Below are 57,671 nucleotides of genomic sequence, written 5' to 3'. Positions count from 1 at the left end.
GTTTGCTACAGGGTCGAATAATCATAGCTCTACCCCGGACATTTATTCATCCAGGGCGTTCCTTTGCTCTCTGTCCGTCTGAAAACTCAACCAATGTGTTACCTAATGAACAATACTACAAATCAAATTTCTTGACGGTTACACAGAAAGCTATTACTCAAATAAGTTCTGAAACAGTCTGCATTCAATCTTGGGGTAAGTGTGAACTGTGCCAAATCTTAAATAACTCAGAATCGTTAAAAGCTTTGTCACAATTAAATATTTGGACAACAAAAGGATTACAAGAGATTCTGCTGCAAAGGAAGCATATCTTTCTTGCTTATTTGCGTGTCTATTTATTGTCTCAGCCAATTGAAATACCTGTGAATTCACAAAGCCAGTTTATAAGTTTACCTGATCCGTTAAAGGTATCTATTGATTTACCAGTATTAAACGATCGCACCTTCGCCCAACGCAAACACCAATTAGAAAAGCTAGAACCCCCGCTACACCTGGAATTGGAAGAATTGCAGAGTGCGATCGCATCCCTAACCGTTAGCCAACCAGCAGCGAAACAATTAGACGACGATATCAAAGTATTTTTGGGTTGGAGTAGTGACAAACTAACCAATTCATTAGATTTAGACTTACCTTGGATTCATAAAATTGCTGAAGTTGGGAACTCTAGCGACGGACATACATTTGAAAAATTAGTACGTAGAGGGTTACTAAAATTAGGCTTTACAGGTTCAGGTTTGAATCCAGATGCAACTGGTGGCGCAGGAGGTATGGATTTTTACACTGAACAACCTTATCCAATAGTAGGAGAGTGCAAAGCAACTAAAACTGAGAAAGTTACTGATGGTACGCCTGCACAGTTACTAAAAATAGGTATGAACCATCTTGGTAAATTTCAATATGACAATTCTATTAAATTAATTGTAGCCGCCGGAGAACTAAATTTTTACGCCTTAAGAACAGCTACCGAAAATCAAATGAATGTTATTAGCCCTGAAACACTGCAAAAACTCGTTGAACTGCAAGCACACTACAAAAATTCTATCAACTTATTAGAACTAAAAGAATATTTGCAACAAGCTCCTTTTGGTTTAGCTGAAGATAAAATTAATACTTATATAGATAAAGTTGAACAATCAATAAGGTTGCGATCGCACATTATCCAGCTTGTCAAAAATCATCTAGAAAAAACAGGTGATGTAAATGTTGGAGTGGATGCCCTTCATATAGCATACATTTATGGCAGTCCACCTGAGTCTTTGAAAAATAAAGAAATTTACGAAATTTTGATTGAACTTTCTTCACCATTAACAGGCTATTTAGGACGAATAAAAGGTAGTGATTGGAATAGCGATCGCTTTTACTTTCTCCGTGATTTACCTACTAATTAAAGATAGTAAAATATATCTCTTTTCTTCCCTCTGCGCCCTCTGCGCCTCTACGGTTTGTTTAAAAATAACTGAAGCGCGTAGATTCTTTAGCTTTACGCAGTTTATCTCGCAATTGTTCAACTACAACTTCTCCATCAATACCTTCCCCTCTATCCAGTTGCTCAATAGCAACTTCAACTTTTTCGCGTGTTTCTTCTACCCACTGCTGATAACCTTTTTCCCACTCTGATAGCAACTTCAATGCTTTACTAATCACTTCTTCAGGATTCGCATATCTACCTGTAGCAATTTGCGCTTGGATAATTTGCTCTAGTTCAGGTTTAATTTGGATATTCATGATTTATATTCTAGTTTATTGACAGGTTTAAGCTTATTTTAACAATATTTAAAGTTAGATTGATTTAATAGCGTAGGCGTAGCCAGCCGTAGGCATCGCTTTTAATTTATCCGCAATCTACTTGTTAACTAAAGATAGTGAAATAAATTTATTTTTTTACCTATGCTTTATCTGTGTATCTGCTGTCCATTTAAAAATAACTGCGATCGCAGTTATCCCAAAGTTAATATACCAGCCTGATAATTCACCACCAACGGCAGAATTTTTAGCCATTCTGAACCTAACAAAAATTCTGTAATTTCATCCCCTGCATAAACAGGGATTTCAAACTCTTGTTCGTTTAATATCAACTTGCCTAAATATATTTTAAACAAGGTTTCACCCTGTGCAGTTCGCAAAGTTTCCTTACCAATATAAAACCAGTCTAGACTATCTAAATCTTGTTTGTTAATAGCCAAAAAACCTGTGAAACCAGTATCTAACATGGCATCTACAGGCAAATTTAATCCATCATCAGTTATTAAATCAATTTCAAAAAATAGTTGACCCTTTTCCCCAAATTTACCCTGAATCATATTGTGCCAGTGGTTCCTGTTTCATTAAAACAAAAAACACAGTGGTCAGTATTTGGGTATTTTTCAAGCGCTTTTTTATGAGCTTGCATTCTATCTGTATCAATCAAGTAATCACCACTATTTGGCTCTACAGCAATATACCAACCGTAGTGTTCTTTAATCAAATCTGGACGTACACGCTCAAAAATTTGCCGACAACGGCGATAAAATACCTCATCTTCAGCTTTGCGTCTAGCAAGTTCTTCTGGTGGCAAAGTACGTTCTGGAAAGATTCTGCCTCGACGTGCAGGTTGTTTTGCAGTTGATTCAGCCATAGTAATTAGCCCTATTTGTTAATGCTGTCTTAACTTTATTTTACAGAAAGATAAAGGCGATCGCTTTTACTTTCTTGGCGATTTACCTATCAGCTAAAAATAATACAATATATCTCTTTTCTTACCTAAGCAATTAGTTCCTCTGTCCTGTCAATTACGAATTACGAATTACGAATTACGAATTATAAAGTGAAGCATCCTAGACTGAAGATATATCTTCTATCTAGGATGCTTCACAATAAAAAATTGTTGCTGATACAACAATTAATGAACAAAATGTGATGTTTAGACTAGAGCTATCAGCTAGCAGAAACGGTTAAACTGCCGGGTTTCTGAAGATCACCTTGCAAAACCACACCTCGCTGATTGGCATGGATATGACGCAAAATCTTGTAAATTGCCTCAACTTGCTCTGATGCGCCTGCTTTCTCTGCAAGTTTCTCAAGAGAAATAGGAGCTTTTTCTTTTTGCAGCACTCCTATCACTCGTGTTTGCAAATCGAGAATAGAGGCGGCTGCTTTTTTGCCAGCTTCTACCCCTGGTTGATGGTAGGCGTTGACGTTGACTAAGCTAGCGTATAAACCAACAGCACGCTCATACAAAGCAATTAATGCCCCTACAGTTCGGGGGTTAACTTGGGGAATCGTGACTGTAATCGAATCGCGGTGATTTTCATAAAGCGCTTGTCGGGTTCCTTGAAGAAAACCAGAAAGATAATCGCCTGATGTAACTCCTGGATCTATTTCAGTGGATGGGCCGTGACGATCTTCCAACACTTCGATAAAGGTAGCAAAGAAATTCGCTACACCCTCACGCAACTGCTGGACGTAAGCGTGTTGATCTGTTGAGCCTTTGTTGCCATAAACGGCAATTCCTTGATGGACAACATTACCATCTAAGTCTTTTTCCTTGCCCAAGGATTCCATCACTAGCTGTTGCAAATAACGACTGAATAAAAATAAGCTGTCCTTGTAAGGTAAGACAACCATATCTTTTTCGCCCTTTCCGTTACCTGCAAAGTACCAAGACAAAGCAAGCAAGGCTGCTGGGTTATTTTTCACATCACAGACGCGGGTAGCGTCATCCATTTCTTTTGCGCCATCTAGCATGGCACGAACATCAATGCCCTGCAATGCGGCTGGTACTAGCCCCACAGCAGACATTTCTGAGGTGCGTCCTCCTACCCAGTCATACATGGGAAATCTAGCCAGCCAACCTTCGTCTTTGGCTAGTTTATCGAGGTTGCTGTCAACGCTGGTAATTGCTACCGCATATTGAGCAAATTCCAAATTGTGTCCGGCGTAGGCTTTTTTAACTTCAATCATGCCGTTGCGAGGTTCCGGCGTTCCCCCAGATTTGGAGATCACCAAAACCAAAGTGCTGGCGAGGCTATTTCGTAGATGATTGATGACGCGATCGATACCCGCCGGATCGTTATTATCGATAAAGTGAATTTTCAGGGGCGGGAAATCAGGAGCGAGAGCTTCCGCGACGAATTGGGGCCCGAGGGCGGAACCACCAATGCCAATGGAGATAATATCCGTGAAGCGGCTTGCTCTGGGAGGATGAATAGCACCTGTTTGGACTTTTTCCGCAAAGGCTTCGATTTGCTCTAGGGTTTGGACAATTTCTTGTGTAAGTTCTGGAGTTGGCGCTAAATCAGGATTTCGCAGCCAGTAGTGTCCAACCATGCGATTCTCGTCAGGATTTGCGATCGCACCCTTCTCCAATTGAGCCATATCCGCAAACGCCTTGTCAAACTTCGGCTGCAACGAATCCACAAAGGCATCATCGAACCGCATTCGACTTATGTCTAAGTACAGTCCCAATCCCTCGTGGAAATATAACCAGTTTTGGTATCGTTGCCAAAGTGCCCTAGCATCCATAGGGAAATCTCAAATAAAGTGTTTTTCAAAACCAGTTTAATGTAAGGTTATAGCGATCCCTGCCTAGCCTTATACAGTTTACAGTTTTAAGTGTTCTCTTGAATCTTCGCTTTAAACATCTGGCATAGGGATGACACGCAGAAATTTCACAATTTCACCCCTGATTTCTATGCCAATAAGATAATTATCGAGGGTAAAGCGGTGAAAAATGCCTTCACTATCAAGCTGTCGCAGTTCTTTTAAATCACTCAACTGCCACTTTTGGGATAACTCAATAAACACAAAATCATGCACCCGCTCGTAGGCGGCAGGTTCTAAATTCTTCAGGTCTAGCAAAAAAGACCTTGCATAGCGCATTTCCAGAGTCACTAGGCGTTACCTTAACCAAAACTTGAGGGGGGCCACCAAAAGAGTGCTGAGTTGAAAGCGCTGCTGAATCAGAAAAACATCAACAGTCTTACCGCTTCTTCATGGGTTAAGATATCCCACGGTTGCTGCGAGCGCTTGACTTGTTGTATCGCGTTAAGCATATAAGAGTCACAATGTAAAGCTTCGAGAACATCCCAAATGTTTTGCAAATCCTCATCGGCTAATTGCTCGATTAAGTGATGCATTCTCAGTCGCAGCAAATTCATACGTCAACTATTCCCTACCAGCAAACACCAACAATAAATAGTATTCCCATAAAATTAGCTACGCTCAAGCTACGCTAAAATTTATTCGCTTAGTGAGTGGGAGTGGGGAGTAGGGAGTAGGGAGTAGGGGCACAAGCGAAAATAACGATTCCCCATTCCTCCTTCCCCACTCCCCATTCCCCACTCCCCACTCCCCATTCCAAAACATGGTTGACTATCTCATTTTCTTAGCAATTTCTACAGCACTTTTTGCTCTATTCGCATTAGGACTCAATTTACAGTGGGGCTTTACGGGGTTAATTAACTTTGGTCATATTGCTTTCATGACCCTTGGAGCATATACAACCGTACTGTTAAGCTTAAAGGGCGTACCCCTACCAATCTCGGCACTAGCTGGGGCAATTGTCGCCGCTTTATTGGGTTTGATAATTGGTTTTGTAACTCTACGCTTACGGGAAGATTATCTAGGAATTGTCACTATTGGTACGGGTGAATTAATTCGTTTGGTGGTAAATAACCAGGAATTACCTGTGGGTGACACCTGGACTTCTGGGGCGTTTGGTGTGCAAAGTTATCCTATACCCCTATCCACAGAACCGAATTTGTTTGTCAGATTACTCATGATTGGGCTTTTGACACTGTTGGCTGCTGTAACTTTTTTTACATTGTGGCGATGGATTCGCACCACCCAAATATCTCGGACTACTGATTTAGGCAAAAGGGCAACTAGCAAACAAGAATTTGTATCACGTTTAGGTGTGGCAATTGTTTTAGCGGTTTTGGCAGCAGCAATTTATATTTCTGGGGTAATAGGATTGTATAATTACAACCCAAAAGCAGGTTTAATGCTGGTGTTGCTGTTAGTTTTAGCATTTGTATACTGGCGCTTAGAAATTTTGGTGCGATCGCCTTGGGGTAGAATTCTCAAAGCCATCAGAGAAGATGAAGAAATTCCCAAGGCACTGGGAAAAAATGTTTTTTGGTATAAATTACAATCTCTCATGTTAGGGGGTGCGATCGCAGGTATCGCTGGTGCTTTCTTTGCTTGGCAACTTAGCGCCATTTACCCTGATAATTTCCAACCACAGATCACCTTTGACACTTGGATTATGGTGATTATAGGTGGTTCTGGAAATAATATTGGCACAATCTTAGGTGCGGTAATTTTCTTTGGTTACGATGCGCTGACACGGGAAGTCTTACCCAAAATCGTCCCTCTTGATGAAGCCCGTTTGGGTGCATTTCGGATCATGGTAATCGGACTAATTTTGATGGTACTGATGATTTGGCGACCTCAAGGTATTCTAGGGAAAAAGGAGGAACTTACTCTTGGTAAATAACCAGTCATCGCCACTTCCCCTTCTGGTAGCTACTGGACTTTCTAAAAGCTTTGGTGGTATCAAAGCAGTTAATGAGGCGAAAATCGAAGTTGCTAAAGGCAGCATTACGGGTTTGATTGGCCCTAATGGTGCTGGTAAAACTACTTTATTTAACTTACTCTCAAACTTCATCCGTCCAGATAAGGGACGAGTGATTTTTGACGGTGAACCGATTCATAATTTGCAACCATATCAAATTGCCCAGCAGGGAGTAATCCGCACTTTTCAAGTTGCGCGGACTCTCTCGCGGTTGTCGGTGCTAGAAAATATGCTGCTGGCGGCGCAAAAACAAACGGGTGAGAACTTTTGGCAAGTGCAGTTGCAACCGCACATCGTAGCTAAAGAAGAAAAGCAACTGCAAGAGCGGGCAATGTTCCTATTAGAATCCGTAGGCTTGGCAAAAAAAGCACACGATTACGCTGGTTGCTTGTCTGGTGGACAACGCAAGCTGCTGGAAATGGGACGGGCGTTAATGACTAATCCCAAGTTAATTTTGTTAGATGAGCCAGCTGCTGGGGTGAATCCAAAATTGATTGATGATATTTGCGATCGCATTATCAATTGGAACCGTCAAGATGGGATGACTTTTTTGATTATTGAACACAATATGGATGTGATTATGTCCTTATGCGATCGTGTTTGGGTACTTGCTGAAGGACAAAATTTGGCTGACGGTACACCCGCAGAAATTCAAACTAATCCCAAAGTTCTAGAAGCTTATTTGGGAAAATAGAGTGCGATTGGCTTTATGCTCCAAAGCTCTCCCACACAGGGAGAGAGGCTTTTATTCTTGCTCTGATTTGCTGCTAGGGAACGCTTTGAGGCTTAGGTTTGAGAGAAATTCGCACACCGTGCCAAATCTTCAAAAATTTGGCTCTTGTTAAAATCGAGTTGCAAATCCTAGTGGAAAAAACTTTTTATGTCAATGATGACAGTCAGAGATTTAGAGCAAGTTCAAACCGCTTTTACCGAAGCAGGTTTAGATTACCAGCTGGAACTCGAAAATGGGAAAATTTCAATAATGGGCCCGTCAGATATTGTATCCAGCGAAATTAGTAGTCGTCTCATCGCCTTTCTCTTTGCTTGGATAAATCCTCGTCGCTGGGGAAGAGTATTTGATTCTGCTGGCGGTTTCATCATGCCAGATACAAACCTCAAAGCACCCGATGTTTCCTTTGTCCGCGCTTCCCGACTTCTCCAAAGTCCTCGTTACTTTGGAGAACTTGTCCCTGACTTGGTGGTAGAAATTAAATCTCAGAGCGATAAAATTAAACTTATAGCAGCCAAAATTCTGAAATTTATAGAACTAGGAGCGATCGTCGGCATTTTGATTGATCCTGATGAAGAGACAGTTACAATTTATCGCTCTACAGGCGAACCTACAGTTTTACAAAATGGCGAGATTTTAACTATACCAGAACTTTTTCCCGGTTGGGAATTGCCCATTACTGAATTGTGGCCTCCTATCTTTACCGAGGAAGAAACACAAATTTAGTGAAGAACTTTGGTAGCTAATCGTTAAATAATTCCAAGTTAATTTTATTGTATGAGCCAGCATCTGGGGTGAATGGGAGGTTTTTTTCTTAATCATCATTATTTTCTGCAAAATTGACTTGCTCATAAAGGTCGCGCAATTCAATTTGAAAATCAACTGTTTGCAATGATAAAATTGCAGATTCATGTTCAAGTTCAGTAAATAACCATTGACTTTCCGCAGTTTTTACATACTGCATTATATGATATTGATATTGATCAATTAAAATATATTCCTTGAATTCTGAAATAGAGCGATAATAAAGAAACTTATCGCCTTGGTCATAATTTTTAGTCGATTTAGATAAAACTTCAGCAATTAACATTGGGTTCATAACCGTTGTTGTGCTGGTTCCCGTATAAATAGGCTGTCCCTCAATCACCATCACATCAGGATACGTATGCTGCCGATAACGGGGTATCCACAAACGCACATCACCAATATAAACATCATAAGTTTTGCGCCTTAAAGCAATTTTTAAGGATGCAGCTAAATTCAAAGCAATTTTATTATGATTTGTAGTGCCACCCGTCATCGGTACAATTTCTCCATTACGGTATTCGCTTTTATATTCTGCTTTTTCTTCAATTTCTAAATACTCTTCAGGTGTGTAATAGAATTTTTGTGTTTCTAACTGCATAAAAAGACAACCTATAATTGTGCGGTTATTGTGCTGCTAAAGCAGTAAGGATTAATTGTACTTCTGCTAAAACTGCTCTTCGAAAGATCAAGTTGCGACCTCGTGACGAATATACGGCACTTGTTGAACGTCGTCACAACAACAAACTCCATTTGAGCAAAACTTCGCAGGTCGAGCCAATGTTGAGGGAAGCCCCTAAATTTATAGGGTTTCCCCCCTGCTCCGTGCCCCTTTTCGTCTTCTTTGACTCGCTATCGCTCGCTTTTCACGTCATGTAGAAATTCTGGCGATCGCTAACGCCGAAAGATTTCCCCAATCATTTATTGTGTTTGCTAAACTTTAATATTGCATTTTTAGAGTTTTTATAGTAAAAAATCAACCAGAGCTTAGACTATATTTTGCCAGAACTAGCGAAATTCAATGATGGTAGCAACCAAGAGCGATGTCTACGATGGTCACTGAGCTTGTCGTACCACTTTGTGGAAGCAAGCTACGCGCAGCGTCTGTCTGCGACACGCTGCGCGAACGTAGAGAAGTGCGGGCTACGCCTACCCCAATTGTTGAATAAGTGTAAATCCTTGATGAAAATACAGCCGAGCTAATATCTTCTCCAGCAAATTACTGTAAGTATAAACATAGATAACTTCAAATCATCTATGCAGCTACTTGCCATCTAGATCGGAACAATTTCTGAACTTAGACAATCTTAGAAATGGTCATCGTCAGTAAATGCACTCAGGTAAATATCACTATCTTGGCTGAAGCAAAGGTTTATAGCGCTTAAACGCTACTTAAAACGTAGGATAACTTGCTACTTAAATAATGTTTAATTTTCCCGAACTGCTTTTGATCCCCATTTCGATAGAATGACTAGGCAGAACCCTAAAACTAAAAACCGCTTTTGACTGCGACGCCCATGAATCAACTGAACAATGGTTTTACTATATTTCTAAGTCTGCTAGTCGAGGCGATGCCTTTTTTGCTTCTTGGGGTTTTATTCTCCAGTTTGCTGCTGTTTTTTGTTGATGAGCGCAAATTAGTAGAAAAAATGCCCAAAAATCCGTTGCTGGGTGCTTTAGTTGGCAGCATGATCGGCTTTTTATTTCCGGTGTGTGAGTGCGGGAATGTACCGGTAGCCCGGCGGTTCCTAATTCAGGGAGTACCCACACCAGTCGCAATTGGTTTTTTGCTAGCAGCACCAACAATTAACCCAGTTGTAATTTGGTCAACTTGGACAGCATTTCGAGATCAGCCAGAAATAGTAGTATTACGAGTCGTATTTTCTCTTGCAATTGCCACAATTATCGGGTTTGTTTTCAGTTTTCAAAAGGACTTAAATCCTATAATCCAACCTGCGATCGCTCGGTATATGAAGTTTAATCCGCCCGCGCAGCCTGAAACTAAACGCCGTAGTAAACGTTACCAAGTAGAACAGGAAGCAACAGTTCCGAATCTGTTACAATCCGGGACTTATATTTTAGGAGGAAAAGCAAGTATACCTATGCGGATAGATGCGAATTTGGTACCGCCTACTTTAATCTCTACCTCCGATAAACCGCTTGCAGCTAAACTGCGCCTAGTTGTGGATAATAGCATCCAAGAATTGCGAGAATTAGGCGGAGTGATGATTTTAGGAAGTGCGATCGCTGCTGCTATTCAAGTGCTAGCTCCCCGTGAATTAATTCTCAGTTTGGGTGCTGGGCCCATTACTTCAATTGTGGTCATGCTGATATTAGCAGTAGTGGTGTCAATTTGTTCTACAGTCGATTCTTTCTTTGCACTATCTTTTGCCTCAACCTTTAGCAGTGGTTCGTTGTTGGCATTTCTGGTGTTTGGTCCAATGATTGACATCAAAAGTGTTGGTTTGATGTTATCTATTTTTAAGCCCAAAACGATTTTTTACTTATTTACTTTAGCAGCACAATTGACATTTATATTCACCCTGTTTCTGAATTTGCACGTCTTTTAAAAAAAATATTAGTGATTTGTCATTTGTCCTTTGTTAATGACTAATGATCAATGACTAACGACCAACGACTAATAATTAATGGCTAACAGAAATTCCAAATCTAAAATTCCTAATCTGTTATTCCCTTGGCTGGATGCTGTAGCAATTACAGCTTGGGGAATTTTGATGTTGAGATATTGGCTAACCAACAAGCTGAACTTGTTAATTCACCCAAATTACATTTGGTTGGTGGTCGTGACTGGTATCAGCTTCATCATTATGGGTTTATTTAAAATGCAGGAACTTTGGCAAAGGCGTCGCCGTGATGTTACGTCAAATAACCAGCATATTAGTTTATTTCCCCCTGGTTGGGGCAGTACTTTGTTATTAACTACAGCAATTCTAGGTTTTATCATTACACCGCAAGTTTTTGCTAGTGACAAAGCACTCCAAAGGGGTGTGACGGCTGATTTATTGGGAACCACACGCATCAAACCCCAAGCCTTTCGAGCTACTGTTCTTCCAGAGGAGCGATCGCTTGTAGACTGGGTACGCACTGTCAATGTCTATCCAGAACCAGATACATATACAGGGCAAAAAGTCAAGGTGGAGGGATTTGTTATCCACCCGCCAGATATCGGAAAAGAATATTTGTTCTTAGCGCGATTTGTCTTAACTTGCTGTGCAGCAGATGCTTACCCTGTAGGATTACCCGTCAAACTCCCAAACAATCAAGAAACTTATTCCCCTGATACCTGGTTGGAAGTAGAAGGACAAATGGTAACAGAAAATTTGGCAGGTAAACGCCAACTTACCATTGCCGCTACCTCTCTCAAAAAGATTCCTCAACCCCAAAATCCTTATAGTTATTAGTCATTTGTTGATGACCAATGACTAATGACCAATGACAAATGACAAATGACAAAATCTAAAGCATTTATTCAACCACTAGATCGGATAGCGATCGCACTAATGCTACTGCTAAGTGCGCTGATTGGGTTAATTATATTGCAAGGTGATGTGGTGACTGCTCGTGTCCGGGACTTTACCTGGCAAAATCAGCAAATTGGGGCAGAAGATAATTCTTTCACCCTCACCTTCAGCCGCCCAATGGAAGTAAAAAGCGTAGAGGATAACTTGAAAATCGAGCCACCCCTAGCAGGTAAGTTCAGTTGGGCTGGGCGGCGGATGGTTTATACACTGGTAACACCAGCACCTTATGGCACAAATTATAAAGTGCAGTTACAGGGAGCCAAAGATAAATTTGCCCAGCAGGAAGGCAAAAATCGGGTGATACAGCCCTTTGTTGGTAGCTTTCGTACACGCGATCGCGTCATCCTTTATATAGGAACCGATAAAGAAGAACAGGGACGATTAGTTCTTTACAACTTAACCCAAGAGCAAAAAAGGCTACTTACCCCTCAAGACCTGATAGTAATGGACTTTGAGTCCTTTCCTGATGGGGGAAAAATTTTATTTTCGGCTCGTGCGGCTAAGAACCAAGACTTACTTTCAGCTCAACTGTACACAGTGACAACAGGTGTTCCTGGTAAATCTGGACAAGAAGTAGAACCAGCAGGCAAAGTTGACTTAGTTTTAGATAGTAAAGATTATCAAAACCTGAAATTTGACTTATCACCTGATGGGCAAACTATTGTGATTCAACGCGGCAATAAAACTAATCCCGGTGACTTTGGGCTATGGTTTATGCCTGCAACCAGTAACGGTTCAGCAGAAAAGCCCATCGTTAAACGTCTGGAAAGCCAACCTGGGGGAGACTTTATGATCACACCAGATAGTCAAGCCGTAGCAGTTGCCCAAGGACAGGGAGCAGCTATCCTACCACTGCAAGGTGATGCCAGGAAACCCCTAGATTTTCTGCCGCAGTTTGGTTTGGTACAGGCTTTCTCTAAAGATGGCTCTCAAGCAGTAATGGTAAAGTTTAATACAGATTACACACGAGATTTGTTTTTAGTGACAAACCAAGGTGTGCAGAAACAACTATTAAAAACAACAGGCTCAATTGTCAGCTGCCAATTTGATATTGCCTCACCCACCCTCTACTGCTTGCTGACACAGCTAGTATCCAAAGAACAATACATCGAACAGCCTTATGTGGTGGCAATTGATCTGAAAACCGGGCAACAGAAACCACTGCTAGTACTGCCTCCCGATCAACGGAATGTGCAAATGAGTTTATCTGCTGACGGTTTGGGCTTGTTATTTGATCAAGTAGTACCACAGACAAACCCCCCAGCATCATTACCTACAAACACTTTGAAAACTGACGATGGAGATGTTATTGCTACTAGTAGTCTGTGGTTAATGCCTTTGTTGCCCATCGCTGATGCTGCGACTGTTGAAATTAGACCAGAACAACTCCCCTTAACCGGATTTCGACCCCGGTGGCTACCTTGAGAGAAGAATTTGTAAGTCGATTTCGGAAGTTCAGTTAAGGTGTCGCCACCAAAAGTCGAGTTGAACCTAATGAAGTTCAGTTCCATCCTTACGGAGCAGATAGCGATCGCTAATCAACTTCAAGACTACTCTACCTATTTCTGGATGCGTTTTCTCAATAGTCGGTTGCACAACAACGCCTTCCATGATGCAATTGGGACTGACTACACTATTTGCATTATTGAACTGAGATACTGCTTCCCAAGTGTAAGCACCGATATAAAGCACAGGCACTCTCGGCAAAGCAAATTCCTCGCAAAAAGCCACAAAATCGCTGTGATTAAGAAAATAACTGCCGCGACGCACAGCAAATATAGCAATTCCAATATTGCCATTATTCAAGCCATATTTGATATCTTGTACGCCGTAGATTTCCCCAAAAATCTGAGTTCTTGGCGGAAGTTTCTGCAAAGCTTCATTTTCGTTGTAAGCACGAATATAAACTAATTTTTTGTTGACTTCGCTGTTTTTCCAGAAGTAATTATGGCTGCCAATTTTAGTCTTGCCGTCAGCATCAATTAAGACAGTGAAGTTAGTTCCATGCAACTTCTCTGTTACAACAACTTCTTCACCTCCAATTAGTATATTTTTGTAACGTTTCAGGTTTTCTGGGCTGGGGAATTTGTAATGTCCAACAAAACTTTCTACTTCCCCACTCATCCCTTGAGGAATTGGATATTCGTACTTTGTTACGCCAAAATACTCCGTATAGTCGTCTCCGACATTTCCCATAAAATTATTACCAACAGGAATAAGCAAACCCTCAGAGAAAATTCCGCGAAGTTTGGCAGCATACAGTTTTTTCGAGTAGTAGTTACGAATACCAAACTCATCCAAAAACTTTTCTGGAATAACACTATCAATAGGAAAATAAAAAGCCAAATCTCCAGCGTGAAGCTTACCTTTGGCTATAATTACTTGATATCCCATATTTTCGATAGAGACAATATCTAATCTATCAGCATTGGGATGAGGATTAATGCTGTTGATTTTGACAACTTCAACTTTAAAAATACTCATAGTTCACCTCTTTTAAAAATCTAGACTTTAGCTCTCTTGTAGTGGCGTGGCAAGGATAAAATGGTGTAATAGCTATGCAACTATGAGCCTTTAGCTATTACACCATAAATCTAATCTACAAATTTAGTCTTGCTACGGTACTAGGGTGCGTTAGCCTTTGGGGGGGTCGGCTTCTCTGGGTTTAATAAGTAATCAAGCAGACATGAAATTACGAATTAGTAATTATTTGTTGATAATTTATTCCGGCTTCCCAAAAAATATAAATTGATAGTAATCCTAAACTCACAGTATAATCTGATAATTTTGGCAATGTGCGAGTACTCATCGATCTGCCTTAGCTTAGTGCCATGAGGATTTCGCAACTCTGGAAATAGCATCAACCGCAAAATCGATATCAGCCCGCGTAACATCTAAATGAGTAACTGCCCGAATAGAATGACCAACGGCTCCCATTTTCACACCACCCTGCTGTAACAGAGTGAGAAACATGGCTTTGTCGAGTCCTAATCTTGAAACATCAAAGAAAACAATGTTTGTCTCAGGTTTTGGATCTTGAACTGTAATTCCCTCGATTTCACTCAGTCTTTGAGCGAGATAAGTTGCGTTGTCGTGGTCTTCTTGTAGACGTTCAACATGATGGTCAAGTGCATAGAGACAACCTGCTGCGACAATGCCAGCTTGACGCATTGCGCCACCAAAAATGTGTTTATATCGACGTGCTTCAGCAATAAATTCCCGTGTACCTGCAAGAACAGCACCGATTGGTGCGCCTAGTCCTTTAGTAAAGTCAATCCAGACAGAATCAACACAGGCAGCAAAATCCTTTGCTGGAGTTTGAGATGCAACAACTGCATTTAAAAGTCGTGCCCCGTCCATGTGGGTAGCTAAACCTTTTTGACGGGAGAACTCGCAAACCTCACGTAGTTCATTGAGCCGCCAAACCGAACCCCCTCCAAAATTGTGGGTTTGCTCTACACACAACAAGCGGGGAATTGCAGAGTAAAGGTAAGGAGCAGTTGCGACTCTTTCAAGTGATTGAGCCAGAGCATTGACTGTAAAAATTCCCCGTTCGCTTGCAATCGGTTCCATCAGTACACCAGAAGTCATCGCTGCACCCCCCGATTCAGCTCGAATAATGTGTGCCATCTGTTCTACTAGCACTACATCAGCAGGGCGGGTATGGGTCTTGATTGCCACAAAGTTGCAAATGGTTCCACAGGCAAAGAAAAGAGCGGCTTCTTTGCCTAGTAAATCTGCAACCCGTTCTATTAGTTGGTTAACGGTCGGATCTTCTCCTTTTTGCTCATCTCCAACTTCAGCAGTGGCGATCGCCTGTCGCATCGCCTGTGTCGGCTTTGTTTCAGTATCGCTTGTTAGCAAAATCATCAGCACTCCTAGAACAGGTATATAGTGGTTTATAGTTGCATAAATCAGGGATGCTCATTTAATAAAAGTTGTGTTCCACTGATGTGAAAACTGCTATCAATAATACAAAATTGCCTTTACAATACTCAAATGAAAAGGCAAGCCTGATAAGCGTGGTTATTTTGTTCTAATCGCATCCAGAACTTTAGCTGACTTTTCTCCAACAAAAGTATTATTCAGCATCGTATGAGAATCATCAGTTGGGCCTACATCAGAATCTGGATGATAGATAATGATTCTTAAGGAATCATCAATCGCACTGAAGCTATGTAACTTGTTTTCTGGAAGACAGAAGACCGTTCCCGGCTCCATTTTGAATGTTCCTTCATCCACCTGACAAGTTCCACTACCCGCAGCGACAAGCCCAATCCGCAATGACGGATGGGTATGGGGAGTTTGTGATACACCTGGAGGAACGTGGAGGAAATTCAAGCAGGGTTCTCCACGTCTTAAAGGATTAATCAGAACCGTTGAAGAGCAGCCATCAATGTAATTCAATCGCCCTAATGGTTCAATAGGCCCCCCAATTGTGAAAAGTCCAGTGTAGTTGAGTCGCGTTGCAACTAACACTTGGGCTGTACCATCTAAAGAAAAGTTTCCCGGAACTGCGGCAAAGCAGTTTTTTCGCAATAAAAACTCTCCGTTAGTGCTGTTGAGGGTGACTTCGCCCTCTGAAACAAATAGAAAGTGCGTGTCTTTTTCACTCTCATTAACTTTGATAGAATTGATAACCCAAAAAGCACTCGATGGATGACCCGCCATTGTGTAGTCAAGTTTTGTCGCCTTTAGGAATCGCTGACAGTAAAACTTTTGGTAGTCCCCCATAGGAATGCTAAATAGTTCGGACTCAAGAGAAATATTTTGGGCTTGTTTTTGTAATAATGGCGTTTCGTTTACGTGCTGCATAATTTATATGTGTTATTTATGTTGTTTTATCTAGTGGAAAACTCGGTTATCCCAATTATTATTTAATAGATGAATTAAAAACTGTATCCGCAAAATTGCTTAATTATTTTACTTTTTTTGGTTATTTAATATACTATGTGCTTTATGTCTATAAGTAGTCAAGTATACTTTAAACAATTTTCTTGTAGTTATTAAATAAACTTGACACATTGAAAGCAAGTTGTTAGAGAAAGCTCTCGCTAACTAAGCTTGAAATTGCTTACTAGGACTATATTTACTCAGAAAAAACCCCGGATCAAGTTAAGGTTGTTCTTTAAAAAAGTTTTATTAATTTACTTAAAATAATTGTTACCTCTTTATCAAAGATTTATAAATATTTATCCGTAATTATCATGGTTGCCTAATATTTCAGGTCTAGCAGAAGCTCTTGGTTCTTTGCTGACATGAAATAGCGATCGCCCAAAATAACACAATAGTACTTAAGTACCTTACATCTTGACCATCATGTGAATGGTAAGCTTGCTCAACTAAAAGTCTTACTCTACCTAGTTCCCAGGCTCTGCCTACCGTAAAACCAGGAGGCTCTAATTTCTACAAAAGCATTACAAGGCTCTGTCTTGTAACTAGAGCTAACTCGCAGTTAGTTGCCTCTGTCAATGCGTAAGTCCTATAGAATGATTAGTTAACGGTAGATACTTGTACTGACATCTATCCTAAGTAATAAAAAACTCAGCATAAAAATGTATTATTCAATACATTTTGATTTTATATATTAAGGTGGATGCGATTATAGACAATAATTTATGTTGTGAGGCAGTTTTTTTATCTCGAAAAACTTCATCAGCCAATACAGTTTAGTTTTTAAGCATCAGGTTTCTCTTTTCTGCGCCCATCCCCGAAGGCAGCCCAAATTCCCCTACCGTCTCTTCTTGACGGCCAAGAGCATCATAGTGTTATAACGGCATCAGTCTAGATACAAAATAGGGAACACCAATTGATGATTAATTGCTGGCGCTTAGAGAGAGTTAAACTTAGCTTCTAGAGCAAACCCTGATTAGACACAGTTAATAAGCAATGCTAATGCCAGCACTGCTGAATATTTTTAAGCAGGTGAGTCAAGAGTGATGAATGAAGCTAACACCTCAAACAAGGGGGTTGTGATGGAATCCCTAAATTCTGCTAATTCGCCACAATCGGAGCAGGCGAGTTGTCCGTTTTACTCAGTTGTGCCTAATGACAATATGACAGTCAGCAAACTGCCACTCCTCATGCCAGCTGAAGATACACAATTTTCAAAAGATACCACCCAGGCAGACTGGGTTGCAGAGCCTGAAAGCGGCAAACAAGCACTTATTGACTCAGAATTTCAGAACCTGCTGGCATTGAACGAAGAATTGCGTGCAGCTAACAATAACTTGTATGAACAAGTGGAGCAGCTAAAAGATAACCTAGCTGAGTCAGAAAAGGTTTTGCAGTGGCAGAAAACACGTTCTAGCGTTAGTGAGTCGATGCTCAACCAACACGCTCAAGAACTGGCTGCGGCTCAAGAGCAAATAAAATCCCTATTTCAAAAATTAGAAACTGCTGTACAAACTGTTCAACGCCAGGAAATTCTCGCCGAAAGTTATAAAGCACAGCTACAAATTAGCCAACAACGCCTTGCCCAGCTAGAGCGAGAATGTACGTTGCTACACACCAACAGTAGCGAACAGTCTCAGCAGTTATTGCAATCAGAAACTGTTTGTCGGGAGTTACGTACTAGGCTGATGCGACAACAACGCCAAACGCTGCAATTTAAAGCAGCTTTGGAAAAATGTTTAGATACATCGGTTCCTAACTATGACTCGCTAGAAGATACTGCAAAACATCCCAAAGACATAACTAGTGGGCAAGGAAGATTTTCTAGAAAAGCTCGATCTTTGTTTCCTAACGTCCAGCCAATTCAACCTTGGTCAGCAGAACCAGAATCCCTGACTGATGATCTAGATAATTCTTGGGGCGAACCGTCAGCACCAATTCCATTCCAAAGAAATGAACCGACTCCGACGCCATCATCTTCTTGGAACTGGTCAGTTAAGCAAAATCCCTCAACACCAGCAGAATCAGGCCCTTCTCCAAAAATTGATGATCCCCCAGAGACACCGGAAGCTGTTTCAACTTCAGGGTCATCAAATTTAGATCAGCAATTAGATAGTCTCATTCAAATGTTTTTCACCTCCCAGCCTGCATCTGGATCACCACCACCTGCGGCGAAAACGAATGTGGATAGTAATGATGCACCTATCTGGGAGACTTTAACAACAATCTTAGAAGACGATGAGGAATTAGAAAATCCACAGGAGGAGCAGTTGGCAGCAGAAATTAATCCTCCTACAACTACCTCCACTTCTTGGACAATAGATTCTGTAGTCTCACCAGCCAATGAGTTACCAGTTTCTTCTACTTCACCTCATACTGAGACGCCGCCTGAAGGAACTGAAGATTACTGGTCAGAATCACAATTGACACATTTGGAATTGTCGGCAACTGATTTGTCTCCAGAGTCATTAGGTGATGACACCAATGATACAAGTTCACCTTCACCAGTAGTTTATCCTCAGCGTCCACCCAAGGGGCGTAAATCATTGGCATCTGTGGAATTACCAAATTTTCGCCCCAAGAGTCAATAGTTAGTTGTCATTAGTCATTTGTCCTTAGTCCTTTGTCTAATACTAATGACCAATGACTAATGACTAATTCTTACTTCTGACTTCGGAATTATGGCTTCTGGGTTGGCTTTTTCTACTTGAGAGCGCGATCGCGGTTTGCCTGTGGCGATCGCATAATTAATCGCCAATAACCACAGCCACAATCCCGGATTCCGGGGTTCTAGCCAAAAACCTACCCGGTTCAAGAAATCCCCGAACCACGGACTCAGCAAAGAGCTAATTAGGGCATGACGACCGAAGTTGAAATAACTACCAAGCCATCGCCCTAAATCTCTGGGGCCAGCAAGTTGCCAAATCCATAAAAGTAAAGCAGGATTTTTTCTAGCTGCTTTGAGTGCAAGGCGGTTAAAGGTTAACCAATCACACCTATCTTTGATGAAGTTATCTGCTACTTCCTGGGGTTCGTCTGCTAACAGTCCAAAGAAGGTGTTGAGCATGGAGTTAATCCGTTGGGGCGGTAAAAATTTCCCTGTGGGTACCATCATGCCTTTGGAAAATAGCCAAGTGACCGAAACGTTGCTTTGGTAAGCACGAATTTGGTTCAAGTGGCGGAAACTCAACAAGTCATGTTTGAGAGCAGTATCCAACAGAGTTGTTAAACGCTCTAAGTTGCGAACTAGCGAACCAAAACCGGTGAAGACGAGGGGAGACTGGAGTGATGCAGCATCACCGATCGCAATCAATCGATCAAAGGCAACTGTGCGATCGCTACTTCCCACACTAAAATGCCCCGGTATATATCCAAATGTCGGCTTCTTCCACACCAATTTGTCCATATCGCACCTGCGATACTCTGGCAAAATCGTGAAAAAGTCTTCGTACATCTCTAGCAAGGAACCGGGATTTTCAGTATTGACCTCATGGTAATGAAATAAATAAATCGTTAGTTCATCATCTGCCCCAGGAAACAGTTCCCAAATCAACTGTCTTCCCCGCGAGATATCCCCATGACTGTAAAGAACGTCTCCATATTGGGAATCCCATACTTCCGGCTCAAATCCGCTCTCAATTGCCGCTCCCACCGTTGGACATACACTATCAAAAGCACGACCACCATTTAATTGCCAAGCTATGGGCGATGCAGTTCCCATTGCATCTATTAACAGTCGTCCACTTACTTGCTTCTCAACCTGACTGGGTAAGTGCTTGACTTTCAAAAGTACTTGTGATATATCAATATCTGCACGGATAAACTCTGTTTCATCCCAGATTTCACCGCCTGCCGCTTGCAGTTTTTGCCCACACATTTGGAGCCATTTTTCGGAATCTAAGCCTAAATTTAGGACTGTGGGTGTGTGGAGGACGGGCGATCGCAGTTTGGCTGGATTATTAGCATCAAAAAACTTATTGAATCCGTCTTTGTATTCTCTGGCAATGATGGTCTCTAACTCAGCGGGGGTGACTAAACCCAGGTTAACTAAGCTTTGAATCTCATCGCGGGAAATATTCCATTCTCGGTTCATCCGCCCAAAGGGCATTCGTTCCACCAGCAGGACTTTATATCCGAGTTTTGCCATCAGTGCTGCATGAATCGCGCCTAGTGCGCCGCCGATGTAGATGATGTCGTAGTGGGGATTAGGTATTAGGGATTGGGTATTGGGATTACCTTTTCCCCAGTCCCCTCGACTAGAAAACACCACCTGACGAGGCTGCTGCGGATTCCGTACCCCTTCGCGCCATCGTTGTTCCCACCAGTAGGCACGCGTTAGATCATATTCACCGTTGGGCATTTTCTGAAAATACTTGACGGTGAGGGGGTAAGCAGAGCCTAGTGCTGCAAATATTGATTGCTTAGATAAATCAATTGCTGGCGGTTCTGGGTAATGATGCGGAAAACGGCTTCTGATTTCTTTGGTTAGGTGTTGCAAAATCTGCCCCTCTTTGGGAAAGGGTTGTTCTGCCCAACGAAACACTTTCAGATAAGTAGTTCGTTGCACCGACCAGACAAATATCGAAAGTTCCGCAGGCAAGTGTTCGGAAATAGTCCCGGTAGCAGTTGTAGTTGCAGTGGGGATTTTGAGGCGAAAGCCTTCCGAGGTAAGTACTTTTTCTCCATTTCCGGGTTCAAAATCTGTTTGTAGCCAGCTACGTACAGTTGCTATATCCGAAGTTGGAACTTCTAAATAAAGAATTTCTCTCATCGTTTCCTGACATCTCCGATCAATCTACTCACTAAGACAGATTTTATGAAGGCACAAAGAGAGGTATGCTCCGCCCTACTACTTTCATAAAGATTCAATGAAGAAATTTTAAGAATTTGTCAAATTTATTGTACATTTTGTATTTCTGTAAACCCACGCCATGAATTATCCCATTCCAGACAGTCCCCAAGAAATTGTTGCCCTACGACAACAGCCGATTGATGAAGAACTAGTTGCCAGTGCGATCGCTGGAGTAATTAAAATTGTCCGCGCTCAGGGTCAATCTTTAGAAGAATTAACCGCTCAGTTGCTAGCAGATGATCCATTGCTGGATCAGCAACAACGTCGCTGGTTGAGCCAATTAGTTGCCCAATGTTGGGAAAATTTCTCCTAAAACCTTGCATAATAATGAAGTTTTTGTCGCAGCATTAGATTTCTAGGTCTGCACCTAAATGTTCGCGATGCCTGCGGCGGGCTGCGCCTACGCATTTTAGGTATAGGAGTAACATGTCTGGAATTGGCAATTGGGTTGCTATTTTTGCATTCATGGCACAAAAGCCACTAATTAACCATATCAGCGTTTTACGTTGCTAATGAATTTTACAACGTTGTTAAATGCAAAGACCTCTGGTGCAAACCAGGGGTCTTCTTTGTGGATCAATCTTCATGCTCCTTTGATCAGCGCTTCGACACCTTAGCGGAATAACTTACGGTTTGAGCGTTCCTATAAATCCATTGCTACATCTTGCAGCAGATGTTCAGGGTGTCCACCCCGCCTCTAAACCAAACTTTTACCCGCTTGTAAGATTAGCCAGCGTTTGTCTCTACTTTAACCATCGCGCCGCATCTTTGGCGTGGTAGGTCAAAATCAAATCTGCCCCAGCCCGTTTAAACCCAGTTAAAGTTTCCATAACCACGCGCTCCTCATCAATCCAACCATTGAGAGCCGCAGCTTTTACCATCGCATACTCACCAGAAACATTGTAAGCCGCAACTGGTAAGTTACTCGCTTCTTTCACCCGCCAGATAATGTCCATGTATGCCAAAGCTGGCTTAACCATGAGCATATCCGCACCTTCAGCGATATCCAATTCAATTTCTTTAATCGCTTCGCGGGCGTTACCTGGGTCCATTTGGTAAGTTCTTCTGTCCCCAAATTGCGGTGTCGAGTCTGCTGCATCCCGAAATGGGCCATAATAACCCGAAGCATACTTAGCGGCATAAGACAAAATCGGCGTATCTTGAAATCCGGCTTCATCCAAACCCTGACGAATTGCCTGGACAAAGCCATCCATCATTCCAGAAGGCGCAATGATATCAGCACCGGCTTTCGCTTGCGAAACTGCTGTTTTTTTCAACAATTCCAGAGTTGGATCATTTAAAACTCGTCCTGTCAAATCACCAGTTTGTAAATAACCACAATGACCGTGACTGGTGTACTCACATAAACAAGTATCAGCAATTACAATCAAATCTGGCACTGCTGCTTTTACCGCAGTCGCAGCTTTTTGGACGATACCGCAATCATGCCAAGCGCCAGTGGCATCCACATCTTTATCAGCTGGAATCCCAAATAAAATAATCGAAGGAATTCCTAAGTCGTAAACTTCTTTTGCCTCTTCGACAATTTTATCTACCGAAAGTTGGTAGACTCCGGGCATCGATTTTACTTCGTTAGCGATTCCCTCACCCGGTACAGCAAATAGTGGGTAAATTAAATCGCTTGTTGTCAAAACAGTTTCACGAACCATCCGGCGCAGTTGAGGATGAGTACGCAGACGACGGGGGCGATGTGTAGGAAACATAAAATTTTATAAAGAAAAACAACGCAAATGGACACAAAACAAAGCGTCACAAAAGCAGGCTAAAATTTTCCTGCCGTCAGACAGACTACAAACAGTGCTTAACTGTCCTTTGCCCTACTCTTAATCAAGTTGTGGGGCAATTTTGTATTCTACAGCTTGGTTGCATCTATCCGACGGGCTGGAAAAAAAACAACATAGTAAGCAATTCAAAATTCAAAATGATAAAACTGTCTGTTGGCAAAATCTTGGCAAATTGAGGGTGGAAATTTAAACACAAAGTGGCGCAGAGGTAAACGCAGAGGCACGCAGAGAATTCGCTACGAATTCATGAGATGTTGTACTTACTTGGTAGCAAATAACTGACAATTAGCAATGCCTCATGCCTCATGCCCTAATTCTCATTAAAAAACTCGGAAAATATAAGGATAACGGAAGGGTATATCAGGATTGCCGAAAACTTTGATGAGCGCCCAAATTGTTAATCCCCAGTGCAATAGATATCCCAGACCGGCTAATGGCCCGAGCAATAATAGAGGTAACACTAACCAACCGAATAGAAAAAACAGCGCTCCCAGAATTCCTCCATAAAGCCAGACATTAAAGTGGAAATTAATGGATTCTTTGGCGTTTTCTTTAACAATAGGATCATCAGATACGAACAGTATGGCAATAGGTATACCTACAGATACCAATGTCGTGCTGAGAAAAATGGCTCCATGCGATAAGCCAGATAGAAGCTTTCGCTTGTCTGTGTCGTACATTGCTTTCTCCTATTTAGTCAGATTGTTGGTCATATTACGACCCTATCACGAACATCGTTGTCTTAAGATTAAAAGACTTACCATCAAAAAAAATTAAGTTAACCAACAAACAAATACACTTATGTCTACTGAACTTGAGTCTGAACTTATTCAAGCAGTTGAACTTCGCCGCAACTTTGCGATTATTTCTCACCCTGATGCAGGTAAAACTACACTAACAGAAAAACTCCTCCTGTACGGAGGTGCAATTCACGAAGCTGGGGCGGTTAAGGCGCGACGGGCACAGCGCAAAGCGACCTCTGACTGGATGGCGATGGAGCAACAACGGGGTATTTCTATTACTTCCACCGTGTTGCAATTTGAATACCGGGACTGTCAGATAAATTTATTAGACACACCAGGACACCAAGACTTCAGTGAAGATACTTATCGCACCCTTGCCGCCGCCGATAATGCAGTGATGTTGATTGATGCGGCAAAAGGTTTGGAACCCCAAACCCGCAAATTGTTTGAGGTGTGTAAGTTGCGGGGTATCCCGATTTTTACGTTTATCAACAAGCTCGATCGCCCAGGAAGAGAACCTCTGGAACTTTTGGATGAAATTGAGCAAGAATTGGGATTGCAAACCTATGCGGTAAACTGGCCGATTGGTATGGGCGATCGCTTTAAAGGTGTTTTTGATCGACATAAGCAACAGATTCACCTCTTTGAACGCAGCGCCCACGGCAGCCGAGAAGCCCGTGATACGATAGTCGAATTAACTGATCCGAGAATAGAAAATCAGTTAGAACAAAGCTTATACTACCAACTAAAAAATGATTTAGAACTGTTAGATGGAGTTGGGCCAGAGTTAGATTTGCAGCTGATACATGAAGGCAAAATGACGCCTGTGTTCTTTGGTAGCGCCATGACCAACTTTGGGGTAGAGTTATTCCTCAAGTATTTCCTCGACTATGCCCTTAAACCTGGTTCTCACTACAGCAGTGTTGGCGAAGTTGCTCCTACATACCCGGAATTCTCAGGGTTTGTCTTCAAACTGCAAGCGAACATGGACCCGAAACACCGCGATCGCGTCGCATTTATCCGGGTCTGCACTGGTAAGTTTGAAAAAGATATGATGGTGAATCACGCCCGCATTGGTAAACCCATTCGTCTTTCTCGCCCGCAAAAACTCTTTGCTCAAGAGCGAGAATCGATTGATGTGGCTTATCCTGGCGATGTGATCGGTTTGAACAATCCCGGTGTTTTTGCGATCGGGGATACAATTTACACGGGACAAAAGCTCGAATATGAGGGGATTCCGTATTTCTCGCCGGAACTGTTCGCATCTCTGAGGAATCCCAACCCCTCGAAGTCTAAACAATTCCAAAAAGGCGTTGCGGAATTGCGAGAAGAAGGTGCTGTACAAATTATGTATTCAACTGATGAAGCCAAGCGCGATCCAATTTTGGCGGCGGTGGGTCAGTTGCAATTCGAGGTGGTACAGTTTCGCTTACAAAACGAGTATGGTGTAGAAACCATACTAGATTCATTGCCCTACAGTGTCGCCCGTTGGGTTGAGGGTGGTTGGGAAGCATTAGAAAAAGTGGGACGAATATTCAATACCACTACAGTTAAAGACAGTATGGGACGGCCAGTGTTGCTATTCCGCAATGAATGGAATTGTCAACAATTACTGGGCGACCATCCAGAGTTAAAATTAAGCGCGATCGCTCCAGTTTTTTCTAGTCAACAACCAGTGGAAGAATGAAGAAGAATACAGAATCCAGAATTCAGAATTAGTCCTACAAAATAGCTAACTGAATTCTGACTCCTGACTCCTGGATTCAATCTTTATCATTCACTTGACAAGCAAAACTTGGGCGCGGTTGATTTCCACGGTATCCGAGGTTCGCGCTTTTGCACAAACGTGGATCACTTAGAAGAGATTGGAGTGCCAGAATTTGTATGCCTTCACATGCCAAACCGTCTTTGGAGGCTGGTTTAGTTGCCCTCAAGCAGGGAAATTACCAAACCGCGATCGCTCAACTAGAACCTATTGCTAGCAGCCATAATGGTACTGCTAGCTTACAAGCCCAGGTTGGTTTAGTGATGGCTTATGCACGAATTGGAGAAGCCTCCAAAGCGATCACTATTTCTCAGAATCTCATTGAGAGTAACAATCCGCAAGTTCAAGAGTGGGCAACACGCGCTCTCGAACACCTAACAAAACGCCAAAAACGCGATCAAGAATCAAAAAATGTCGAAACTGGATTTGTTGCTTTTAATAATTCAACGCCAGATTCAACGCCAGATTCAACCCCAGTTACTCCCCGGGAAACTCCTACATTAGAGGAACCAAAACATCAAGTAATAGAAACTAAGAGCAACAACACCCCGTCGATGGTGCCACTAGCTAAACTCAAAGCTACAGTAGCGACACCACCGCCACCGCCACCGCCAGCAGCAGGCTCTGTACCCTTAAGCGGCTTCATGGGTTCTGTTACCCGCACCCAAGCTAAATTATTCGGCGTTATTTATTGGCGACAAGCACAACGCGCCAGAGCATGGCAACCCCTACGCAAACCGAAATTAATTCCTTTGCGGCTGCTGACAGCAGGAACATTCATCGCTCTGTTTTGGGTGATCCGAGAAATGCTCAAGTTCGCAATGGGATTCATCAACCAGAGTTTAGTCAAACTACCTTATCTGGAGCCATTGCAGCTTTTATACAGCAACCCTACTAAATTGTTGCTAATAGTATTGGTGATTTTGATCGGAGTATCACCTTGGTTGTTGGATTTGCTACTGGCGAACTTGTATGGCCAACGAGAATTTCCTAAAGATGTATTGAATGCCCATAGCCGCGAAGCTGTTCGGGTGCTACAACGTTGTTGCCAACAGAGGCACTGGCCGTTACCCAAACTGCGGATTTTACCAATGGCTGCACCAATTATCCTGACTTACGGTAGTTTACCACGTAATGCCAGGATTGTTGTAAGTCAGGGGCTATTAGAGCAACTAGCTGATGATGAAATCGCCATTATCTACGCCACGCAGCTAGGGCATATTGCTCACTGGGATTTTGCTGTGATGTCTTTGTTGCTGCTGGTCACACTACCAATTCATCAGCTATATCAGCAAGTGTCGAACTGGGGAGATAAAATATCAGGGATTTGGCGCTATCCGGTGACAATTCTGGCTAGTATCGTTTATGGAGTTTGGTGTTTGCTGACTGGGACTGCATTGTGGTTGTCACGGTTGCGGCTTTATTATAGCGATCGCATTGCCTCTGAAATTACTGGTAATCCCAATGCCCTGATTCGCGCTTTACTCAAAATCGCCATTGGCATTGCAGCTGATATCCAAAAAGAGGAAAAAACTAGTTGGCAACTAGAAAGCTTAAATCTCCTGACACCAGTCAGCCACCAACAGAGCCTTTCTTTGGGAACTATTGCCAGCAATCTATCTTTTGAAGCCTTTTTGAAGTGGGATACTGCCAATCCCTATCGCCGATGGTTTACAATTAATAACAGTCATCCCTTGATGGGCGATCGCATCGAACGCCTCTGCCAAATAGCCCGTCACTGGCATCTAGACACCGAACTACATTTTGCAAGCGAACCATTAAAAGTTAAGCGTCAGTCTTTCTTATTACAAATCGCTCCTTGGTTAGGAATTCCTCTAGGGATTCTGTTTGCAGCTTTCGTCTGGCTAACGTGGCAACTAGCATTCGCACTCAAGTTTTTAAATCTAAAGTGGATATATGAAGATTGGTCTTTCATTACAGGCTGCCTTCTAATTGGCTTTAGCATCGGTACAGTGATGCGGATTAATTCTTTCTTCCCCGATATTAAACCTGCCACTGTGCAAACTGACGATTACCTACCCAATCTATTAGCTGATCCTTCTGCCTTACCAATTGATAGCATCAGCGTGCGTCTTGTGGGTAAATTATTAGGTCGTCAAGGCACTAGTAACTCCCTAGCGCAAGATTTAATCCTTCAATCCAGCGCAGGTTTAGTGAAATTACACCACATTTCCTGGCTAGGACAAGTCAATCACCAGGATCTAATTGGTAGGCAAATTATCGTCACAGGTTGGTTTCGGCGAGGAGCAACACCTTGGATCGATATCCAAACCCTGGAAACTCAAAGTGGTAAAACCCTTCATAGCCCTCATCCCATTTGGTCTACTTTTTTAGCAGTTGCAGCACAGGCTTGGGGCGCATACATTTTTCTCACTAGTTAGTTATTGGGCATTTGTCATTAGTCATTAGCAAAGGACAAAGGACAAATCGGAATGTAAACAAAAGTTGCAGGTTTTCTTTAAAAATGTTACATTTATTTACACAAACAATAGTAAGCGACATAACTCAGCACTACAGCTTAGTTGTGAACTCGGATGCTTTTCCCCCCGCTCTATACCTTTTTCCTCCCAACACAGCAGGAAATTAACCAGCCAGTGGCTGGTTTTTGTTTCAAAATATGCTCCCTTGAAACAAAAAATGTGTTTTATGTTACGATGAAGTAATACTAACGTCGGAAATGTATGCGCTAAACTAGCTACGTAGAAAATACCGTGGTAATGTAAGGAATGGTATTTGATTCTGCGAAAAAAGGCATGGAAAAAAGCGTGTACTTTAGCAGGCAATAGGCTATTAAATTTACAATTCTTAGAATTAAGGTGTTATTAGCTCACCATAGTGTGGGCCTTTAGATTAAACAAGCTTGATCCCGACGAAAAACTGTATTGTTGTATAGGTTGACAGTCTCAAGCAAAAAAATTGGTTGATGTAGTCTTGGTCAATAGCATCTATTTAATTAAAAGCCAAAGCCAAGTGATTGTTTTCTTGCCTTGCCATGTTCATTTAACTCTGGAGGTATAGTTCATGTCCATTCGCCTATATATAGGTAATTTGCCTAAAGAAGAAATAGATCGTCAGGATCTGCAAGCAGTTTTTGCAGCAGAAGGTGATGCTGTAACTACTAAATTAATTAAAGACCGTAAAACTGGCAAATGCCGTGGTTTCGGTTTTCTTACAGTTAACAACGACGAGCAAGCTGACGAAATTATTGAAAAATATAATGGTCAGATGTTTAAAGATACTCCCATTAAGCTAGAGAAGGCATTACCTCGGACAAAAGGTGATGAGGGCGAGGAGCAAGCTCCCAAACCAGTTACTGCTGCTAGTAGTACCCCTACTCCTATGCCTACTAGAGAAGGTAGCCGCCGCGAGAAAAGCTCTAAGAAGCCTCGTCGTGGCTCAGGTGGCGGCGGCGGTTCTCGTGAAAACAACAACACCACAACCACCGATTCAGACGCTATTCGTCCAGATCCTCGTTGGGCTTCGGAATTAGAAAAGCTGAAGCAGATGCTAGCTGCACAAACTACGAATTAATCCTTATAGGGAGAGAAATTAAAAATTAAAAGTCAGAATTTTTTTGATTTTTAATTTTTAATTGTTGATTATCACCTGGCTGCTTAGTTAAAAGCTACTTGCAGCTATTTTTGTAAGTGCATATCGATACAACATAACTTGTATAGAGTTGCTGTTAAAACCTGCTTATAAAAAAATTAAGTTTTTGCGATTAGACGCATTAAAAAGGTAACTGAAGATAAGTGCGATACCTACGGCGGGCTGCGCCTACACAGGAATTGTCTGGATTTGACAAGTTATTATAGTCAATAATGGCTAGCTTCATACTGCCAAGAGAACCAGAGGCGCTATCGCTCTTCAGATAATTTACACTCAAGGTAAGACCGATCATTTGCAGCTTCTGTTATGTCCTCAACTCTAGATTCTTTGCCACCTGCGCTTGCTAAAATTGTCCAGCGCTTTCAACGATCAACCGACCAAAGAAGACGTACTGAACAGCTAATTGGCTACGGTAAGAAGCTGAAGGATTTTCCAGAAGCTGATAAAGTACCGGAAAATAAAGTTCCTGGTTGCGTTTCTCAAGTTTACATCACTGCTTCACTCAATGATGATAAGGTCGTATTCTGTGCTGACTCAGATGCTCTCATAAGCAAAGGGATGGTTGGTCTTTTAATTGAAGGATTAAATGGCCTAACTCCAACAGAAATATTACAAGTGACTCCAGATTTTATTCAAGAAACAGGCTTAAACGTTAGTCTGACAGCTTCCCGCGCTAATGGATTTTATAACATTTTTAGAACCATGCAAAAAAAAGCGTTGGAATGTAAGTTAGATTTGCCTAGCTAAACTTGGTTATTGGTCATTAGTCATTTAGTCATTGGTCATTAGTCATTTGCAAAGGACAAATGACAACTGACAAAGGACAAATAAGGTACAACTACCAAAATTTAGTCTCATGTCAACAAATTTATTATCTACCCCTGCTGCTACCGGCTTTGGTGGAGTAGTTCAAGAATATCTCTGGAACTGGGAAAATCAGCAATTGCGCGTTGTTTATGAAACCCTCGGTAAAGGTTCACCGCTATTGCTGCTACCATCTTTCAGCAGTGTTTCAACGCGTTTGGAAATGGGCGAACTTGCTAGGCTACTAGCTCCCCATTTTCAAGTTGTAGCAATAGACTGGCCTGGATTTGGTGAATCATCTCGCCCTAGTTTGAATTACCGTCCAGAAATATATCAGCAATTTCTGGAAGATTTTATCAAAGCTGTTTTTAATACTCCCATTACTGTGGTGGCGGCTGGTCATGCTGCTAGCTACGTTTTACAATTAGCTGTCAAACAAGCTGCTGCTTTCTCACGAATTTTGTTGTTAGCTCCTACTTGGCGTGGGCCTTTACCGACAATGGGAGCAAGTCAGCAAATAGCTGGCATTGTGAGAGAATTGGTGCGATCGCCTATACTTGGTCAAGCTCTCTACAAACTCAACACTACCCCATCCTTCTTAAGTTTGATGTATCGCCGTCATGTATTTACTGATGCGGCTAAAATTACACCCAGTTTCATCGAGAAAAAATGGCAAACAACTCAACAACCAGGAGCGCGATTTGCATCTGCTGCCTTTGTAACTGGTAATCTCGATGCTGTACACGAACAATCTGATTTTCTGAAACTTGTGCAGTCTCTAACTGTACCGCTCATGGTCGTAATTGGAGAATCTAGCCCCCCCAAATCACGAGAAGAGATGAACGCTTTAGTAACCTTACCAGGAGTGAGAAGCGTTGTTATCCCTGGTTCTCTGGGACTACATGAAGAATACCCAGCAGTTGTTTTAGAAGCAGTTCAAGATTTTTTGTTCTCCTCAGAAAATTAAATCGTCGCACCAAGACGCAAAGAATCATTTTGCACCTTGGTGCGAGATTAAGATTAGTTCAACCTACTGCGAGTAAGTTTTTGCAAGCGAGATAGAGAAAGCGCTAGTAAACCGACTATACCAAGACCAAGAACAGTTGAGGACTCAGGCACTGCCTTGACTTCAAAATCAAAATTGAAAGTGCCGGACTCTTTAAAGGGAATACGGTGATTATCAGTGCCTAAATCTACTAACTTAAATGATGCAGAATAAGTTCCTAGTGGTGCAGCAGCTTCAGTCCAAAAAGTAGGGGTGAACGAAAAATTATCACCACTGCCGATTGTGTAGATATCGCCTACTGACTTGACAATATCAACGCCTGCTGAATCACCAATATTCAATCCACTGCTAATTGAGGCTAATTGTAAACCAATATTTGCACCCTCAAGAGACGACTGCCAACGACCATTAGAGCTATTTAACAAATACTGGTTGTCTAATTCTTTTGAAGTTTTGAGAGACGCTATAGGTTCTATTGTGAGATTGCTATATTCATTGTCTGTTGGAGTACTAATCAAGCGACCAGTATAGAACCCTGTGCCAGGTAATAATGTTAACGGTGGTTGTTCTGAGTAAGACTCAGGAATTCGGTTATTTGTATTGGTTGGGTTAATAGTTGGGTTATCTAAAGAACCTGAGTAGCTATAAGTACCAATACCGTGGAAATGGCTAGATTCCGGCGTGTCTTCATCCCTGTGTGCAAAGAGAAGGGTCAAACGATTATAGTTAGGGTTCTCCAAACCTGCGTATGTCCCTGTAGAGAGAACCTCCAAACCATCTAACCCAATGTAAAAACCTGTTTCATCCGAATGATTATGAGTATCATCAGCTTGTGCCGGGGCTATTGCGGTAGATAAAACCAACGGTGCAAAGATAAAAAAGCTGACTGCAATAGACGCAGATGCTTGTCCTGCTTGAGTTAATTGCTTTCTCAAGTCGGTAGTATTTTTTGAAACCACCATCCTACTCCATCAAAGTATAATTTTTTTCTTTAAGATAATGATTATCATTATACTAGTAGAATTGTCAAGGTACTAACCTGCGACTTACCGCAGGTTGTTGGCTTGTATGCAATATTGCCAGCCAACTTTTGAATATCTATTACTTATTACAGATGCATAAAAATAAAATGTTTGGTTATTAAATTATGTAATTATTTTGCTGAAACCCAAAATAATAGTAAGTTCGCACAAAAATATAAAAAGATTTATGATATGTGATAATGATTATCCATAAGGTGAGACAAGAGGAATTTAGAGTATGGTGGCTGACGTAATCAACAATTCAGTTCCCGTTACTGTTCTTACAGGCTATTTGGGAGCAGGTAAAACGACTCTACTCAATCACATCCTCACCTACGAACACGGCAAGAAAGTTGCTGTGATTGTCAATGAATTTGGGGAAGTGGGTATTGATAATCAATTGATTATCGATGCAGATGAAGAAATTTTTGAAATGAATAATGGCTGTATCTGTTGTACAGTGCGCGGCGATTTAATTCGCATCATTGGTAATTTGATGAAGCGACGCGATAAATTTGACCATTTAGTAATTGAAACAACTGGATTAGCCGATCCTGCACCAGTGATTCAGACATTTTTTGTTGATGAAGATTTACAAAGCCAACTGTCTTTAGATGCAGTGGTGACAGTCGTAGATGCCAAGCACATCTCGCAGCACTGGGATGCAGACGAAGCACAAGAACAGATTGCCTTTGCCGATGTAATTTTACTTAATAAAACAGATTTGGTAGCACCAGAAGAGTTGGATGAATTAGAAAAACGGATTCGGGCGATGAATGCGATCGCAAAAATCTACCGTACCCAAAATTCTGAACTCGGAATGGATGCTTTATTAGGTGTAAAAGCCTTTGATTTAGATCGTGCATTAGAAATTGACCCAGATTTCTTAGGCGAAGATGCTCACGTACACGATGAAAGCGTCTTTTCTGTAGCTTTAGTAGAAGCAGGTGCAGTCGATGGAGAAAAATTAAATACTTGGCTTTCGGAGTTACTGCGTACCCAAGGGACAGATATCTTTCGGATGAAAGGCATTTTAAATATTGCTGGAGAAGATAATCGATTTGTCTTTCAAGGAGTACACATGATATTTGATGGCAAACCCGATCGCCCCTGGAAAGCAAGCGAAACCCCCAAAAACGAACTAGTATTCATCGGCCGCAACCTTGATGCAGCCCAACTCAAGCAAGATTTTCTCGCTTGTTTAGCATAAATAGGGGATTGGGGACTGGGGATTGGAAAAAATTCACTCCCTAGTTTCGAGTCTTTAGTTTCCAGCCCCTAGTCCCCAGTACCCAGTACCCAATAACTATGAACACCACAACCAGCAAATCTAAGGAATTTGAACAACACTATTCGGGGACACTTTCAGATTATGTAACTGCGATCGCTTGGTCGCCACAAGGTCAAACTTTAGCAGCAACTTCCGCCGCCGGTGAAGTAGTTTTGTGGAATGATGGCGAACTTACAAGTTTACAAACTGGTAACGGTAAATCTGTAGACTGTCTAGCTTTTTCACCAGATGGAAAATTTTTAGCCGTTGGTGGACAAGATGGACAGGTGAAAATTTGGCGCGATACTGAATTAATCGCCACCTTGGAAAATGCCCCCGCATGGGTTGACAAGCTAGCTTGGAATTACACTAGTAACCAACTGGCTTTTAGTTTGGGGCGTTACGTCCAAGTTTGGGATGCAGATACTCGTGAAATTGTCGTAACGCTGAATTTCGACAACTCTTCAGTACTGGGTATAGATTGGCGTATTGACGGACAATACTTAGCTATTAGTGGTTATAAGGGAGTCAAAATTTGGCATAGTCAAAACTGGGATGAAGAACCATACAACCTAGATATGACTACTGTCAGTGTAGCGATGGCTTGGTCGCCCGATGGCAAATTCCTCGCTTCTGGTAACATGGATCGTAGCGTCACCGTTTTAGAATGGAACAACCCCGATCCTTGGGTAATGCGTGGCTTCCCTGGTAAAATTCGTCAATTGGCATGGTCAGAAGCTACCACGAAACTAGGTGCGCCAATACTAGCATCTTCTAGCGTTGAAGGTATTGTGGTGTGGGAAAAACTAGAGGATGATTCTTTAGGTTGGGAAGCACGAGTATTAACAAATCATGTGGGCGTGATTAATGCGATCGCCTTTGCACCTAAAAGCTTCCTTCTCGCTTCTGCTGCTGCTGATGGCTGGCTGTGTTTGTGGAACAAAGCCAAGGAAGTATCCCAAATTATCACAGGTGTCTCAGCAGGATTTTCCACCCTAGCTTGGCATCCCCAAGGGAAGTTACTGGCCGCAGGCGGTGAACAGGGCGAATTAGTTATATGGTCAAAAGTTTTGCGGGGTCAAGGATTCGGGCGTAGTTAAAATAATTCGTAATTCGTAATTCGTAATTCGTAATTAAAGACTATTACATCAAAGTATTTATACGCAGACCGAAAAAAAGCGTCATTTATAGACGTTGGCGTTGACCTCTCCCCTTTGGGAGAAAGGTAATTAAACCCAACAATTACGAACTACGAATTACGAATTACGAATTATTAAAGTTGAAGATGGTCAAGTTATTAGCTATGCTGTATCAGCAAAGGTATCTTTGTGTAAATTATGAACATTGTCAAACTGATTTTACTTGCCTGTCCCGCATTTTTGGTATCCATGCTGTTGGTAGTCAATCCAGCACACGCATCCAGCCTGAAATCTGCTTATGCTACCCAAATTATGACGGTAGTATCTACACAACAAATTCCTGATCTGGCAACACCACATTTGATTCAAACATCTAATCCGATTATTGATCAACTTGGTTGCAATTGTGCCAACTGTGTACAGTCTAAATTTCAGTCGCTACAAGGCAAGCTGCCATCAGTAGGTTTTTAATAAACTTACGAGTTATGAATATTGTAGGGGCACAGCAATGCTGTGTCCTTATTAATTTTATGAGCTTTTTGTCCGTGGCGATCGCCCTGGTTACGGCATAATTATTTATGATCTTCGCAAAAGGTCACGCCTGAAAAACGAGGTAGGAAAGCTGTTAGGTGAATTCCTAGATACTGAGAAAGCTGCTGGGAAGGCAGTCAAGTTGGTGCAATCGTCATCTGCACCCAAGCTGTTAAGCTCTTGTTAAAAGAGCTAGTCTGGGGGTTAGAAAACTTGCTAGAGTGAACAGAGTTAGCCTTAATGTCTAATCCCCAAAACCTATACATCTCATGGATTTTGCTAATATTGCATCCCAGCTAAACGCTGGAACGATTTTGCCAGAGGGGATTGTTATTCTCACCCTCTTGGGGGTTTTGATTGTTGATTTGATTTTGGGGCGTACATCCGCACGCTGGATTGGATATCTAGCGATCGCAGGTTTATTTGCTTCGATTATCGCCCTATATTTTCAATGGGACTCTCCCAATCCCATCGGTTTTACCGGTAGCTTTAACGGTGATGACCTGAGTATTGTCTTTCGCGGTATTATCGCCTTATCTGCGATCGCGACTATACTGATGTCAATTCGCTACGTTGAACAGAGCGGCACTCCTTTAGCAGAATTCATCGCTATTTTGCTGAGTGCTACTTTGGGAGGAATGTTTTTATCCGGGGCTAGTGAGTTGGTGATGATTTTCATCTCCCTAGAAACCCTGAGTATCTCTTCTTATCTGTTGACAGGTTATACCAAGCGTGACCCCCGCTCCAATGAAGCGGCGCTGAAATACTTGTTAATTGGAGCTTCCAGCACGGCAGTATTTTTGTACGGTGTATCACTGCTGTATGGACTATCTGGAGGACAAACTGAACTAAGTGCGATCGCTAATGGCATTGCTACAGCTAAAGTCGGTCAATCTTTAGGTTTAGTGATTGCGTTGGTTTTTGCGATCGCAGGTATTGGCTTCAAAATCTCCGCAGCACCCTTCCACCAGTGGACACCAGATGTTTACGAAGGCGCTCCCACCCCAGTCATCGCCTTTTTATCAGTCGGTTCCAAAGCAGCTGGGTTTGCCCTAGCCATCCGCTTGCTGACAACAGCCTTCCCCTTAGTTGCTGAAGAGTGGAGATTTGTCTTCACTGCTCTGGCCGTTCTGAGTATGATCTTGGGTAACGTAGTCGCCCTAGCCCAAACCACCATGAAACGGATGCTAGCTTATTCATCTATCGCCCAAGCTGGGTTTGTGATGATTGGCTTGATTGCTGGTACACAAGCGGGCTATGCCAGTATGATATTCTACCTACTGGTTTACCTGTTCATGAACCTGTGCGGCTTTACCTGCATCATCCTGTTCTCACTGCGAACGGGAACTGACCAGATTGCTGAGTACTCTGGTTTATATCAAAAAGACCCACTCTTAACACTGGGCTTGAGTATCTCCCTGCTTTCCTTGGGTGGTATTCCACCATTGGCTGGGTTTTTCGGCAAGATTTACTTATTCTGGGCTGGTTGGCAAGCAGGTCTTTATTGGTTAGTCTTGCTGGGCTTAGTTACCACCGTCGTCTCCATCTACTACTACATTCGTGTAGTCAAGATGATGGTAGTCAAAGAACCCCATGAAATGTCCGACTCGGTAAAGAATTATCCACAAGTGCGTTGGGATTTGCCTGGACTAAGACCTTTGCAGGTCGGGTTGGTGGTAACATTAATTGCCACTTCCATAGCAGGGATTTTGTCAAATCCACTGTTTACATTGGCGAACAATTCCATCTCCAATACCCCAATTTTGCAAGCAACAATCAACACTAATGTAAAGGCAGAAAATCCACTGTTACCAAAGTTAGATTCGGTTAGTCAGTCTCAACCCTCAGTTGATTCTACCGCTAAGATTTAACCGAGTCTCAACCAAACTTTTTACTTAAAGAAACGCCTATTTGGTAATAAGCAAATAGGCGTTTCTGTTTAATAACACAAAATAAAATTTCTAAGTTGCAGCAGAATTAAGAAGCAAAACAGGCTTAATATGTAAATAATATTACTAATAAATCATGTAAATTTATCTATATGGAGAATGATTTTTGCTATGATTTTCAAATAGGAAGCTTAATGATGAACTCTGAACCTTGTCCTGGTGCTGAATTTACTTCCAGAGTTCCTCCATGTTTCTCGACAACAATTTGACGAGCAATTGATAATCCTAATCCTGTGCCTTGACCCACAGGTTTAGTGGTGAATAAATGATCAAAGATTTTTTGCTGGACATCAGGTGACATTCCCACGCCATTATCTTTAATCCGAATCAAAATATGTTTTTTGTTTACAGTGAGGCTAGTCTGAATCAATACTTGATTGGGATTTGCTTCAATCTCAATATAGGTGCGCCCTACATTAGACTCCTCTAAAGCATCAATAGCATTAGCTAATAAGTTCATAAATACCTGATTTAGTTGTCCGATAAAGCATTCTATTTCTGGCAAATTATCGTAATCTCTAATTACTTGAATATCGGGATGATCCTCAGATGCTTTTAAGCGATGTTTGAGAATCATGATTGTGCTGTCAATGCCATCATGAATGTTGCAAGAAACTTTGCGATCGCTATCTGCTCGAGAAAAGTTTCTCAGACTGATACTAATGTCGCGAATGCGCTGAACACCCTCTTTCATTGAGGATATTAAATTAGGTAGATCGGCAAGCATATACTTCAAATCTATTGCTGCAATTTCCTCTTTAATTTCTGGAACCGGATTAGGATAATGCTGCTGATAGAGGTTAATGATATTAATCATGTCTTGAAAATATGCTGAAGCATGTTGGAGATTGCCATGAATAAAACCAACAGGATTATTAATTTCATGAGCAACTCCTGCTACTAATTCACCAAGGGCAGACATTTTTTCTGTCTGTACAAGCTGAAGTTGAGACTCTTGTAAGTCTTTTAATGCCCTAGACAACGCTGCTGTCCTTTCTGTAACTCGTTTTTCTAAATTTTTTGTGAGATTTCGTAATTGAAGATGGGTTTTAATTCTAGCTAATAATTCTTCTTCATGAAAAGGCTTGGTAATGTAATCAACTGCGCCTATATTTAGACCTTTTACTTTACTGTCAGTATCAGAATCCGCCGTCATAAAAATTACCGGAATATCACAAGTAGCTGAGTTTTGTTTCAGTCTTTTGCAGGTTTCAAACCCATCTATACCCGGCATCACTACATCTAATAAAATTAAATCAGGGGGGTTATATTCAACTTGCTTGATTGCATTTTCTCCATTATTTTCTGTAGTAACGTTAAAACCTACATTAGTTAATATGTTAAAGACAATTTCTAAGTTTGTAGTAGTATCATCTACCACTAAAATTAAACTATCTTCTGATAAATCAAGGGTTTTTATATCTGTCTTGTAATTCATGTATTTAACTGAATTTAACTCCTTGTTATTTATTCACTATTGGCTCTGCGATCGCAGCTAAGTCACCTTTGTTTTATTGGCGGACTGACTGACAAATTTTTAGCCTAATAATCCTATAGTTCCCAAAAAATCTGACAACAGCAACATTCTCACATTAAATTGTTCTATACGACTGCGGGGGCGATCGCTACAGTATGAATATGAAGCGCCAATCTTCATTTTGACTACAGATGAACATCCTGTTTAATGAAGGCGAGTGGCTTTAAATTAGTTATTATTACTCTTGTCTTTTGAAAAAAGTAGTGTCAACTCAAAACAATTTTGCTATTGAACAATATTTTTAATGAAGGCGATTGTTATCAAGTGAGTTATTAATACTCTTGTTGTTTCATACAAGTAGTATGTTTTTTATAAAAATAATCAGCTACACACCCTACATACAGCATGGTTTATTTACGTAGTTTACCGCCGTAGGCATCGCAGGATAATTTAGAAAAGCCTGAAACAACCTCAAAATCGTTAATTCACATCACGATGCATTTTTACAGGGTGTAAGTCTTACAAATAAAAAAAAGCCTGCCGTTCTCCTTAGATTAAGAGCAAACTACGGCAGGTTTTGTGGGTATTGGGCTGCTTTTCTAGACTGTCAACCTCTTCTTTTGCGAAGACGCTGTTCGCGTTCGGGGAATTCAAAATTCAAAATTTATAGAAGTGCAGATAATTGCTAGTTATGTTTTCCTGCTTTTGAATTTTGTTTTCAAAGATGATTTCGCAACATAAGTATTTTTGAACTAACTATTTTTACCCGCTTTTAATGGGACACCCGTTATCATAAACGGGGTATTTTTAGCTGCGATAATAATAATGAGTACAAATGCTACTTAATTTTTTGTTTAATAAAGGTCACAACCTGAGTAAGCTGTTTCTTCAAGCCATCGATTTCAGCTTGCATTTTGACAATTTTCTCATTCAATGCACTAATTTCTGCGTTGGAGGCTCCTCCGGCAGTAGGGGTTGCGTTGCTTGCCGCCGTAGGCATCGCAGTATTTACAGCACTAGGAGCTGCTACTGTAGCAGTAGTTACAGCACTAGGGGCTGCTACTGTAGCAGTAGTTACACCAGAAGTTGCGACTGTACCTTTTTTGACAGTAACTGCTCCTACTGGCACTAGTTCTGGGCGTGGCTGTTTCGCCTTGGTCATAGCTAACTTAATTGCGTTAATTAGTTGCTTCTGATCAAAAGGCTTACCCAGAAATTCAAAGTATTCAAAGGGTTCTGTAATTTTTTCAGTCACCTCTTCCTTGCGACCAGACATGATTACCAAAGGAATTTTCCTTAATTCAGGATCGGCTTGAACTTTCTGGAAAACCTCCCAGCCACTCATTTTAGGCAACAGGAAATCCAGCATAATCAGGCTGAGTTTTTCCTGAAGAATGAAATTTAGTCCTTCCAAACCATCTTTTGCTTCCAGTACCTCAAAATTGCCCGGAGGCAACATTTCTCGTACCTTTACCCTGACAACTGTAGTGTCATCGATAACTAAAATCTTGTTGCTTGCCACGGCTGTTTGCTCTAACAGAAACTTTAAGTGTAAATAGCGGCTTTGCCGATTGTCATTGAGAATTCCCCCACTATATACAAAATTTTTAGCAATTGGGGGATAGTATATTTCGGTATAAATGACATTGCTACAGGTGTTTTGCAAAACTTTTGCTTATGCTATTTTCAATTTGTGTCATGGTGATATTTAAGGCTCTAGCTCTGTTCTAGGGCATAAAAGACATGCTGGTACTGAGACATGGGGACTTCATTAAGAGCATCCCCACGTCTATTCTTATCTATTGTTAATTAACAGACCGTTACTTTATATCCGTATCTTGCTTAGATGTCTATGATTTCGTCACAACGAGCCGAACTAAAGTCTGAAATTACGGCAATGCCTAGCTGGTTACGTCGTCCTATTGGCAAAGCCAGTGAAATCTCTACCGTACAACGCATTATTAAGCAGCGCCAAATTCACACGATTTGCGAAGAAGGGCGCTGTCCCAACCGGGGGGAGTGTTATGCCCAAAAAACTGCAACTTTCTTACTAATGGGGCCTACTTGCACACGCTCTTGTGCTTTCTGTCAAGTAGATAAAGGTCATGCACCCATGCCTCTTGATTTAGAGGAACCCCAAAAGGTAGCACAGGCGGTGCAGCTTTTGGGATTGCGTTATGTGGTGCTGACTTCTGTAGCCCGTGATGACTTGCCCGATCAAGGTGCAGGGCACTTTGTAGAAACGATCGCGACTATCCGCCAATTGAACCCAGAGACTCAAATCGAAGTGCTGACCCCTGATTTTTGGGGTGGTGCTAGTGTTGGGGAATCAGGTCAACGCCAGCGAATAGCCATGATTGTAAAGGCCAAACCAGCTTGTTTCAATCACAATATCGAGACAGTAAAACGGTTAACTGGGCCAGTGCGCCGGGGAGCCAAATATGATCGCTCCCTTTCGGTACTAGCTATGGTCAAAGAAATCGATCCGACAATTCCCACCAAATCAGGTTTGATGCTGGGACACGGAGAAACACTTGATGAAGTCGTTGAAACAATGGCTGATCTAAGGGCTGTGGGGTGCGATCGCTTGACTATCGGGCAGTATATGCGTCCAACTCTTGAACATCTGCCAGTCCAAAAATATTGGACTCCAGAGGAATTTGATCAACTAGGCAGATTAGCATGGGAAATGGGATTCAATCATGTTCGTTCTGGGCCTCTGGTTCGCAGTTCCTATCATGCTGGAGAGGAGGGAGTGGGGAGTGGGGAGTCGGGAGTCGGGGGATGAGGGAGCAGGGGAGACAGGGGGAGCAGGGGAAGAAATAACCAATTGCCCAATACCCAGTTCCCATTCCCCATTCCCTATTCTCCACTCCCCAATTTCCAACTTCACACAAATATTCTTAAAGAATTTGAATATTTGGTACACCAGTTTGGTATTTCTTAAAAAGTCATGACATTAGGAGAATCGCATTATGACTGCAAAAACGACGAAGAATTTACCAGTTGCCGACAGTGGAGCTAAACCTCCCTACGCCTTTCGCACAGGCTGGGCACTGTTCTTGTTAGCTATTAATTTTGTGGTAGCAGCCTTCTATTTCCACATTATTGAGTAGTTAGAAGTGGAGTGGTGCTGCTCAAATCGTTCCTTTGAATAAACCTTTGGGACGAATGAGCAGCACCAAAATCATGATTAACAGCGCTACACCTTGTTTGTACTGTGAACCCAGCCAAGGAGTGCTGATTTCTTGGACGATGCCAATGATAAAAGCTGCTGCGATCGCACCGTAAGGGTTGCCAATCCCACCAAGAATTACTGAAGCAAATAATGGTAAAATTAAAAACCATCCCATATTGGGGCGCACGGCTGTAATCAGCCCATACATACTGCCGCCCAAGGATGTAAGACTACCAGCAATTACCCAAGTCCATAAAATTACTCGGTCAACATTGATACCTGAAACTCTGGCTAAGTCCAGATCGTCGGCAACTGCTCGCATCGCTTTACCAATTTTGGTATTTTGCAGCAGATAATGCAGTGCCAAAATTGCTAACACCGCCAAACCCAATACCAATAATTGATTTTGCGGCACCTTTAAACCCGCGATGTCTAAAGCTGGCGTAACAGGTAAATTATAATTTTGGTTCTTGCCACCCCAGATAAAAATAATACCGTTGCGAAGAAATAAGGCAAGTCCGATAGAAATAATAATCAGCGTAGTAGAAGTAGCACGGATAGAGCGCATCTTTGACCACAGTAACTTTTCTGATAACAGCATTGCTGCTACTGTTCCCACCGCCGCCAGGATCATCGACAGCCAAATATTGACTCCAATAGTGTTTATCAGCCAAGTCAGATAGGCTCCAAGAGTGAGAAAATCACCATGAGCAAAGTTAGATAGCCGTAAAATTCCGTAGGTAAGAGTGAGTCCGACTGCTGCTAGAGCAATAATGCTCCCCACCGCAATTCCATTAACGATTAATTGGGCGAATTGTGTATCCATAAGCCTTACGTTGCTTTAAAAAAATTTACGTCAGTGGTTCGTATAATAATTTTTTTAGAAGAGATGCTAAATTTAACATCATAAGTTATGGTTTATAACAACATATAGTTATGGTTTATAAATAAAAAAGAATTGTCAGTTAATATACATAGAATCCTCTTCGGATTCTTATGCGAAGCTAAACTATTTCAACGGTCTAGTTGACCATGCAGCAGTACTCAAGCTTACCAGACCATAACTCACAGATAGATGTAAGGCCAAAACCTTTGACAACAATTCAGCAACTTCGCGCCAGGTTGTGGCTGGAGAGCAGCTTGAACCAGTTGCAAAGTCGCCTTGATGATTGCCTGCTTTCTGCTTGTAACACTGTCCCACAGGCAGGAGCCGCAGAAACAAAAATTCTTCAAACTGTTGTCAACGAGATTAACAGTGCTGTGAACAACAGCAATTTGGCGGTTACAGATTGTGCCGTAGGCATAGCTTTGTTTGAACCACAAGCAACTGTTGCCAGAGTTTGCTATGTTTCATCTTCTCTATCCCCGAACTCACAACCTTTATTTCTAGAATTGCTGACAGCAGAAAAAAAGCTGCTGTTAAGATTGCAAGAGGTTATAGAACTCGAAGATTTGCAGCAGCTTGAAAATCAACAACCACCGAGCGCTTGGCGGTTAGCTGATGATTCTGGCAACGTCATGGGTTGGCTAATTCTCGCCACCGCACCCCTAAACTCTGCTCGTGATTCGCTTATAAAATCACTTGCTCAACTCATATCTCAATTGATGGCAAGGTCTGCCAAGCATTGTACAACAGCCTTGGTACAACTTAGACACATTCTATCTTGGCAGCAACGGCATCAAGAGTTAAATAACTCTAATCAAGAATTGGAGCGCACCAATCAACTCAAAAATCAGTTTTTGGCAAACACTAGCCACGAAATTCGCACACCCCTTAGTTCTATTATTGGGTTCACCGACTTCCTTTTAACCCCAGGATTTGAACCAACTCAAGAACGCCAGCAAGAGTATTTAAATATCATTCGGTCTAGCGGTAAGCACTTGCTAGCTTTGATTAATGATATTTTGGATCTCTCTAAAATTGAAGCAAATCAGATGGAGGTGCAGTGGGAAACAATTGATGTGCCAATGCTATGTAACAATGTTTTCGCACTGGTGAAAGAGAAAGCCGCTAGTAAGGGTTTGCAACTCCGTTTAAGAGTTGACCCCGATATCACAACCCTAGTAGCTGACTCCTTGCGACTCAAGCAAATGCTGTTGAATTTACTCTTCAATGCCCTAAAATTCACCAGCCAAGGAAGTGTTGGCTTAGAGGTTGTTCCCAAAGGTCTATTTGTGTATTTTACAGTTTGGGATACTGGCACTGGCATTTCCCAAGAAGACCAAGCTCAACTGTTTGAACCCTATTTCCAAATTGCCAAGGCTGTCGCTGGTGGTGAAGGTACTGGTTTGGGTTTAGCAGTGACTCAAAAACTCGCCCAAATTCACGGTGGTTCTGTGAAAGTGGAATCTGAAGTAAATTGCGGTTCCCGTTTTACCCTTGTACTTCCCTTTAGGCAAGAGCCGGGAGTGGGGGGAGATGAGGGAGATGAGGGAGATGAGGGTGCAGGGGGAGCAGGGGGAGCAGAGGGAGCAGGGGAAGAAAAATCCTCTTTACCTCATTTGGCTTTCACCCCTAGTTCTTCTGTAGATATCTTGCTGGTAGAAAATGACTTACCCAACGCTCATTTGATACAAATTTATCTATGTAAATTGGGATATCAGGTGACTTGGGTTAAGAATGCTGCCGAGATGTGGGAAATTTTACCACAGTTAGACCCAGTGTTAATTTTGATGGATGTTCATCTGGCAGATGGAAATGGTCTAAAGTTGGTACAGCAGCTGCGAGAAAATCGGCAATATCAGACGATTCCGGTAATTGTTCAAACAGCAATGGCAATGAAAGGCGATCGCGAAACTTGTCTAGCAGCTGGAGTAAATGACTATATTTCTAAACCAATTGATTTACCACTTTTAGCCAGTCTGATAGCTAAATACAGCAAACCGCCAACAACAGGGGAATTAGGGGAGTAGGGGAACAGAGGGAAATGACTACAATAGAAGCTGTTGGGTGCTATAGGGTTTGGGCAGGATTGGTAAATGATGCTGACAGAAAAATTTGAGCAATTAAAAGCCTTATTTCAAGAAATGGAGCAGGCGTTGATTGCCTACTCTGGGGGCGTTGATAGTACTTTGGTTGCCAAAATTGCTTATGATGCATTGGGCGATCGCGCTTTGGCTGTAACAGCTGTTTCTCCTTCGCTGTTACCAGAAGAGTTGGAAGATGCCAAAATTCAAGCCGCAACTATTGGGATTGGGCATAAAATCGTCCAGACTCACGAGATGGAAAATCCCAATTACACCTCTAACCCGGTTAACCGTTGTTATTTTTGCAAAAGTGAATTACACGACACTCTTAAACCTTTAGCTTTAGAGTTAGGTTATCCCTACGTAGTAGATGGGGTAAATTCCGATGATTTGCATGATTATCGCCCAGGAATTCAGGCGGCGAAAGAAAGAGGTGCGCGATCGCCTTTAGCAGAAGTTGGTGTCACCAAGGTTGAAGTTAGACAACTTTCGCAACAACTTGGTTTACCTTGGTGGGATAAACCCGCTCAACCTTGCCTCAGTTCACGGTTTCCTTATGGTGAAGAGATTACTGTAGCTAAGTTACAACGAGTTGGTAGAGGAGAAATTTTCTTAAGAAAGCTAGGTTGGCAGAATTTGCGCGTGCGATCGGAAGGAGATACAGCCCGCATTGAATTACCACCAGAACAAATTAAAGAGTTTGTGTTAACTACGGATTTACAGAAAATAGTTTCTGCATTTCAAGATTTCGGATTTCTTTACGTAACCCTGGATTTAGAAGGTTATCGTAGCGGTAAGTTAAATCAGGTTTTGAATCGGGAAGCCTTGAGCGTTAAATTATAATATTTTGGTTGTATGAAGATATAATTTATACTTCTTTACTTTTTACGGAAACTAAAAAGCAACCGTTAATCCTCCAGGTATTATCTGGCTGTTTTTCCATAAAATATAAAGCCCTCAAGGGAACTCCATCAGGAGCTAGTATTAGCACTGGCTGAGTTATGTTTCCCTGGATAGTTGTTATCTTCTCAAAAAAGACAGAACGAGGACGGTATACTGCTGGGTAGCTTATTTTTACCATCTGGATAAAATATTCTGGGGTTCTAAATTGCTTTTGAATTGCCGGACTAGCTCCGTCAAAAGCGCCTTGGGCATCATCCTTTTGAAAGGCTGCCAATTGGTGTTCAATTAGAGAACGTATGGTGATGGCATCGTTATCAGTAACTTCCATAAATCTAAAAATTACGTAGGCGCAGCCCATCGTAGACATCGCTTTAAGTTTTCGCCAGGCGATCGCTTATTTCTCACGCTGAGTTAGCTTGTATTCTATCTGCTGTAGTGCCAATCGCCACACATCATAACCCTCTTGAGACAGGTGCAACCCATCTGTGGTCAACTCTGGGCGCAAATTGCCTTCCATATCCGTAAACCAGCTATAAATATTTAGATAATTAGCGCCTTCTTGTTTGACAATCTGAGTTAGTTGTGTATTGATGTGACGAATGCGGCTATTAGAAAGTTTTGCTAGGCGAGTAGGCAAAATTGATTGGACAATGATTTGAGCTTTTGGGTGAGTCTGCCGTAAGCGACGGATTATTCGGCGATAATTACGCAAAATTATGCCATCACTAGAACCTTTTCGTAAGTCGTTAATCCCAGCCATGACGTAAATCACATCGGGTCGCGTTGCCGAAAATGCCCCCAATCTTTTTAAAACACCACTAGAAGTATCTCCAGATATGCCTTGATTCAGCCATAATTTTCCAGCAGGCAGTTTTTCTCTCGGAAACCACATGCTCAAAGAATCACCAACTAAAATACTTAGATGATTTGCACCTTGACCTAGAGCGATCGCTCTAGCTTCTGAAGCTAATAAACTTTTCCAGTCATCATAAGTTAATTGACGTTTCTTGATCGACTCCCACAATGATTGCAAATTATCACTTTCTACGCGCGTATAAATTTGACCTGTTTTCAGAGCCGCCAATCTTTGGTAGTAAAGTTGATTCCCAGATGTCAATGAGAGACCAGTTGCTTGGGGACTGGGGTTGAGTGATGACTCTGTTGGAGCTGGTAATTCCTGACTACTGACTTCTGGTAAGCTCTTAATGTTTTTCTCACCTGCTGTTGGCTGCAAACTTTTTAAGGGTTGGAACGCTTGGCCGCTGAGTTCTGGTAAAGAGATATCAACGCTATTGATAATTTTTGTACTGACTATTGCTTGCGAACTCTGTTTTAAATCCCACAGGGATCTAGAATTTTCTGGCAAGATAATCGACAAATGTGGAAGAGCCAATGCTGGTATTGCTAATACTGTTAACAAGCCTGCTGCCAACAGATAAGGTTCCCTCATCGCTTTGTCTCTCCTCTACTCACTGCTTTTCCATCTCACAGCATTAGTTGCCTGTATTCAGGAAAATTTTACTTCGGTTAAGTTATTATTCTTATTTAAACTGTATAGTTCTGTAAAGCCTGTTAACGAGATTATATTTGAGAATTCATGATCTCTTTAAATTACGGTTTTCCCGGTGGTATACAAATTTTATTTGTAAGGATAGTTGTACTGAAAACCCTATTTTCACAAACCGACTATTTTTTATAACTCAGTTGCCACAAATATTGCAAGTGTGTACAAACTCAGCAATTAGCAGGTTATTTTTGAGTATCTCAGGACAGAGGTTTTGGCTTTTGCCGTTGCTAACATAATAAATAACCATTTGATTTCAGGTTTAAAATGTCAGTCAATTATGGCGATCGCATTAGACTTTACTAGAACTAGGGGGATAGCTTTTTAATTTCTCAAATAAAATTGAGCGTTGCAAATGCGTCAGTTCTCAAATATGGAATTAGTTAGATTAAAGATTCGTAACTAGGATCAGACAAGGAACGACACTTAAAGAAGTTTCTGACCATTTTAGGTAATTTACAGCACAGTTAGAAGTTATGCCCGTACACCCTCAATCAAAAAGCTTTGGAACAACTCTAGAGCTATTTATAGCACTGTTAGACACTATACCCGTTATTCTGAGATAATAAAAGTTAAGTTTATTTTCATGCAAAAGTAGCCTCTTACCTTTGGTGCGATAATTGGGGTTTTGATATAAATTGTCCAGTTCTAGGATAGTGCCCTGCACTTAGAAGGTTATTCTGTATATACCTAATTTAAAATTAATGTTTACTTATTGAAGTATGAGTTGAAACACATTTAAATTAAGTTTTAACTAGACAAAATAACTTCATGGGAGGTGCTAAGATTTAGGCTTAATCATTAGTGTTTTCCTTTTATTCCGTGGCTAGAGCTAGTACAGCGATTGGTGTGAGTCCCATTATTAAAGAGATTGTGCAAAAACAAGCACATTCGACACGTTTGACCCTGAAAGAAGTTATCCTCATGGGGATGTTAGCAATTGACAAACTAGATGATCAAGGTCGTCAAGAGTTAGCAGATCAAGTTCATCAAATGCAAGTGAATGGAGAAATTTAAGTAGTTATGAGTTATAGATTTTAACTGCTTAGTCCTGAATATTTACTTAATATCTTTATTGAGTAAAACGATAACGGCTTCCCATTACATAATCCTCGTTAATTTCAAAAGATATCCATCGGCGTTGCAGAGTTTCAGCGACAAACCCGCTTGTGTTAGAACCTGCAAATGGATCTAAAACCATATCACCTTCATCAGTTAAGAATTTGATGAAGAACTCGGCGAACCCTTGAGGAAAACGTGCTGGATGGGGTCTAATTTCTGCTGATTTACAGCGTCGTAAATAAGCACTATTCGATTCAGTATTAGCAATTTCTAGTAGATTTGGTGGAATTGCACCTTGGTTATCTTTTTGGAATTTATTTGAAATATCATGTCCACTAGGACGTATTTTAGCCTTATAGCCATTTTTAAGTAATTGTTTCATACTTTGGCTATAGGGCTTTAAAACTTTTCTGTTATCTGCTTTAGGATTCGGTGTCTTAGACAACCACCAAACTGTATTTACAGAATCTTTCACACGAATCCGCTTGATTGTTACCCACTCAGCAGGGGTTGGCAGTCGAGCCGGATTATAGTGGTAAAATTCTTGAGCAAGAAAGAAACCTGCTTCTTTGCATAATCTGACTAAAAGTTCATATTGGTAGATACTCCGCACGGGATTACCAGGTAGGTAAGCACCACCTAAATCTAGTACGAATGAGCCATTATCTGCCAGTACTCTTTTAAATTCATAGGCAAAAGGTAGAAACCACTCAATATATTTTTCCGCAGTTTCGTTACCGTATTCTTTTTTTCGTGTCAGAGCAAATGGAGGTGAGGTGAGGATGAGATTAATACTGTTGTTTTCAATAGACTTAATTAGTTCTAGGCTATCACCTAGATATATTGCGCCGTGATTTTGGGTGTAATATGATTTTAAATTTATTTGTTGTAAGTTCAAGAGTTATAAAATTATTCCGGCTTTGGGGACTTCCAAATCACAAATAGTATCCAATAATCTCTTGTGGGGTGGGCGTCTCGCCCGCCCTTGGTTATGGGCGTGCAGGATGCCCACCCCACAAAAGCATCAAGATTATCCGGCATGTAATGTCAAGTCAGGGGTAGCCAGTATTTATATCAGCATAATATCAAAAATTTGGTACATCACATTAGTATAATACCGACAATGCTACAAAAAATTTTTACCCTCAGAAAAAATTCTATTCAATCAAGAAATCGGTGTGATTTATATGACAAGCAACTTAGATAATCACAAGTCTAAATATTCTTTAGCTTAACAAGACTATAATAAAGCGATTCAGTTAAACGCAAAAAAAGCTAGTACCTACAATAATCGAGCTTGGGTTCGCTATGACTTAGGAGATAATCAAGGTGCAATTAAAGATTGGCAGCAAGCTGCTAACCTTTATTTACAAGAAGGCGATACAAAAAAATATTTAGAGGCAATAGAGAAAATTAAATTGATTCAATAGTCAATTATAGACTGGTATTTAAGGCTACAAAAGGGGCGGGCAAGATGCCCACTCCACAAGAGAAGAGAAAATGTGATGAGTGAGATTATTCAGGGAGTTGCCAAAAGAAGGGGTAATTTTCTGGACTTGATGATAGTCCTGCTTTCACAGGATTTTGTCTGATATATTCCCAATATTGTTGAAACTCTTGGTCATTCCTAACAATCCGATCATATCTTTCATCTTGCCAAACTGTTACTATATGTTGCATAACTTTTGGAATTTGTTTAGCACTATAACCTTTAATACTTTTCATAATGCTACTCAATGACCAAAACTCATTTCCCGATTTGAGTAAAGGCTGAATGAGCAGATGCACATGATTTGTCATAACTACAAAAACAAATATTTGATATCTGTTTTTATCAAAAAACAAGCAGGAATTAAAAACTATTTCTCTAGCTTCTAGAGTAAGTTCTAACTTTTGCCAAGTATTAAAGGTAATAAAATAAACCGCCCCATCTAACTCCCAATGAGGTAATTTTCTCCAAAAAATTTTCAACTTTGGCTCTTGCATTCAGGATACTATTTGTAATTTTTCTATAACTTTTCTTGTGGGGTGGGCATCTTGCCTGCCCCTTCTTTATTTTTCCCATCCTCCCCACCTAAAACCCAAAAAAAATCCCCCACCTTGCGGCAGGGGATTTTTATTACTTATCTACAAAACTAGCAGCCTAATTAACCGAACTTACCAGCAGTAGAAGCAATCAAGAATGCAGCGTAAGTCAAGACATAGCCAACAGTGAAGTGAGCTAGACCAACTACACGACCTTGAACAATTGACAGAGCCACGGGCTTATCTTTCCAGCGAACTAGGTTAGCTAGAGGAGTGCGTTCGTGTGCCCAAACAAGGGTTTCAATCAACTCTTGCCAGTAACCTCTCCAGGAGATTAAGAACATGAAGCCAGTAGCCCAAACTAGGTGTCCAAACAAGAACATCCAAGCCCAGACAGACAAGTTATTCACGCCGTAGGGGTTGTAACCGTTAATCAACTGAGCAGAGTTAGCCCAGAGGTAATCGCGGAACCAGCCCATGAGATATGTAGAGTTCTCATTGAACTGAGCTACGTTGCCTTGCCAAATACCTAGATGTTTCCAATGCCAGTAGAAGGTAACCCAACCAAGGGTATTGAGCATCCAGAATGTAGCGAGGTAGAAGGAATCCCAAGCTGAGATGTCGCAAGTACCGCCACGACCGGGGCCGTCGCAAGGGAAGGCATAGCCGAAGTCCTTTTTATCGGGCATCAGCTTAGAACCACGGGCATCCAAAGCACCTTTGACCAAAATCAAGGTGGTGGTGTGCAGACCTAAAGCGATCGCATGGTGTACCAAGAAGTCGCCAGGGCCAATTGTCAAGAACAGGGAGTTAGTACCAGCATTGATGGCATCTAACCAGCCTGGTAACCAGACGTTAGCGTAGTTGGGCCATGCTGTATGGGCAATGCTATCTGGGTTAGACAGCAAGGTGTCTAAGCCGTACAGTACTTTACCATGAGCAGCTTGGACGAACTGGGCAAACACTGGCTCAATCAGGATTTGCTTTTCAGGAGTACCGAAAGCAACCACTACATCGTTGTGGACGTACAAGCTGAGGGTGTGGAAGCCTAAGAAAAGAGATACCCAGCTAAGGTGGGAAATAATCGCTTCTTTGTGCTGTAATACACGCTCAAGGACGTTGCCCTTGTTTTGTTCTGGGTCGTAATCACGTACCCAAAATATAGCTCCGTGAGCAAAAGCACCTAGTATCAAGAAACCAGCAATATATTGATGGTGAGTGTACAGCGCTGCCTGCGTTGTGTAGTCCTTAGCAATAAATGCATAAGGAGGCATGGCGTACATATGCTGTGCCACCAAAGAGGTGACGGTTCCCAGAGCAGCTAGGTGAATACCTAACTGGAAGTGCAGTGAGTTGTTATAGGTGTCGTACAACCCTTGGTGAGGTAGGTTGAACTGACCTTCACTCTTTGTACCAGGTACTAAACCGGATTTGGAGTTCAGCATTTCTTTGATGCTGTGACCAATTCCGAAGTTAGTCCGGTACTGGTGACCGGCAATTATAAAGATAACTGCGATCGCTAAGTGGTGATGAGCTATGTCAGTCAGCCACAAAGCTTCTGTCTGGGGATGGAAACCACCCAAGAAAGTCAGAATTGCAGTCCCTGCACCTTGCGATGTGCTGAATATATGCCCAGGAGTGTCAGGGTTTTGAGCGTAAACGCCCCAATTACCGGTGAAGAAAGGTGCCAAACCTGCTGGGTGGGGTGGGGTGGATAGGAAGTTATCCCAACCTACGTGCTGTCCGCGAGCTTCGGGGATAGCAACGTGAATTAAGTGACCAGCCCAAGCCAAAGAACTAACACCAAACAAACCTGCTAAGTGGTGGTTTAGGCGGGGTTCAGCGCTCTTAAACCAGGCCAAGCTAGGACGGTACTTGGGTTGCAAGTGCAGCCAGCCAGCGAATAAGAACAATGCTGCCAACAACAACAGACCAACTGAACCAGTGTACAGTTCACTGTTTGTCCGCATACCGATGGTGTACCACCAGTGGTAAACACCAGAGTAAGCAATATTTACCGGATTACTAGCGCCAGCTTGGGTAAAAGCTTCGATCGCTGGTTTACCAAAGTGGGGGTCCCAAATCGCGTGGGCGATGGGACGGATGTGAAGGGGATCTTTAATCCACTGTTCAAAGTTACCTTGCCAGGCTACGTGGAACAGGAGGCTGGATGCCCACAGGAAGATGATTGCCAAGTGACCGAAGTGAGTTGCGAAAATCTTTTGGTAAAGATTTTCTTCCGTCATGCCATCATGGGTTTCAAAATCGTTGCCTGTAGCGATCGCATACCATATCCGACGAGTCGTCGGGTCCTGTGCGAGATCCTGGCTAAATTTTGGAAATTTCGTCGCCATAGGTTTAATAAATCCTCTGACCTTTAGCCATCAAGTACCAGCTGGGATAGTTAGGAGTTATGAGTTGTGAGTTATGAGTTGAGAATTATGAGTTGTCAGTTATGAGTTTTAAATTTTTATTTCTAACTCCTAACTCCTAACTCTTAACTTCATTCCTAACTCCTAACTTTTAACTCCTAACTTGTAGAAAGCTGATTGCTACCCTACTGAAAGGATGTGTGCATGGAAGAACGCCCAAGTTGTGGCAATTCCTCCTAAGAGGTAGTGAGCTACCCCTACAGCCCGACCCTGAATAATGCTCAGAGCGCGAGGCTGAATTGCTGGTGCTACCTTCAGTTTGTTATGCGCCCAAACAATGGACTCAATTAGTTCTTGCCAGTAGCCGCGACCACTGAACAGGAACATCAAGCTGAATGCCCAAACAAAGTGAGCGCCTAAGAACATTAGTCCATAAGCAGATAGCGCACTGCCGTATGAATTGATGACTTGCGTAGCTTGCGCCCACAAGAAGTCTCGCAACCAACCGTTGATGGTGATGGCGCTTTGGGCAAAGTTACCACCGGTGATGTGAGTCACAGCACCATCTGCATCTACGGTTCCCCAGACATCTGATTGCATCTTCCAGCTAAAGTGGAAAATTGCAATGGATATTGTGTTGTACATCCAGAAAAGTCCGAGGAACACATGATCCCAACCAGATACTTGACAAGTACCGCCACGACCAGGACCATCGCAGGGGAAGCGGAAGCCCAGGTTTGCTTTGTCTGGAATCAGACGAGAGCTACGGGCAAACAGTACACCTTTGAGCAGAATTAGGACAGTAACGTGGATTTGGAATGCGTGAATATGGTGGATTAAGAAGTCCGCCGTACCCAAAGCAATGGGCATCATCGCAACTTTACCGCCTACAGCCAAAATCCCACCGCCGAAAGCATAGCTAACGGGTTCTAGCGCATTGGGAGCAGTGCCACCAGGAGCTAGGGTGTGGATATTTTGTACCCACTGGGCAAACACTGGCTGCAATTGAATTGCAGTATCAGAGAACATATCTTGGGGACGCCCCAAGGCACGCATTGTATCGTTGTGAATGTAAAGTCCAAAGCTATGGAAGCCGAGGAAAATACACACCCAGTTAAGGTGAGAAATAATCGCATCGCGGTGACGAAGCACCCGATCCAGTAAGTTGTTTTGGTTCACAACTGGATCGTAATCCCGCACCATGAAGATGGCAGCGTGAGCCGCACCGCCGACTATACAAAATGCACCAATCCACATGTGGTGGGTGAAAATGCACAACTGTGTAGCGTAATCAGTTGCCAAATATGGATAGGGGGGCATCGCGTACATGTGATGCGCGACGATGATGGTCAGCGAACCCAAGAAGGCTAGGTTAGTAGCCAACTGAGCGTGCCACGATGTGGTCAGGTTTTCGTAAAGACCTTTGTGACCTTCACCGGTGAAAGGGCCTTTATGGTTTTCCAGGATCTCTTTAATGCTGTGACCAATACCCCAGTTGGTACGGTACTGGTGACCAGCAATAATAAAGATAACTGCGATCGCTAAGTGGTGATGAGCAATATCAGTCATCCACAAGCCGCCTGTTACTGGGTTTAGACCGCCCTTGAAGGTGAGGAAGTCAGCATACTGACCCCAGTTCAAGGTGAAGAAAGGTGCTAAACCAGCAGCAAAGCTGGGATACAGCTCGGTCAACAAGTCTTTGTTCAAGATGAACTCGTGGGGCAAGGGTATGTCTTTAAGAGCAACGCCTGCATCCAAAAGCTTGTTAGTCGGTGCGGATACGTGGATTATGTGACCTGCCCATCCCAAGGAACCACAACCAAGCAATATTTGCAAGTGGTGATTCAGCATTGACTCCACATTCTGGAACCATTCCAGTTTGGGAGCGCGTTTGTGGTAATGGAACCAGCCGGCAAATAGTAATAAGCCTGCTAATACCAAGCCACCGATCGCAGTCACGTAAAGCTGGAAGGAGTTTGTGATACCCCAGCCACGCCATACTTGGAACAAACCAGAGGTGATTTGAATGCCGTGGAAACCACCGCCAACATCACCGTTTAAAATGTCTTGTCCAACAATGGGCCAAACAACCTGAGCACTTGGTCTAACGTTTAACGGATCGCTTAACCAAGCTTCATAGTTAGAAAACTTCGCGCCGTGGAAAATCATCCCGCTCAACCAAACCATTATTACGGCTAAGTGGCCGAAGTGGGCTGAGAATATCTTGCGGGATATATCTTCTAAATCGCTTGTATGTGTATCAAAATCATGGGCGAGTGCGTGCAGGTTCCAAATCCATGCGGTGGTTTTGGGACCTCTGGCTAAGGATCTGTCGAAGTGTCCAGGTTGCGCCCATTTCTCGAATGAGGTTGGAACTGGGTCATTATCGACGATTACTCTTGCCTTTTTTTCCTCTCGCTCCGGAGGACTTATTGTCATTCGACCTCCTCTCTAGATAAGGAATGAGGAATCATGAATACCACAAAGTTAACCATTACCGCAAATTCCATTTTGCTGAAGCCGCGATGAAGACCGATGTGGATTGTTGTTTCTCGTTGAATTATAGAGTCTTAACTTGTACTTTGTTGGAGATAGTTGGAGATATTTTAACAATAATTCAAACTTGCTGAAATATTGCTGGAATTCCTGCCTTAACTGCCTTTTAACTTTAAAGCCTTTGTCCAAAAGTCAATAGATTAGCCATTTAATTTACAAAGAATAACAATTTGCAAATTTTATAGTTTGGCTGTATAAGCCGATGTTCCAGCTTTGGCTACTATTACTTATGAATATTTGTGTCATATTTCCATTGTTGTAAGGAAAAAGCTGTAACGAATATGACTTATTTTAAATTTCCAGAGATACACAAGAGAAATTATGGGATGTGAGGTAGATTTCACCTTTTGGGCTATAGTTCCAGATGGACAGTTTGAGCCAAAATAATCTGTCAATTGTCGAAGACTATCACTGGGTGCAACGCATGAACTCGTGGCAGAAAAGGGTGTTAAAGAAGCTCCTCCCTGAGAGGTTCCCGATTTTCAGGTGGGTAATGACATTGTTGCTGGTATTAAGCTTGACCAGTTGTGGGGAGAAAGTCAGTAGCCAGGAAGTATCTACTGACTATAGAGAAAACCCTCCACAGATTTCTCAAATTTCAAAGCAATTTTCGGAAGTTTCCCCACCATCTGTTATCCAAGACCTGCGGACAACTTTGGAAGTTTATCAGCCACAAGTGACAATTGTTACTCCACAAGCTGATGAAGTTCTCCAAGACAACAAAGCCACAGCCAGTTTTCAGGTTAAGGATTTACCAATATTTAAGGATTCACAATTACAACTAGGGCCCCATCTACATGTAATTCTAGATAACCAACCTTATATCCCTGTTTACGACCTGAATCAGCCCTTGGTTTTGCCAGACTTGTCTCCAGGCACTCATACCTTGCAGGTCTTTGCCTCTCGTCCTTGGCATGAAAGCTTTAAGAATGAAGGCGCTTATGCCCAAACAACATTTCACGTCTTCACCAAAACCGACGACAATAATCCAGATGCCAAGTTACCCCTGCTAACTTACAGCCGCCCTCAAAGTAGCTACGGAGCAGAACCAATCTTACTGGACTTTTACTTAACTAACGCTCCCCTGCACCTTGTTGGGAAGGAAAACCCTAACGACCAATTCAGTGATTGGCGCATCCGCTCCACAATTAATGGTGAAAGCTTTATTTTTGATCGCTGGCAAGCAGTTTATCTTAAAGGCTTCCATCCAGGAAAAAACTGGGTAAAACTAGAATTTCTCGATAACCAGGGAAATACTGTCAAAAATGCCTTCAATACCACAGTTAGATTAATTGACTACCAGCCAAAGGGTAAAGACACTTTGTCGAGAATTGTCAGAGGAGAAGTTACAGCAGATGAGGTGCGCGGCATTGTAGATCCAAATTATAGATTTACACCTACCCCATCCGTTGAAAAAACACCCGAAATACAACCGAAGGTAGAAAAACAGCCGATTCCCAAAACTGAAATTCCCAAAGAATCTGAAACAGAGCCTACCAAGCCAGAACAACCAAAATTGGAAGTTCCAACGGTACCATCTCCCACCTTGTCCCCGATATCGCCAGAAATAATTACGCCTGCACTAGAACCTCAGCCAGAGCTAACACCAACTCCTGAATCAACGCCGTTACCTGAAAAAGTTGTCCCTCAAACAACAAAACCTAGATTTGGCGGATTTTTCAACCGTCGGGCTGGTAAAGTCCCCACCCCACAAGCACCAGTTGAGACATCTCCTAGTTTGCCACCCACGATACCAGAGATTATTGAGTCTCCTGCACCTAAAAAAATTACCCCAATACCAGTTGCACCAGTTGCACCATCTTCTAGTTTGCCATCGGTACTGCCAGAGATCATTAAGTCTCCTGCACCAGAATCACAGTCAGAGGTAACGCCAACTCCTGAATCAACGCCGTTACCTAAAATAAGCGCTCCCGAAGCAGAAAAACCGGAGTTAACCAAAGACACTCAACTGTAACTCTTGCGCTAAAGCCTCAACAAACGCGATCGCACCTACAGGATTTCCGATATTATCCAACACGGGACTGTAGCAAGCGATCGCTCCCTCACCTGGTACTATTGCTACAAGTCCGCCACCAATCCCTGATTTCATTGGTAAACCAACTCTGACTGCAAACTCCGCAGAAGCTTCATACAGTCCACAAGTTAACATTACCGCATTGACAATCCGGCGATTTTGTGCTGATAAACAGCCATTTTCATAAGCTAGGAGTTTTCCTAGCAGGGCTAAATCTTCAACTCGCCCCGACAGACAGCATATTTGCTCATAAGTGTCAAGTGCTGTTTCCAGATTTTCTAGATGACCTGTTTTGGCAAGATAGTTTGCGATCGCTTCATTGCTTGTTGAGCGTGTTAATCGCACTGAAGCCAGCATTACCTCATTTAAAGATAATTGGCAACTTGCTAATTGGTTGAGCCATTGACAAAATAAAAGAGTGCGATTGCTAGCGTCCTTTCCAGGTAATTTATCAGCGAGAGTAATTGCTCCACTATTAATCATCGGATTACGGG

At 42.1% G+C, this 57,671-nt stretch carries 49 protein-coding genes (1 of these 49 running past the window's edge); 24 read left to right on the top strand and 25 right to left on the bottom strand.

All coding sequences use genetic code 11. The annotated features are described in order from the left end of the window. Positions 1-1,388, top strand: partial view of a DUF1802 family protein gene (locus tag VE944_RS27695; RefSeq protein ID WP_324984884.1) — the 3' portion only. Its footprint begins 58 nt before the window's first position; 1,388 of the gene's 1,446 nt are visible here — the last part of the coding sequence; its start codon lies off the left edge, out of view; its stop codon occupies positions 1,386-1,388. 58 nt (positions 1,389-1,446) lie between these two features. Here the strand turns inward: VE944_RS27695 and VE944_RS27690 are convergent, their stop codons facing one another. The 6 genes from VE944_RS27690 to VE944_RS27665 all read right to left on the bottom strand — a co-directional run bounded on the left by VE944_RS27690 (position 1,447) and on the right by VE944_RS27665 (position 5,135). After that, on the bottom strand, positions 1,447-1,725 hold the full coding sequence (locus VE944_RS27690; protein WP_324984881.1) for a ribbon-helix-helix domain-containing protein: 279 nt from the start codon (positions 1,723-1,725) through the stop codon (positions 1,447-1,449). 212 nt (positions 1,726-1,937) lie between these two features. Further along, positions 1,938-2,300, bottom strand: coding sequence for an aspartyl protease (locus VE944_RS27685; protein WP_324984879.1), 363 nt, complete (start codon positions 2,298-2,300; stop codon positions 1,938-1,940). Then, complete coding sequence (locus VE944_RS27680; RefSeq protein WP_324984876.1) at positions 2,297-2,614, bottom strand: hypothetical protein; 318 nt, start codon at positions 2,612-2,614, stop codon at positions 2,297-2,299. Before VE944_RS27680 ends, VE944_RS27685 begins: the two co-directional genes overlap by 4 nt. 299 nt (positions 2,615-2,913) lie before the next feature. Then, complete coding sequence (locus VE944_RS27675; RefSeq protein WP_324984873.1) at positions 2,914-4,500, bottom strand: glucose-6-phosphate isomerase; 1,587 nt, start codon at positions 4,498-4,500, stop codon at positions 2,914-2,916. 111 nt (positions 4,501-4,611) lie between these two features. After that, complete coding sequence (locus VE944_RS27670) at positions 4,612-4,869, bottom strand: cytotoxic translational repressor of toxin-antitoxin stability system (protein WP_324984871.1); 258 nt, start codon at positions 4,867-4,869, stop codon at positions 4,612-4,614. A gap of 68 nt (positions 4,870-4,937) precedes the next feature. Then, the gene (locus tag VE944_RS27665) at positions 4,938-5,135 is read right to left on the bottom strand and encodes a hypothetical protein (protein ID WP_324984868.1); all 198 of its coding nucleotides are present in this window, start codon (positions 5,133-5,135) and stop codon (positions 4,938-4,940) included. A 206-nt stretch (positions 5,136-5,341) separates the two neighbouring features. On the opposite strand from VE944_RS27665, the gene VE944_RS27660 reads away from it, so the two are divergent. The 3 genes from VE944_RS27660 to VE944_RS27650 all read left to right on the top strand — a co-directional run bounded on the left by VE944_RS27660 (position 5,342) and on the right by VE944_RS27650 (position 8,009). Continuing rightward, entirely contained in the window at positions 5,342-6,475 is a 1,134-nt protein-coding gene (locus VE944_RS27660; RefSeq protein WP_324984864.1) for a branched-chain amino acid ABC transporter permease, read from the top strand. Further along, positions 6,465-7,247 (top strand): ABC transporter ATP-binding protein, encoded by a 783-nt coding sequence (locus tag VE944_RS27655; protein ID WP_324984861.1) that lies wholly within the window; start codon positions 6,465-6,467, stop codon positions 7,245-7,247. Before VE944_RS27660 ends, VE944_RS27655 begins: the two co-directional genes overlap by 11 nt. Before the next feature lie 186 nt (positions 7,248-7,433). Continuing rightward, the gene (locus tag VE944_RS27650) at positions 7,434-8,009 is read left to right on the top strand and encodes a Uma2 family endonuclease (protein WP_324984858.1); all 576 of its coding nucleotides are present in this window, start codon (positions 7,434-7,436) and stop codon (positions 8,007-8,009) included. A gap of 88 nt (positions 8,010-8,097) precedes the next feature. Here VE944_RS27650 and VE944_RS27645 read toward each other — a convergent pair whose 3' ends face one another. Beyond that, positions 8,098-8,688: a Uma2 family endonuclease gene (locus VE944_RS27645; RefSeq protein ID WP_324984855.1), complete on the bottom strand. Its 591-nt coding sequence runs from the start codon at positions 8,686-8,688 to the stop codon at positions 8,098-8,100. 916 nt (positions 8,689-9,604) lie between these two features. On the opposite strand from VE944_RS27645, the gene VE944_RS27640 reads away from it, so the two are divergent. From VE944_RS27640 to VE944_RS27630, 3 genes are all read left to right on the top strand, one after another. Then, the gene (locus VE944_RS27640; RefSeq protein WP_324984926.1) at positions 9,605-10,657 is read left to right on the top strand and encodes a permease; all 1,053 of its coding nucleotides are present in this window, start codon (positions 9,605-9,607) and stop codon (positions 10,655-10,657) included. Between the two features lie 78 nt (positions 10,658-10,735). Then, positions 10,736-11,509, top strand: coding sequence for a TIGR03943 family putative permease subunit (locus tag VE944_RS27635; protein WP_324984852.1), 774 nt, complete (start codon positions 10,736-10,738; stop codon positions 11,507-11,509). 45 nt (positions 11,510-11,554) lie between these two features. Beyond that, complete coding sequence (locus VE944_RS27630) at positions 11,555-13,054, top strand: Ig-like domain-containing protein (RefSeq protein WP_324984849.1); 1,500 nt, start codon at positions 11,555-11,557, stop codon at positions 13,052-13,054. Between the two features lie 66 nt (positions 13,055-13,120). Here the strand turns inward: VE944_RS27630 and VE944_RS27625 are convergent, their stop codons facing one another. From VE944_RS27625 to VE944_RS27615, 3 genes are all read right to left on the bottom strand, one after another. Further along, positions 13,121-14,113, bottom strand: a complete 993-nt coding sequence (locus VE944_RS27625) for an RNA ligase (ATP) (RefSeq protein WP_324984845.1) — start codon at positions 14,111-14,113, stop codon at positions 13,121-13,123. A gap of 339 nt (positions 14,114-14,452) precedes the next feature. Beyond that, the gene (locus VE944_RS27620; protein WP_324984842.1) at positions 14,453-15,499 is read right to left on the bottom strand and encodes a threonine aldolase family protein; all 1,047 of its coding nucleotides are present in this window, start codon (positions 15,497-15,499) and stop codon (positions 14,453-14,455) included. 156 nt (positions 15,500-15,655) lie between these two features. Beyond that, complete coding sequence (locus tag VE944_RS27615; protein WP_324984839.1) at positions 15,656-16,444, bottom strand: cupin domain-containing protein; 789 nt, start codon at positions 16,442-16,444, stop codon at positions 15,656-15,658. Between the two features lie 1,124 nt (positions 16,445-17,568). On the opposite strand from VE944_RS27615, the gene VE944_RS27610 reads away from it, so the two are divergent. Next, positions 17,569-19,113: a hypothetical protein gene (locus VE944_RS27610; protein WP_324984836.1), complete on the top strand. Its 1,545-nt coding sequence runs from the start codon at positions 17,569-17,571 to the stop codon at positions 19,111-19,113. A 56-nt stretch (positions 19,114-19,169) separates the two neighbouring features. On the opposite strand, the gene VE944_RS27605 is transcribed toward VE944_RS27610, so the two are convergent. Further along, positions 19,170-21,293, bottom strand: coding sequence for an NAD(P)/FAD-dependent oxidoreductase (locus VE944_RS27605; RefSeq protein WP_324984833.1), 2,124 nt, complete (start codon positions 21,291-21,293; stop codon positions 19,170-19,172). 160 nt (positions 21,294-21,453) lie between these two features. Between VE944_RS27605 and VE944_RS27600 the strand changes: the two genes are divergently transcribed. Continuing rightward, complete coding sequence (locus VE944_RS27600) at positions 21,454-21,687, top strand: hypothetical protein (RefSeq protein ID WP_229553634.1); 234 nt, start codon at positions 21,454-21,456, stop codon at positions 21,685-21,687. A gap of 430 nt (positions 21,688-22,117) precedes the next feature. Here VE944_RS27600 and hemB read toward each other — a convergent pair whose 3' ends face one another. Both hemB and VE944_RS27590 read right to left on the bottom strand, forming a co-directional pair. After that, positions 22,118-23,098: a porphobilinogen synthase gene (gene hemB, locus VE944_RS27595; RefSeq protein ID WP_109011263.1), complete on the bottom strand. Its 981-nt coding sequence runs from the start codon at positions 23,096-23,098 to the stop codon at positions 22,118-22,120. A 401-nt stretch (positions 23,099-23,499) separates the two neighbouring features. After that, positions 23,500-23,859, bottom strand: coding sequence for a DUF4870 domain-containing protein (locus tag VE944_RS27590; protein WP_324984826.1), 360 nt, complete (start codon positions 23,857-23,859; stop codon positions 23,500-23,502). 121 nt (positions 23,860-23,980) lie between these two features. Here VE944_RS27590 and prfC point away from each other — a divergent pair, with 121 nt between their 5' ends. The 3 genes from prfC (at position 23,981) to VE944_RS27575 (ending at position 29,239) form a co-directional block, all read left to right on the top strand. Then, positions 23,981-25,609: a peptide chain release factor 3 gene (gene prfC / locus VE944_RS27585; RefSeq protein WP_324984822.1), complete on the top strand. Its 1,629-nt coding sequence runs from the start codon at positions 23,981-23,983 to the stop codon at positions 25,607-25,609. 197 nt (positions 25,610-25,806) lie between these two features. Next, positions 25,807-28,089, top strand: a complete 2,283-nt coding sequence (locus VE944_RS27580; protein WP_324984819.1) for a M48 family metalloprotease — start codon at positions 25,807-25,809, stop codon at positions 28,087-28,089. 640 nt (positions 28,090-28,729) lie between these two features. After that, positions 28,730-29,239, top strand: a complete 510-nt coding sequence (locus VE944_RS27575) for an RNA recognition motif domain-containing protein (protein ID WP_324984816.1) — start codon at positions 28,730-28,732, stop codon at positions 29,237-29,239. 199 nt (positions 29,240-29,438) lie between these two features. Here the strand turns inward: VE944_RS27575 and VE944_RS27570 are convergent, their stop codons facing one another. Further along, positions 29,439-29,609, bottom strand: a complete 171-nt coding sequence (locus VE944_RS27570) for a hypothetical protein (RefSeq protein ID WP_324984813.1) — start codon at positions 29,607-29,609, stop codon at positions 29,439-29,441. A 14-nt stretch (positions 29,610-29,623) separates the two neighbouring features. On the opposite strand from VE944_RS27570, the gene VE944_RS27565 reads away from it, so the two are divergent. Both VE944_RS27565 and VE944_RS27560 read left to right on the top strand, forming a co-directional pair. Continuing rightward, entirely contained in the window at positions 29,624-30,064 is a 441-nt protein-coding gene (locus tag VE944_RS27565) for a SufE family protein (protein WP_324984810.1), read from the top strand. Between the two features lie 109 nt (positions 30,065-30,173). Next, on the top strand, positions 30,174-31,088 hold the full coding sequence (locus tag VE944_RS27560) for an alpha/beta fold hydrolase (RefSeq protein WP_324984807.1): 915 nt from the start codon (positions 30,174-30,176) through the stop codon (positions 31,086-31,088). 53 nt (positions 31,089-31,141) lie between these two features. Here VE944_RS27560 and VE944_RS27555 read toward each other — a convergent pair whose 3' ends face one another. After that, positions 31,142-32,089: an all3515 family Zur-repressed PEP-CTERM protein gene (locus tag VE944_RS27555; protein WP_324984804.1), complete on the bottom strand. Its 948-nt coding sequence runs from the start codon at positions 32,087-32,089 to the stop codon at positions 31,142-31,144. A 298-nt stretch (positions 32,090-32,387) separates the two neighbouring features. On the opposite strand from VE944_RS27555, the gene VE944_RS27550 reads away from it, so the two are divergent. The 4 genes from VE944_RS27550 (at position 32,388) to VE944_RS27535 (ending at position 36,960) form a co-directional block, all read left to right on the top strand. Continuing rightward, the gene (locus tag VE944_RS27550; RefSeq protein WP_324984801.1) at positions 32,388-33,359 is read left to right on the top strand and encodes a CobW family GTP-binding protein; all 972 of its coding nucleotides are present in this window, start codon (positions 32,388-32,390) and stop codon (positions 33,357-33,359) included. A gap of 98 nt (positions 33,360-33,457) precedes the next feature. Continuing rightward, complete coding sequence (locus VE944_RS27545; RefSeq protein WP_324984798.1) at positions 33,458-34,519, top strand: WD40 repeat domain-containing protein; 1,062 nt, start codon at positions 33,458-33,460, stop codon at positions 34,517-34,519. A 237-nt stretch (positions 34,520-34,756) separates the two neighbouring features. Further along, complete coding sequence (locus tag VE944_RS27540) at positions 34,757-35,029, top strand: hypothetical protein (RefSeq protein ID WP_118169092.1); 273 nt, start codon at positions 34,757-34,759, stop codon at positions 35,027-35,029. 329 nt (positions 35,030-35,358) lie between these two features. Then, positions 35,359-36,960, top strand: a complete 1,602-nt coding sequence (locus VE944_RS27535) for an NAD(P)H-quinone oxidoreductase subunit N (RefSeq protein ID WP_324984790.1) — start codon at positions 35,359-35,361, stop codon at positions 36,958-36,960. 196 nt (positions 36,961-37,156) lie between these two features. Here the strand turns inward: VE944_RS27535 and VE944_RS27530 are convergent, their stop codons facing one another. Continuing rightward, positions 37,157-38,476, bottom strand: a complete 1,320-nt coding sequence (locus tag VE944_RS27530) for a hybrid sensor histidine kinase/response regulator (RefSeq protein ID WP_324984787.1) — start codon at positions 38,474-38,476, stop codon at positions 37,157-37,159. Between the two features lie 877 nt (positions 38,477-39,353). Beyond that, positions 39,354-40,037 carry a response regulator gene (locus tag VE944_RS27525; protein ID WP_324984923.1) on the bottom strand — a complete coding sequence of 228 codons (684 nt, stop codon included), beginning with the start codon at positions 40,035-40,037 and terminating at the stop codon, positions 39,354-39,356. 330 nt (positions 40,038-40,367) lie between these two features. Here VE944_RS27525 and lipA point away from each other — a divergent pair, with 330 nt between their 5' ends. Beyond that, positions 40,368-41,303 carry a lipoyl synthase gene (gene lipA, locus VE944_RS27520; protein ID WP_324984784.1) on the top strand — a complete coding sequence of 312 codons (936 nt, stop codon included), beginning with the start codon at positions 40,368-40,370 and terminating at the stop codon, positions 41,301-41,303. A 187-nt stretch (positions 41,304-41,490) separates the two neighbouring features. Further along, a complete protein-coding gene (gene psaX, locus VE944_RS27515; protein ID WP_229553617.1) occupies positions 41,491-41,631 on the top strand; it encodes a photosystem I protein PsaX in 141 nt (46 codons plus the stop codon). Between the two features lie 21 nt (positions 41,632-41,652). On the opposite strand, the gene VE944_RS27510 is transcribed toward psaX, so the two are convergent. Beyond that, positions 41,653-42,519, bottom strand: a complete 867-nt coding sequence (locus VE944_RS27510; RefSeq protein ID WP_324984779.1) for a branched-chain amino acid ABC transporter permease — start codon at positions 42,517-42,519, stop codon at positions 41,653-41,655. A 206-nt stretch (positions 42,520-42,725) separates the two neighbouring features. On the opposite strand from VE944_RS27510, the gene hrmK reads away from it, so the two are divergent. Together hrmK and larE are read left to right on the top strand one after the other, a co-directional pair. Beyond that, positions 42,726-44,606, top strand: coding sequence for a hybrid histidine kinase/response regulator HrmK (gene hrmK, locus VE944_RS27505; protein ID WP_324984776.1), 1,881 nt, complete (start codon positions 42,726-42,728; stop codon positions 44,604-44,606). A 69-nt stretch (positions 44,607-44,675) separates the two neighbouring features. Further along, entirely contained in the window at positions 44,676-45,503 is an 828-nt protein-coding gene (gene larE / locus VE944_RS27500) for an ATP-dependent sacrificial sulfur transferase LarE (RefSeq protein ID WP_324984920.1), read from the top strand. Between the two features lie 25 nt (positions 45,504-45,528). Here larE and VE944_RS27495 read toward each other — a convergent pair whose 3' ends face one another. Then, on the bottom strand, positions 45,529-45,891 hold the full coding sequence (locus VE944_RS27495; RefSeq protein WP_324984773.1) for a DUF4864 domain-containing protein: 363 nt from the start codon (positions 45,889-45,891) through the stop codon (positions 45,529-45,531). Between the two features lie 66 nt (positions 45,892-45,957). Next, on the bottom strand, positions 45,958-47,013 hold the full coding sequence (locus VE944_RS27490) for an SGNH/GDSL hydrolase family protein (protein ID WP_324984771.1): 1,056 nt from the start codon (positions 47,011-47,013) through the stop codon (positions 45,958-45,960). Positions 47,014-47,931: 918 nt separating this feature from the next. Between VE944_RS27490 and VE944_RS27485 the strand changes: the two genes are divergently transcribed. Beyond that, entirely contained in the window at positions 47,932-48,144 is a 213-nt protein-coding gene (locus VE944_RS27485) for a hypothetical protein (protein WP_100899890.1), read from the top strand. Positions 48,145-48,199: 55 nt separating this feature from the next. Here VE944_RS27485 and VE944_RS27480 read toward each other — a convergent pair whose 3' ends face one another. From VE944_RS27480 to psaA, 4 genes are all read right to left on the bottom strand, one after another. Further along, positions 48,200-49,087, bottom strand: coding sequence for a DNA-methyltransferase (locus VE944_RS27480; RefSeq protein ID WP_324984766.1), 888 nt, complete (start codon positions 49,085-49,087; stop codon positions 48,200-48,202). A gap of 617 nt (positions 49,088-49,704) precedes the next feature. Next, entirely contained in the window at positions 49,705-50,175 is a 471-nt protein-coding gene (locus VE944_RS27475; RefSeq protein ID WP_324984761.1) for an REP-associated tyrosine transposase, read from the bottom strand. Between the two features lie 161 nt (positions 50,176-50,336). After that, positions 50,337-52,568, bottom strand: coding sequence for a photosystem I core protein PsaB (gene psaB / locus VE944_RS27470; RefSeq protein WP_324984758.1), 2,232 nt, complete (start codon positions 52,566-52,568; stop codon positions 50,337-50,339). Positions 52,569-52,766: 198 nt separating this feature from the next. After that, positions 52,767-55,025, bottom strand: coding sequence for a photosystem I core protein PsaA (gene psaA, locus VE944_RS27465; protein WP_324984755.1), 2,259 nt, complete (start codon positions 55,023-55,025; stop codon positions 52,767-52,769). A gap of 541 nt (positions 55,026-55,566) precedes the next feature. Between psaA and VE944_RS27460 the strand changes: the two genes are divergently transcribed. Beyond that, positions 55,567-57,117 (top strand): hypothetical protein, encoded by a 1,551-nt coding sequence (locus VE944_RS27460; RefSeq protein ID WP_324984917.1) that lies wholly within the window; start codon positions 55,567-55,569, stop codon positions 57,115-57,117. On the opposite strand, the gene VE944_RS27455 is transcribed toward VE944_RS27460, so the two are convergent. After that, on the bottom strand, positions 57,094-57,671 hold a 578-nt coding region (locus VE944_RS27455), incomplete at its 5' end, for a glutaminase (RefSeq protein WP_324984754.1). The two genes, VE944_RS27460 and VE944_RS27455, sit on opposite strands and share 24 nt — an antisense overlap.

Origin of the sequence: Nostoc sp., from assembly GCF_035638895.1 — a bacterium.
GTDB lineage: Bacteria > Cyanobacteriota > Cyanobacteriia > Cyanobacteriales > Nostocaceae > Nostoc.
The sequence above is the reverse complement of the archived record's forward strand: the minus strand, read 5'-3'. Positions and strand labels throughout refer to the sequence as shown.

Bases quoted from the DNA above. Each gene is read 5' to 3' on its own strand.
- VE944_RS27690 (WP_324984881.1), bottom strand. From the start codon at position 1,725: ATGAATATCCAAATTAAACCTGAACTAGAGCAAATTATCCAAGCGCAA.
- VE944_RS27685 (WP_324984879.1), bottom strand. From the start codon at position 2,300: ATGATTCAGGGTAAATTTGGGGAAAAGGGTCAACTATTTTTTGAAATT.
- VE944_RS27680 (WP_324984876.1), bottom strand. From the start codon at position 2,614: ATGGCTGAATCAACTGCAAAACAACCTGCACGTCGAGGCAGAATCTTT.
- VE944_RS27675 (WP_324984873.1), bottom strand. From the start codon at position 4,500: ATGGATGCTAGGGCACTTTGGCAACGATACCAAAACTGGTTATATTTC.
- VE944_RS27665 (WP_324984868.1), bottom strand. From the start codon at position 5,135: ATGAATTTGCTGCGACTGAGAATGCATCACTTAATCGAGCAATTAGCC.
- VE944_RS27660 (WP_324984864.1), top strand. From the start codon at position 5,342: ATGGTTGACTATCTCATTTTCTTAGCAATTTCTACAGCACTTTTTGCT.
- VE944_RS27650 (WP_324984858.1), top strand. From the start codon at position 7,434: ATGTCAATGATGACAGTCAGAGATTTAGAGCAAGTTCAAACCGCTTTT.
- VE944_RS27645 (WP_324984855.1), bottom strand. From the start codon at position 8,688: ATGCAGTTAGAAACACAAAAATTCTATTACACACCTGAAGAGTATTTA.
- VE944_RS27640 (WP_324984926.1), top strand. From the start codon at position 9,605: ATGAATCAACTGAACAATGGTTTTACTATATTTCTAAGTCTGCTAGTC.
- VE944_RS27635 (WP_324984852.1), top strand. From the start codon at position 10,736: ATGGCTAACAGAAATTCCAAATCTAAAATTCCTAATCTGTTATTCCCT.
- VE944_RS27630 (WP_324984849.1), top strand. From the start codon at position 11,555: ATGACAAAATCTAAAGCATTTATTCAACCACTAGATCGGATAGCGATC.
- VE944_RS27625 (WP_324984845.1), bottom strand. From the start codon at position 14,113: ATGAGTATTTTTAAAGTTGAAGTTGTCAAAATCAACAGCATTAATCCT.
- VE944_RS27620 (WP_324984842.1), bottom strand. From the start codon at position 15,499: ATGATTTTGCTAACAAGCGATACTGAAACAAAGCCGACACAGGCGATG.
- VE944_RS27615 (WP_324984839.1), bottom strand. From the start codon at position 16,444: ATGCAGCACGTAAACGAAACGCCATTATTACAAAAACAAGCCCAAAAT.
- VE944_RS27610 (WP_324984836.1), top strand. From the start codon at position 17,569: ATGAATGAAGCTAACACCTCAAACAAGGGGGTTGTGATGGAATCCCTA.
- VE944_RS27605 (WP_324984833.1), bottom strand. From the start codon at position 21,293: ATGAGAGAAATTCTTTATTTAGAAGTTCCAACTTCGGATATAGCAACT.
- VE944_RS27600 (WP_229553634.1), top strand. From the start codon at position 21,454: ATGAATTATCCCATTCCAGACAGTCCCCAAGAAATTGTTGCCCTACGA.
- hemB (WP_109011263.1), bottom strand. From the start codon at position 23,098: ATGTTTCCTACACATCGCCCCCGTCGTCTGCGTACTCATCCTCAACTG.
- VE944_RS27590 (WP_324984826.1), bottom strand. From the start codon at position 23,859: ATGTACGACACAGACAAGCGAAAGCTTCTATCTGGCTTATCGCATGGA.
- prfC (WP_324984822.1), top strand. From the start codon at position 23,981: ATGTCTACTGAACTTGAGTCTGAACTTATTCAAGCAGTTGAACTTCGC.
- VE944_RS27580 (WP_324984819.1), top strand. From the start codon at position 25,807: ATGCCTTCACATGCCAAACCGTCTTTGGAGGCTGGTTTAGTTGCCCTC.
- VE944_RS27575 (WP_324984816.1), top strand. From the start codon at position 28,730: ATGTCCATTCGCCTATATATAGGTAATTTGCCTAAAGAAGAAATAGAT.
- VE944_RS27570 (WP_324984813.1), bottom strand. From the start codon at position 29,609: ATGATCGGTCTTACCTTGAGTGTAAATTATCTGAAGAGCGATAGCGCC.
- VE944_RS27565 (WP_324984810.1), top strand. From the start codon at position 29,624: ATGTCCTCAACTCTAGATTCTTTGCCACCTGCGCTTGCTAAAATTGTC.
- VE944_RS27560 (WP_324984807.1), top strand. From the start codon at position 30,174: ATGTCAACAAATTTATTATCTACCCCTGCTGCTACCGGCTTTGGTGGA.
- VE944_RS27555 (WP_324984804.1), bottom strand. From the start codon at position 32,089: ATGGTGGTTTCAAAAAATACTACCGACTTGAGAAAGCAATTAACTCAA.
- VE944_RS27550 (WP_324984801.1), top strand. From the start codon at position 32,388: ATGGTGGCTGACGTAATCAACAATTCAGTTCCCGTTACTGTTCTTACA.
- VE944_RS27545 (WP_324984798.1), top strand. From the start codon at position 33,458: ATGAACACCACAACCAGCAAATCTAAGGAATTTGAACAACACTATTCG.
- VE944_RS27540 (WP_118169092.1), top strand. From the start codon at position 34,757: ATGAACATTGTCAAACTGATTTTACTTGCCTGTCCCGCATTTTTGGTA.
- VE944_RS27535 (WP_324984790.1), top strand. From the start codon at position 35,359: ATGGATTTTGCTAATATTGCATCCCAGCTAAACGCTGGAACGATTTTG.
- VE944_RS27530 (WP_324984787.1), bottom strand. From the start codon at position 38,476: ATGAATTACAAGACAGATATAAAAACCCTTGATTTATCAGAAGATAGT.
- lipA (WP_324984784.1), top strand. From the start codon at position 40,368: ATGATTTCGTCACAACGAGCCGAACTAAAGTCTGAAATTACGGCAATG.
- psaX (WP_229553617.1), top strand. From the start codon at position 41,491: ATGACTGCAAAAACGACGAAGAATTTACCAGTTGCCGACAGTGGAGCT.
- VE944_RS27510 (WP_324984779.1), bottom strand. From the start codon at position 42,519: ATGGATACACAATTCGCCCAATTAATCGTTAATGGAATTGCGGTGGGG.
- hrmK (WP_324984776.1), top strand. From the start codon at position 42,726: ATGCAGCAGTACTCAAGCTTACCAGACCATAACTCACAGATAGATGTA.
- larE (WP_324984920.1), top strand. From the start codon at position 44,676: ATGCTGACAGAAAAATTTGAGCAATTAAAAGCCTTATTTCAAGAAATG.
- VE944_RS27495 (WP_324984773.1), bottom strand. From the start codon at position 45,891: ATGGAAGTTACTGATAACGATGCCATCACCATACGTTCTCTAATTGAA.
- VE944_RS27490 (WP_324984771.1), bottom strand. From the start codon at position 47,013: ATGAGGGAACCTTATCTGTTGGCAGCAGGCTTGTTAACAGTATTAGCA.
- VE944_RS27475 (WP_324984761.1), bottom strand. From the start codon at position 50,175: ATGCAAGAGCCAAAGTTGAAAATTTTTTGGAGAAAATTACCTCATTGG.
- psaB (WP_324984758.1), bottom strand. From the start codon at position 52,568: ATGGCGACGAAATTTCCAAAATTTAGCCAGGATCTCGCACAGGACCCG.
- psaA (WP_324984755.1), bottom strand. From the start codon at position 55,025: ATGACAATAAGTCCTCCGGAGCGAGAGGAAAAAAAGGCAAGAGTAATC.
- VE944_RS27460 (WP_324984917.1), top strand. From the start codon at position 55,567: ATGAACTCGTGGCAGAAAAGGGTGTTAAAGAAGCTCCTCCCTGAGAGG.